Genomic DNA, 57402 nt, shown 5'->3' on the forward strand with positions numbered 1-57402 from the left:
TCTCCGGGCCGCGCTCGGCGAACACCGCGGCCACCGCGTCCAGGTTGTTGTAGGGCAGCACGATCGTGTCCGCCGCCTGGGCACCGGTGACCCCGGGGCTGGTGGGCAGCCCGAAGGTGGCCACCCCGGAGCCGGCCTGGGCCAGCAGCGCGTCCACGTGCCCGTGGTAGCAGCCGGCGAACTTCACGATGACCTGGCGACCGGTGACGCCCCTGGCGAGGCGGACCGCGCTCATGGTGGCCTCGGTGCCGGAGTTGACCAGCCGCACCTGCTCCACCGGCTCGACCCGGCTGATGATCTCCTCGGCGAGCTCGATCTCCCGCTCGGTGGGCGCGCCGAAGGACAGCCCGTCCCCGGCGGCGGTGCGTACCGCGTCGACCACCTCGGGGTGCGCGTGCCCGAGGATCATCGGACCCCAGGAGCACACCAGGTCCACGTAGCGGACGCCGTCGGCGTCGGTCAGCCACGGGCCCTTGCCGGACACCATGAACCGGGGCGTGCCGCCGACCGCCTGGAAGGCCCGGACCGGGGAGTTCACCCCGCCGGGGATGACCCGGCTGGCGCGCTCGAACAGCTCGGCGGAACGGGTATGGACGTTGGGCGTTGTGGTCTGCGGGCTCACGGCGGCCAGTCTCGCAGAGTCGGCCGGTGCCGGCCGATCCGCCGGGGCCGGTGGGCAACCGCTACCGGGTCACTTCCGTGAGGCGATGAACTCCTGCGACCGCGGCAGGAACAGCAGCACGGCGCCGGCCACGGCCAGCAGCACGATGCCCATGCTCACCGGGTCCGCGGTGGTGACCACCATGGCCCCGACCAGCAGCACGACCTCCACCGCGGCCAGCGCGGCGGTGATCGAGCGGGCACCCCGTTTCGGCTGCACGGTCAGCCAGGCGAACAGCAGGAACAGCAGCGCGAGCACCAGGATCGCCACGCCGGCCGCCCGGAAGATGTTCAGCAGGACGTCGGTGCTGATCGTGCTGTTGGCGCTGTCGATCTTGCTGCGCAGGTTGGTCGAGATGTTGCCCGGCTGCACCGCGAGCAGCACGCCGAAAACGGCGGCCGGCAGCGCGGCCAGCGTGAGGAAGATCGCACCGGCCCACATCTCGGGCGGCCGTCGGATGAGTTGTGCGGCGGCTCGCGAGCCGGTGGGGGCACCGTCCGAACCGTCGGTCGAATGATGGCGGGATTCGGACGGAGTGGTCACCACAAAACCATAACCGGCGGACTGTCGGATCGGACTGCCGACGACCGCCCCGGACGGGTGGTCCGGCTCAGTGGTCCGGCTCAGTGGAAGTAGCCGCGCGTACTCGGCCGGTACATCAACACGGTGGCGGCCACGATCATGGCCAGCTTCGCCGTCACATAGCCCAGGGTGAACAGCACCAGCCCGTCCAGGTTCCTGCCGAACGAGCCGTTCAGCCCGAACAGCGCGAGCAGGCTGACCGCGACGAACACCCAGGCCACGCTCATCAGGGTGACCCGCGCCCACAGCCGGCCGACCCGCATCTGGCTGCCGAGGACCAGGAACAGCACGGCCTCGATCAGTGCTCCGACCAGCACGGTCGCGCCACTGATCCGGAACGAGATCTGGATGACCGCGTTGAGCAGGGACAGCACCACCACGCCGACGAACAGCGCGAACGACGCCCGGACCGCGGTGGGTGGCAGGGGGCCGGCGTCCATCATCACAGCCAGGCACCGTAGCGGATGATCACGCTCGCCCCGGAGCCGGCCGGCTGTTGATCGGGTGGGGTCTGGTCGGGCTGGGCCGGCCGGCCGGGCTTGGTCGGGCTTGGTCGGGTCGGGTCGGGCGGGTCGGGTCGGGTCGGGCCGGTCGGGTCGGGTCGGGCCGGTCGGATCGGGTGGGGTCGGGTCGTCAGTGAGCGTGACCGTCCTCGTCGGCGAAGTAGCGGTCCACCTCGGGCTGATAGGCCCATACGACGGCGGCCAGCGAGCACAGGACCACCGCCGCCCCCGTGATCAGCCAACCCGCGCGCGGCTGGTCGGCCAGCAGCACCAGCACGAGCGTCACGTCGTAGATCGCGGTCAGGGTGACCACCGCGGTGCGCGCCCAGAGCCGCCGCCGGTACCCCTGCGCAGCGAACCACAGGTAGCCGACCGCGAGCAGCAGCAGGCAGGCGCCGAGCACCCGGTACCCGGTCTGCCCGGTGTGCACCCGGGGCCACGGGCCGGTGTACGGCAGCCAGCGCCGCATCGGTGCGCCGGCGGCGGCTCCGCCGAGCAGCAGGAAGGGCAGCGTACTGAGCACCAGCAGCGCCGCCGCGGTGCGCAGGGCGGCCGGGCGGACGGATCGATCGGCGAGGGGCGACCGGGCCAGCGACTGCCCGGGCTGCTCGACCGGCACCGTAACCACGCCGGCACCGTACGGCCGATGATCGGCTTCGCGGGCCGGGGCAACGCGAACGTGTACCCCGGACCCGGCCAAGATCACCCGACTCGGTGGAGCGCTTCACCCGGCCGGAATTCGGCGGTGGCGAGGCGACTCGCGGGCAGGTCGGGCGACCGTCAGGCGGACGCCGGGCGAGTCAGGTGGCGAGCGCTAGCCGAGCCAGGTGGCGAGCGCCGGGCGGACGCCGGGCGAGCGTCAGGCGAGCCAGGTGGCGACCTCGGCCGCCCAGTAGGTCAGCACCACGTCGGCGCCGGCCCGCCGGATGCCGGTGAGCGTCTCCAGGACCATGCGGTCGCGGTCCACCCAGCCGTTGGCCGCCGCCGCCTCGATCATCGAGTACTCGCCGGAGACCTGGTAGGCGGCCACCGGGACGTCCGCGTTGTCGGCCACGGTGCGCAGCACGTCCAGGTACGCCATGGCCGGCTTGACCATCACCGCGTCGGCGCCCTCGGCCAGGTCCAGCGCCAGTTCGCGCAGCGCTTCGCGGGCGTTCCCCGGGTCCTGCTGATAGGTCTTGCGGTCGCCCCGCAGCGACGACCGCACCGCTTCGCGGAACGGCCCGTAGAACGCCGAGGCGTACTTGGCGGTGTAGGCCAGGATGCCGGCGTCGAGGTGCCCGGCGTTGTCCAGCGCCTCCCGGATCACCCCGACCTGGCCGTCCATCATGCCGCTCGGTCCGATCAGGTGCGCCCCGGCGGCGGCCTGCGCGACGGCCATCTCGGCGTAGAGCGCGAGCGTCGCGTCGTTGTCCACCGCACCGTCGGGCGTCAGCACGCCGCAGTGCCCGTGGTCGGTGAACTCGTCGAGGCAGCAGTCGGACATGATCACGGTCGCGTCGCCGACCTCGGCAAACAGGTCGGCGAGCCCCACGTTGAGCACGCCCTTGGGGTCGATCGCGCCGGAGCCGGTCGCGTCCTTGTGCTCGGGTACGCCAAACAGCATCAACCCGCCGACCCCGGCCGCCACCGCCTCAACTGCGGACTTGCGCAGTGAGTCCCTGGTGTGCTGGACGACGCCGGGCATGGACGAGATCGGCACCGGCTCGGTCGCATTTTCTCTAACGAACATGGGCAGCACGAGGTTGCGGGGCCGCAGCTCGGTTTCGGCGACCAATCGCCGAAGGGCGGGGGTACCGCGCAGCCGGCGTGGGCGTTGCGTCGGGAACATACCCCCGAGCCTACGACCGTCCACGGCCGACCGCCTCCACCTCACCGCACCGCCAGCCCGCCGCACCGCCGCACCGCCGCACCGCCGCACCGCCGCACCGACAGCCCGCGCCCACACCGACGCTCGCACAGACCGGCCGCCGCTCGCACAGCCCGTGCAGAGTCTGTGCGGCGCGCACCCGGTCTGTGCCGGCCCACGCCTCGTCGCCGCCCGCCGCGACGCCGACGGGGCGCGCCCACCGACGCCCCGGCGCTCGCACAGATCGGCCGCCGCTCGCACAGCCCGTGCAGAGTCTGTGCCGCCTGCACCCGGTCTGTGCGAGCTCCTACCCCGGACGCCGGCCGGCCACGCGCACGCCGGCCAGCCACGCGCCGGCCGGCCACGCGCACGCCGGGCGGCCGGCTCCTACCTACCCGCGCACAGCGGCACCCCGCCGCGGGTGGCGGCGGGGTGTCGGCTGGAGCTGGAGCCGGGACTAGCGGCGGCGGGCCTTGGCCTTGCGCGGCGGCGGCAGCGCACCCTCGGCGCGCAACCGGGCGGCGTGGTTGGCCAGCGCGTCCACCAGGCTGCCCACCTGGGCGATCTCGGGCTGCACGTCGACCCGGAGACCGAACTCGCGGGCGGTCTCCGCCGTCTTCGGACCGATGCAGGCGACCAGGGTGCGCGCGTGCGGCTTGCCGGCGATGCCGACCAGGTTGCGCACCGTCGAGGAGGACGTGAAACAGACCGCCTCGAAGCCACCGGTCTTGATCGCCTCGCGGATCGGGGCGGGCGGCGGCGCGGCGCGCACCGTGCGGTACGCGGTCACGTCGTCGATCTCCCAGCCGCGGTCACGCAGCCCGGCGGCGAGCGTCTCGGTGGCGATGTCGGCGCGCGGCAACAGCACCCGGTCCACCGGGTCGAGGATGTCGTCGTGCGGCGGGAAGATCTCCAGCAGCCCCTCCGACGACATCTCGGTCATCTCGTCGGCGTTGGGCACAAGCTCGGGGTGGATACCGAAAGAGCGCACACTGGCCGCCGTGGCGGTGCCGACGCAGGCGATCTTGACACCGGAGAACGCACGGGCGTCCAGGCCGAACTCGGCGAACTTCTCCCACACCGCGCGCACCGCGTTGGTCGAGGTGAACACGACCCACTGGTAGCGGCCGTCGACCAGACCCTTGACCGCGCGCTCCATCTGCGCCGGGGACCGGGGCGGCTCCACCGCGATCGTGGGCACCTCCTCCGGCATGGCGCCGTGGATCCGCAGCCGCTCGCTCATCGCGCCGGCCTGGTCCTTGGTGCGCGGCACCAGCACCCGCCAGCCGTACAGCGCCCGGGACTCCCACCAGGACAGCAGGTCGCGGCGGTCGACGGTGTCGCCGATGGTGAGCACCAGCGAGCCGCTCAGCACACCCGCCTCGGCGGACAGCGCGGACAGCGTGGTGATGATGGTGCGCTGCGTGGAGCAGGTGCCCTCGGAGGTCACCGCGACCGGGGTCTGCCCGGATACGCCCTGCTCGGTCAGCCCGACGGTCACCTCGTTGAGGTGTGCGGCGGTGGCGTGCAGCACCACCGGCTCTGGGCCGCTGGCCACCCGGGCCCAGTCCACACCCGAACGGACGTCGGCGACGGTGTGCGCGGAGCCCAGCGGCACCCCGGCGTAGGCGGGCACCGCGGTGGACGAGGCCACTCCGGGCACCACGTCGAAGGGCACCGGGCCCTGGGCGACCGCGACCGCTTCGGCGACGACCGCATCGCCGGTCAGCGGGTCTCCGGCGACGAGGCGGACGACCGCGCGCCCGGCGCTGGCCTCGGCGATCAGCTCTTTGGCAACCTGCGCCGGGTCGCCGACAGCGGGCCGCACCTCGGCCCCATCGGCGGCCAGCGCCAGGACCTGCTCGGGTACGTCCGGGTCCGTGATGATCAGCGGCGCCGCGCTGATCATGTCCCTGGCTCGCACCGTGAGCAGGCCGGGGTCGCCCGGGCCACTGCCCACAAAGGCGATCCGGCTGGTGGTGGACTGCATTCGGTTCATCAGGAACTCCCGATCCAACGGTATGCGGGGCCGCCGGTCGCGGGTAGCGACTCAGCGCCCAAGTCGAGCAATTCGGCCGCCAGGGCGCGCCCCAGCGACTCTGCTTCAGTTGTCTTGCCTGTAATCGAGGCGCGCAGCAGCGCGCCTTCGGTAGTCGCCGCGACGCCGCGCAGCGACAAGCCCTCGATGATTCGGCCTTCGTCGTCGAGGTCCTCGACGACCTCGGCCAGTGCACCGACCGGCGCGGAGCACCCGGCCTCCAGGGCAGCCAGCATCGCCCGCTCGGCAGAGACCGCCACCCGGGAAGCCGGGTCGTTCAGGGCACCGAGCCGGTGTTCGGTGTCCATGTCGTCGACCCTGCACTCGATGGCGAGCGCTCCCTGCGCGGGCGCGGGCAGCATCTGCAGCGGGTCGAGGGTCTCGGTGATCTCGGCCAAACGGCCTAACCGGGACAATCCTGCCCTGGCGAGCACGACCGCGTCCAATTCACCGGACCGCACCTTGCCGATCCGGGTGTCCACGTTCCCGCGCAGCTGGACGATCTCGAGCCCCAGTCCGAGCGCGCGCAGCTGCGCGGCCCGCCGGGGGGACCCGGTACCCACCCGCGACCCGGCCGGCAGCTCGCCGAGCACCATGCCGTCACGGGCGACCAACGCATCGCGGGGGTCCTCCCGCAGCGGCACCGCGGCCAGGGTGAACCTGGGGTCCCGCGCGGTCGGCAGGTCCTTGTACGAGTGCACCGCGAAGTCGACGTCGCCGCAGGACAGCGCGTCGCGCAGTGCGGTGGTGAACACCCCGACGCCGAGCTCGGCCACCGGGGCGAGCGACTCGTCGCCGGTGGTACGCACCACGGTCAGCTCGACCGGGCAGCCCGCCGCGCGGATCACGTCAGCCACGTGGCCGGCTTGGGCGAGCGCCAGCGCGCTGCCCCGGGTGCCGATCCGCAATATGCGCTCGGTCATCGGACTCCGTCTCTCATCAGACACCGTCCTGGGGAATCTGGTCCAGCGCGAGGCCGTCGACCAGGCCGTCCAGGGCACCGGTGACGTGGCTGCCAGCGGCCTGGGTGGCACCGATGGCCTGGGCACTGAGCGCCTTGGCCCCGGTGGCGGCGGTGACCGCCGCGGGTGCCTGCGGGTCCAGCCCGAACAGTTCGCGCAGTGCCTCGGCGTAGGTGTCCCCACCGGGCGCCTCAGCGAGTTGTTTCACCCGGACGGTGGGGGTGTGCAGCAGTTTGTCCACCACGCGGCGGACGGTGTGCGCGAGCTCGTCGCGCACACCGGGGTCGAGATCGGGCAGTCGCCCGGTCATCCGGAGCAGCTCGGCGTCCACCACTTCGGCGGCGCGGCGGCGCAGCGCGGTGACCGTCGGGGTGACCTCGGCGGAGCGTTGCGCGGACAGGTACTGAGCGACCTCGTCGACCACGATCTGGCGGGCGGCACGCACCGTGTCGCCCTCGGTGCGGTCACCCAGGCGCTCGTTCAGGGTGGTCAGGTCGATCACGGTGACCCCGGGCAGCTCGGCGACCGAGGGGTCGACGTCCCTGGGCAGCCCGAGGTCGCAGATCACCAGCGGGCCTGCGTCCCGGTGTGCCAGCGCCTGGGTGACCATCTCGGTGGTCAGCACGGTGCCGACCGCGCCGGTACAGCTCACCAGCACGTCGGCCAGCGCGAGCTCGGCCGGCACCTGGTCCAGCCCGACGGCCCGCGACGGCAGGCCGTCGGCGGTCAGGTTGGCGGCCAGCCGGGCGGCCCGGTCGGGACCCCGGTTGGCCAGCACCAGCGCACCGAGGCCGGCCCTGCGCAGCTGCGCGCCGGCCAGCGCGCCCATCGAACCGGCGCCGACCACGAGCGCGCGGCGGCCGGCGAGCCCGCCGAGCACGGCGGCGGCATCGGCCAGCGCCTCGGAGACCACGGAGGCACCCGCCGCGTCGATCCCGGTCTCGGAGTGCGAGCGCTTCCCGACCCGCAGTGCCTGCTGGGCCAGTTCGTGCATCACCCGGCCGACGGTGCCGGCCTCGATCGCGGTGTTGTACGCGGTGCGCAGCTGACCCAGGATCTGGGCCTCGCCGATCACCATCGAGTCCAGCCCGGCGGCCACCGCGAACAGGTGGTCCACGGCGGACGCCGCGTAGTGCACATAGAGGTAGGAGCTCAGCTCGGTGACGCTCAGCCCGGCATGCCTGGCCAGCACCCCGGACACGTCGGCGAGCCCGCCGTGGAACGCCTCGACGACCGCGTACACCTCGACCCGGTTACAGGTGGAGAGCACCACGACCTCGCCGACCCGACCGGTGCGGTTCAGCTCGTCGAGCAGCTTCGGGACGTCCTGGCTGGACACCGAGGCCCGCTCCAGGATCTCGACCGGGGCGCTGCGATGGGACAGCCCGACCACCAACACACTCATCGCGGCAGCACCGCCCGCCCGGCGGCGTCGTCCTCGGCTACCGCTCCGTTGCGCACCACAGAACTGTCCATAACTCCATTAACGGGGCCGTCGGGCGCTCCGTCCACCGACGTGCCGTGAGTTGGCACACCATCAACCGCACCGTTGGCCGCCGCACCGATCACCGCGGCACCGTTCACCGCCGCACCGTTGAGCGCGGCCTCGCCGTGCCGGCGCGCCACGTGGAAGGACAGGATCTGCATCTCCACCGCGAGGTCGACCTTGCGGACCTCGACCTCCTCGGGTACCTGCAACACCACGGGAGCGAAGTTCAGGATGGACCGCACGCCGGCGGCGACGAGTGCGCTGCACACGGCCTGCGCTGCTGGTCCGGGGGTGGCGATCACACCGATGGAGACGCCACGCTGCACACAGACGTCGGCGATCCGGTCGATGTGCTCGACGAGGATGCCGGCGATGTGGATGCCGACCAGGTCCGGATCGACGTCGAACAGCGCGCGCAGCGGGAAGCCCCGGCCGGCGAAGCCGCTGTAGCCGGCCAGCGCGTGGCCGAGGTTGCCGACCCCGACGAGGGCGACCGCGTGGTGGCGGGTCAGGCCCAGGGTGTGCTCGATCTGGTGCACCAGCCGGGAGACCTCGTAGCCGACGCCCCGGGTGCCGTTCGACCCGATGTAGGACAGGTCCTTGCGCAGCTTCGCCGAGTTGACCCCGGCGGCGGCGGACAGGTCTTCGCTGGACACGGTCTCACCACCGGTGGTGGCCAGGTCGCCCAGCACCCGGAGGTAGACCGCGAGCCGCGCTACGGTGGCTTCCGGAATCACCCGATCGAGCTTCGCGGCGTCTTCGCGGGCCGGGTCCTCGCCGGACGGATCGGCCTGCGGATGCAACGACACGCTGGCTTCTCCTCGATCCCTACGGCTAGTGAGTTGCGCCGACGCACCGATTGCGGCACCCGCGGGGATTTGCGTGGCCGCCACGCGTCATGGCGTCGGCGACTACGGTAGCCGCTTGTGAACGCAGGCACAAAGTAGCGATCTTGGTCGACGGCTGTGTTATCGACTCCAGGCCGCTGACCAGCACGGACGTCGACCCGATCCGGAACTGGGCCATCCCGCGTCACAAAGTCTGGTGAGTTACCCAGACTTGGTCCGCTGCGGGGCAGCGCGCCTGCTCCCGGCGTCCCGGACAGCCACTCGAGCAGCACCTCCGGACAGCACGGCGGGGGCGGCCCCGAAGCTTCGGGACCGCCCCCGCCGGACGCTCTGCCCTACCCGCGACCGGGTCAGGGGTTCTTCGGCTGCATCACCTGGTCGACCAGGAACAGGGTGCCGTTCGCGGTCGGGATGTTGCCGCACAGCACGTGCGCGGTCACGCCGGTGTTGTCGGTGATGTTCAGCGTGTCGCCGTCATCCTTGATCTTCACGCTGCCGCCCTGCAGCGTGGTCACCGAGCCCGCGGCGACCAGTCCGGCGCGGTCGTACCGCTTGACCACGACGTGGTACTTCAGCACGTCGCCCAGCGCGTTCTGGTCGGCAACCAGCGCGTTGTAGCGGTCCGGTCCCATGTTCTGCTGGAAGTTCGTGAACCCGCGGTCGTACGTCGCGAAGACGGTGACGTCCTTCTGCTGGTTCAGCGTGTCGGTGAGGTTGGCCTTCTTCAGGGCGACGGTCAGCGACCGCAGCAGCGGGTTGGCGGCGATCGCGGCACCGACCGGGATCGTGGCATCCCGCACGGCCGAGCCGGGCTCGCCGGCCTGCGGCAGCTCGTTGCAGGCCGGGCCGAACACGTCGGTCGGCTTGGTGACGCCGTTGGGCGAGGCGCCTGGCGCCGGCGCCGCGGCGGGCGTCGACGTCGCGGGCTCGTCACTGGGAATCGGGGCCGGGGTACCGCACGCGGCCAGCGCGACGGCCAGCGCCGCGGCACTGACCACTGTGCCGACCAACCTGAGGCGTTGGATCTTCCTCACGTGTCTGTTCCTCCTTGAACGTCCGGTTGCTCCGGACTCGAAGTCACGTCTTCCCCAGCCAGGACGTCGTCACCCGAATACGGTCGGTCACGGTCCGCACACGGACCGACACCGGGGTGAGGCTAGCGCTGGTGCTTCGAGCCGAAACTTCCGGGCTGCCCGACACGTCTCAGGTCCCGTGCCCGCGGTCGCACAGACGGCCGGTAGGCCGCACCCAGGTTGCGGCTTGGGTGCGGCCCGCGGCAGGTCTGTGCGAGGCGGTTACTCGGCGGTCAGCTGGATGCTGGGCCAGCCGGTGGCGCCGTCCGGTACCGGGTCGGCCAGCAGCGGGGTCTGCGGCACGCCGGTCGTATCGGTGGCGCGGCACTCCAGGACGTGGTCGCCGGGAGGCACGGTCAGCTCGACCCGCCACATCCGCCAGGTGTCCGAGTTGACCTCGGTGGACAGCTGCGCCGGCTGCCACGCCCCGCCGTCCACCCGCACCTCGACGCGGGCGATCCCCCGGTGCTGCGCCCAGGCGATACCGGCGGCGGTGAGCTGCCCGGCGGGCACCGAGGCGCCGGAGCGAGGCCGGTCGATCCGGGACTGCGTCTTGATCGGCGCCTGCTGTGCCCAGCCGCGCTGCAGCCAGTACGACTGCTTGGCGTCGAACGTCGTCACCTCGAGGTCGGCCAGCCACTTGGTGGCCGAGACGTACCCGTACAACCCGGGGATCACCATCCGCACCGGGTAGCCGTGCTCGAGCGGCAGCGGGGCGGAGTTCATCCCGAGCGCGAGCATCGCACCCCGGCCCGGCTCCAGCACCACCTCGACCGGGGTGCCGGCGGTGAACCCGTCCAGGCTGGTGCTGAACAGCTGGTCCGCGCCGGGTTTCACGCCGGCCTCCAGCAGCACGTCGCGCAGCGACACCCCGATGAAGTTCGCCGTCGAGATCAGGTTGCCGCCGACCTCGTTGGACACGCAGGTCAGCGTCACCGGGCGTTCGAGCAGCGGCCGGTTGAGCAGGTCCTGGTAGCTGATCGTCAGCTCCCGCTCGACCAGGCCGTGCACTTTCATCGACCAGTCCGCCGCCGCCTTGGCCGGCAGCCGCAGCGCGGTGTCGATCCGGTAGAAGTCCCGGTTCGCGGTGAGGAACGTCGGCGTGCCCTGGGCGGCGAAGTCCGCGCCGGCCGGCAGTGGCGGCGTCGGCCGGGCGGGCCGCAGCGTGCCGGCGACGTCGGACTGCGACGCGGCGACGTCCACCCCGGCGCCGAGCAGGTAACCGCCGATGCCGGCACCGGCCGCGCCCACCCCGACCGCGGCCGACGAGACCAGCAGCTGCCGCCGGGACACCGACTCGCCGGGCACCGCGTGCCGGGGCGCGCCGCCGGTGTCGGGCGGCGGGGCGATCGGCGGAGCGGTCTCGACGGTGTCGGGCGCTGGGTCTGGACCCGGGCCGGGAGCACCGGACGTGCCGGCGGCCCGGTCCACCGCGAGCGACATGGCCTTCCCGTGCAGCCAGCGGAACGTCCACAGGCCGGTCCCGAGCGTGGCCAGCGGTGCCACCACGTCGGGCAGCGTGAACACCGGCGAGCTGACCACCGCGGCCAGCCCGATCACGGCCAGCACGACCACCACCCGCCGGCCGGGACGGGGGCTGCTCCGGGAGGCGAGCCCGGCGAACACCGCGATCAGCACGAGGACCACGCCGACACCGAGCAACAGCCCGAACTTGTCCGCCTTGCCCTGCGGCAGCCCGGGCAGCGTCAGCGCCTTGCCGAACTCGACCAGGGCCGGCGGTGCCAGCCGCACGACCGCGTCGGCGACCGCCTGGTAGGGCGAGGACAGCGGGGACACCACGCCGGCAACCAGGTGCCCGGCGCCGACGGCGGCGGCGAAGGCCAACACCGAGCCGACCACCGCCTGGCCAGCGGGAATCCGGGTGGTCGCCGGGGTTGTTGCGCGGCGGGGAGCCGCGACCGTGCTCATAACTCCCCTTGGTACCAGGACATCGGCATCGCCGGCCGCCCTTCCGGTGCCGCCGTTAGCGATCGGTAAGGCTCAGCGATCGGGACGGCTCAGCAACCGGCACCGCTCAGCGACCGGTAGCGCGTCGGCCCAGCGCCGCCCGGAACCGGTCCTCCTCGACAGCCCAGTAGCCGTGCTCCCGGCCGTCGATCATGATCACCGGCACCCGGTCGCCGTACTCCGCGCGCAGCTCGGCGTCCGCGTCCACATGGGACGGTCCCCAGGTTACGCCCAGCTCGGCGCAGATCCGGGCGACCGCTTCGATCGCCTTGTCGCACAGCGAGCAGTTCTGCCTGGTCAGCACGGTGACCACGGCCGGCTCAGCCCCCAAGGGAGCCGAGGGGTTCGGAGTCACCTGGCACCCTCCGAGGGTCCGGTCCGCTCCGCCCCCAGCGAGACCCGGGTGATCTTGCCGGTCGCCGAGCGCGGCAGCCGGTCGGCGAACTCGACCGACGTCGGGATCTTGAACCGGGCCAGCCGGGTGGCGCAGTGCTCGCGGACCTGCTCGACGGTGAGCTCGGCGCCCGGCCGCGGCACGAGTACGGCCTTCACCGTCTCGCCGGTGCGCGGATCGGGCACCCCGAAGACCGCTGCCTCCCGCACCGAGGGGTGTTCGAGGAGCACCTGCTCCACCTCACGCGGGTAGACGTTGAACCCGTTCACGATGACCAGGTCGGTCGCCCGCGCCACCAGGTGCAGGTCGCCGTCCGCGTCCACGTAGCCGACGTCGGACGTGCGGAACCAGCCGTCCGCGTCCGGCCCACCCGCGCCGTCCGGCCAGTACCCGGAGAACAGGTTCGGCCCGCGCACGGAGACCAGTCCGGTGTCCGGCTGCTCGTCGTCGAAATCGTCGTCGAAGTCGTTCGGATCATCGTCGAAGTTGTCGCGGCGCGCCTCCCGACCGCCGCCGGACCCGTCGAGCGCCGGCGGGTCACCGGCGTCCACCAGCCGCAGCTCAACCCCGGCCACCCCGGGCCCGGCGGGCAGTGGCCGGCCGACCGAACCCGCCTTGCTCCGGCCGCCGACCATCGTGGTGGTCAGCACCGGACCGGTCTCGGTCAGCCCGTAGCCCTCGAACAGGTCGAGACCGGTGGCGTGCTGGAAGGCACGCAGCAGGGCCGGCGCCAGTGGCGCACCGCCGGCGGTGCACAGCCGGACCGACACCAGCGTGTCGCGCAGCCGCTGGGTCGGCAGCTCGAGCAGCGCGCGGTACATCGACGGCACGCCGGCCAGCGCGGTCACCCGCTCGGCGCGGATCACCTCGACCAGCTCGCCGGGCTCCACCCGATCCACGAGCACGCCGGTGGCACCCGCCCAGCACACCTGCAGCAGGCCGGCACCCAGTCCGTAGATGTGGAACAGCGGCAGGTTCAGCAGCACCCGGTCGGCGGGGCTGACCGGGACGGGCCGCAGCTGCGCGGTCTGCGCCCGGTTCGCCAGCAGCGCACGGTGCGAGAGTCGAACCCCGCGGGGCACTCCGGTGGTGCCGGACGTGTAACCGAGCACGGCGATGTCCTCACCCCCGCCGACGGCGGCCCGCCCGGTGGCGGGGGCGGCGGGACCGCCGGCCGTCAGCTCCGGCGGTTCGAGCACCCGGGCGTCCGGCGCGGCCCCACCGGCGGACACAACGGCGGCCACCGCGCTGTCCCCCGGCTCGGCGAACAGCACCGACGGCGTGCAGTCGGCCACGATCGCGGTCAGTTCGCGCTCGGTGGAGTGGGTGCCGACCGGCACCGCGATCGCGCCGGCGCGCAGCGCGCCGGACAGCGCGACGCAGTACCGCGCACCGTGGCCGAGCCGGATCAGCACCCGGTCACCGGTACGGACTCCGGCGGCGCTCAGCCGGTCCGCCTCCCGGGTGGCGGCGGCGTCGACCGCCGCCCAGCTCAACACCAGCCCGCTGCCGGGTTCCACCAGCGCGGGGTGATCGGCGCCGCGCGCCGAGGCAGCAGCAACCAGATCCGCCACGTTGCCCGCGAGCACGCTCGCGGGCGCGCCGTCGGCTGCGCCCTCGGTCCTGTTCGACTGGCTGGCCACGGCGGAAGTCTGGCATGTCCGTGAGGGTCCGTCCGCGTGGACTCGGACCCGACTCGGAGCCGACACAGACCCGGCACAGACCGCCCACCCGCCACTTGTCGCGCGACGCAACCGCCGATCGGCGGTCACCCGGCCCACCGATCAGCGGCGGTGATCCCGTTCACCGGAAGCAATCACCCGTTCATCGGGGCCGCGACACGCCCACCAACCGTCTAACGACCCAAATCCCACGCCGACCGCCTGCTAGGGGCCGCTCACCGGCTGCATTCGAAGAACGCGGGGCTGCGTGGAGAGCACCAACTCGTTCAGCCCTATGCTCCCCAACACGGCCGGCTGGGCACGCTGAGCGTTAGCCAACCTGGCACCGTCGACCCCGAGGGAGCGCCACATGCTGAACGTCACCGGCACCGCGCCGGTCCCGTTGCGGGTCTTGGTCCTCTCGACCCGGATCTCGCCGAGCAGCTCACCCCAGGAATCGTGACCCGGCCGTTCAGACCAACGAGACTTCTGCGGTCCGAGCAACGCTCGGAGGCAGAGGTCACTGGTCAACGAATGTCATCCCGGGTGGACCCGGCCACCCAGCGGGTGGACCAGCGCACCGGTCAGCCGCCCGGTTATCCGGTGCCGGTCCTGCCTCGACCCCGACCCGACGAGGCTCCGGCACCGCTGTCCGAGGGCACACCCGCCGCCGGTCCGGTCCACCCCCGCTCGGCTCCCCGCCAGGACGGACCGCGAGTGACTGAGCCGCGTGCCGCTCAGCCCGGTGTCGCACAGCCGATGGCAGCCCCCGCCGCTCCCCAGCGGGGCGCCGCACAGCGGCCGCTCGCGACTCCGCCGCCCACGCCCGAGGTCCCGGTGGACCGCGACGAAGCGGACCAGAACGGCACCGGCGGTACCGAGACCTCGACCACCGACAGCAACGGGCTGGCCGGCTGGGACCTGGTCCGCGCCACTCAGGCGGGGGACCAGGAGGCCTTCGGGCAGCTCTACGACCGCTACCACGAGATGGTGTTCCGGTACGTCCTCTTCCGGGTGGGCGACCGGCAGCTCGCCGAGGACCTGACCGCCGAGACCTTCCTGCGCGCACTGCGCCGGATCGCCTCGGTGAGCTACCAGGGCCGGGACATCGGCGCCTGGTTCGTCACCATCGCGCGCAACCTGGTGCTCGACCACGTCAAGTCGAGCCGGTACCGCCTCGAGCAGACCACCTCCGAGATCGCCGACCTCTCGCCCAGCACCACCGGCCCCGAGCAGCAGGTTCTCGACGGTGCCACGCACGAGGAACTGCTCCGCTGCGTGGCCAAGCTGAACTCGGACCAGAAGGAGTGCATCGCGCTGCGCTTCCTGCAGGGACTCTCGGTCGCCGAGACCGCGCGCCTGATGGGACGCAACGAGGGCGCGGTGAAGGCACTGCAGCACCGGGCGGTCCGACGACTCGCCCAGCTACTCCCTGAAGGCCTACGATGAACGGGTTGTCCCCCACGCGGGGGCGGTCACGCTTGATCACGTCGCGCAGCGTTTTAAACCTCGTGTCACTCGATGTGATGAACGCCATCACCCCCGTAACCCTCCGTCCGCTGACTCGTTGTGTAGATCAGGGTCGGGGAAGCACGGTGACGCAGTGAGGACGGGAGACATGCCCGCGGGTGCAGGTCGAGACAGCGAGCGGTTCGCCGCCGCGGTGGAGTTCGGCGCGGATGCCGTTCCACCGGGTGACGACCTGCTCCTCCGTGAGCTAGATGTGGTTGCTCTGCTACGGCAGAGCAAGACCGCGATGTCGCCGAGCGCGGACGCGTCCGCCCGGATGCGGGCACGGGTGATGGCCGCGGCCGCCACCATGCTGCCCGAGCAGGGTTCGGCGCCGGCTCCCGCCGGTGTCACCTCCAATGTCACCTCCATCGTCAACGAGCAGTCCTTCGCGGACGCCCCGACGACGTTCACCACGCCGGTCATCTCGGACGACACCGAACTCCTCGAGGTCGAGGACGCCGAGGCCGACGGGCCGAACCGCACGAACGTGTTCGCCATCGGCAAGGCACGCGGCCGGCACCGCTTCCCCAACACGGCACCGAGCCCGCAACGGCGCGGCCTGCTGGGGATCAGCGCGGCCGCCGCCCTGATGGTGCTCGCGGTCACCGGCGGTGGCGCGATGTTCAGCCAGGGCGCACTGCCCGGCGACAGCCTCTACGGCGTGAAGCAGACCACCGAGTCGGCACTGGTCGGGCTCACCCCCGGGCAGGGCAACAAGGCCCAGCGCCAGCTGGACTACGCGGCCACCCGGATCGACGAGGTCCAGCAGCTGAACTCCGCGCAGGTCCCGGCCGACAACCGGGGCGCGGACATCAGCCAGGCGCTGCAGGGCTTCAACGAGCAGACCGCATCCGGGTCCCGGCTCTGGCTGGCCTCGGCGGGTTCGGGCAACAGCGCCGAGCTGGGCACCTTGGCGAACTGGGCGCAGACCCAGTCGGACAAGCTGTCCCAGATGCGCTCGAGCATGCCGGCCAGCGCCCAGCCCGACGCGGACCACTCGCTGCGGATGCTGGAGGACCTGCGCACTCGCGCCCAGTCGCTGAGCAACCGGCAGGGTTGCGACAAGGTGACCTCCGGCGACTCGGACCAGCTCGGCCCGTTGCCGGCCAAGGGCGCGTGCAGCGGCAAGGACTCGACCACGGCGCCGAGCATCAGGACGGTGGGCCCGTCGAACGTGCCGGGCACCTCGGACTCCCCGAGCGACCTGTCCGGCAGCTCGGACCCGTCGTCGGACTCCTCGGACTCGTCGACCGACTCCACCAAGAGCAACAAGTCGAAGAACGAGTCCCCGGGCCTGCCCGGTCTCGGTGACCTGACCGGGGGCAACTCGCACTCCAGCGTCGGCAAGCTGCCCACCAAGGAGCAGACCCGGGGCGGCGACCCGCTGCCCAGCAGCACGGAGCCGGCACCGAAGTCGGGCCTGAACCTGCCGTCGCTGCTGCCGATCTTGCTCCAGCCGCTCGGTCAGTCAGGTACCGCCCCAAAGGGAACCGGCTGATACCGGCCCGACTCGCAGCCGTGCCGGCGCAACCCCAGTAGGCTGGGTGGGTAAGGATGCACCCCGCTGATCGGAGGCGTTGGGTGGCTGTACCACCTGATTCTGGACCGGCGACCACACACCACGGTGGCGACGCCAGTGCGGTCGACGATGCCCGCTCCGCGACGGCTGCCGGTTTGGCCGGCATCGGCGCGAGCTCGGCGGAGATCGCCGGTGAAGCCGCGGCGGCCGCCGCTGTCGCGAACATCAACCCGCAGATCGAGGTCAGGGATACCACCGGCGCGGTGGTTCCCCTTGACCTGACCGCGGCCGCGTTCTTCGACGTCGACAACACCATGATGATGGGCGCGTCGATCTTCCACTTCGCCCGTGGCCTGGCCTCACGCAAGTTCTTCGCCACCTCCGACCTGGCCGGATTCGCCTGGCAGCAGTTCAAGTTCCGGGTCGGCGGCCGGGAGAACCCGCAGACGGTAAAGGAGAGCCGGGAGAGCGCGCTGTCCTTCGTCGCGGGCCGCTCGGTGGCCGAGGTGGTGTCGCTCGGCGAGGAGATCTACGACGAGCTGATGGCGGAGCGGATCTGGCCCGGTACCAGGGCGCTCGCGAACATGCACCTGGACGCCGGCCAGCGGGTCTGGCTGGTCACCGCCACTCCGGTGGAGCTGGCGCTGATCATCGCAAGGCGGCTGGGGCTGACCGGGGCACTGGGCACGGTCGCCGAGAACGAGGACGGCATCTACACCGGCCGCCTGGTCGGAGAGGTGCTGCACGGGCCGGCGAAGGCGCACGCGGTGCGTTCCCTGGCCGCTCGGGAGGGCCTCAACCTGCGGCGTTGCTCGGCCTACTCGGACTCGGTCAACGATGTGCCGATGCTGTCCGTGGTGGGTACGGCGGTCGCGGTGAACCCGGACTCCGAACTCCGCGACACCGCCCGCCAACGCGGCTGGGAGATCCGGGACTTCCGCACCGGGCGCAAGGCCGCCAAGATCGGCGTGCCCTCGGTGCTCGGTGCCGGCGCGGTCGCGGGTGCGGTCGCCGCCGGCCTCGCCTACCGCCGCCGCGCCTGACCTCCCTGATAGCAGCGGGGCCGGTCGCCACGTGCGACCGGCCCCGCTCCTGTCGTGCTGTCCTGTCTGGTCCGGATCAGCCGGTGAACGCGTTGCGGCGCTGGCTGAGCAGCCGGTACAGGGTCTGCTGGATGGTCTCCCGCACCTGGTCGGTGATGTTGAAGACCAGCATCGGGTCGTCCGCGTCGGCCGCGGTGAAGCGGTCGGTGCGGATCGGCTCGCCGAACTCGATGTACCACTTGGACGGCAGCGGCACCGCGCCCAGCGGCCCGAGCAGCGGGAACGTCGGCGTGATCGGGAAGTAGGGCAGCCCGAACAGCCTGGCCAGCGGCTTGAGGTCGCCGATCAGCGGGTAGATCTCCTCGGCGCCGACGATCGAGCACGGGATGATCGGCACACCGCAACGCATCGCCGCCGACACGAAGCCGCCCCGGCCGAACCGCTGCAGCTTGTACCGGTCCTTGAACGGCTTGCCGACGCCCTTGTAGCCCTCCGGCCACACCCCGACCAGCTCATCGGAGTTCAGCAGCCGCTCGGCGTCGGGGTTGCAGGCCAGCGTGTGGCCGGCCTTACGGGAGATCGAACCCAGCATCGGGGTACGGAACAGCAGGTCGGCGCCGAGCATCCGCAGGTGCCGGCCGGACGGGTGGTGGTCGCGCAATGCCACCGTGGTCATCATCGCGTCGATCGGCAACGTGCCGGAGTGGTTGGCCACCAGCAGCGCGCCGCCGGTGGCCGGCACATTCGCCATGCCGATGGTCTCGACCCGGAACCAGCGCTCGTAGAGCGGGCGCAGCACCGGCATGACGATGTGGTCGGCGAACTCGCGGTCGAAGCCGAACTCGTCGACGTGGTAGTCACCGGTCACCCGCCGGCGCAGGAAACCGATCAGGTCGGACAGTCGGTCCTCCAGCTCCGAGCCGCTGGCCACCTCCGGCAGCGGGGCGGGCCGGTCCTGCGTCACCGTCGGGCGGCGCACCACCCGTACCGGGGCCAGCTCCTCGTCCCGGCTCGGCTCCACGATCGAATCCGGCAGCGGGGCGGTCCGGGGCACCGATGCCCGCGCGACGCCCGACTCGACGCGGCGCGCGCCGGCGTGGGCCGGCTCCCGGTGTGACCCGTTGCGGGACGGCTCGGTGCGGGCCGGTTGGGTCCGGCCCGTGCGGTTCCGGTTCTGTGCCGTCCTCGTCGGTGGTGTTCTCGTCGGTTCTGTTCTGGACGTCTCGGTGTGGAGTGGGATCACTCGTGCCTCGGTCACGGGGCTCTCCCTCAAAGTAGGGCTCGCGCGGTGGCCAGGACGCCCTTCTCTACCGCGTTGACCTGCGCGGAAGAGATCATCGGGCGAAGCTCGTGGCCGTGTACGAAGTCGTCGAAGGCCTGCATCGTGGTCCACCTCGGCGTGAACCCGAAGGTATCCCGCAGCCGGTCGGTGTCCACTACTCGGCCGAAGTTCAGGAAACGCATCTGATCCGGTGTCATGTCGACAAGCCGAGCGCCTCGGAACAACCGGCTCGCCGGGCCGACGATCATGCTGGGCAGGGACACCTGTACCCGCCCGGCCCGCCGGATCGCCTGGGACAGCAGCAGTACCCCCGGCGCACCGACGTTGAACACCCCGGGCAGGTCCTGGCGGGCCGCCTGTTCGAGCACCGCCAGCGCGTCCTCGGAGTGCAGCAGCTGCATCCGAGCGTCGTAACCCAGCACGGTCGGGACGACCGGCAGGGCGAAATACCTCGTCAGCGAGGTGTCGATGCGGGGACCGATGAAGTTGGCGAAGCGCAGCACGGTGACCGACACATCCGGCCGGCGCCGGCCGAAGCCCCGCACATAGCCCTCGATCTCGACCGCGTCCTTCGCGTAGCCCCCGGGCGGCATCGCTTTCGGGGCCATCGTCTCGGTGAATATCGCCGGGTCTCGCGGGCTCGACCCGTACACCGCGGTCGTCGACTTGAGCACGAGCCGGCGCACCCTCGGTGAGCGCTGACAGGCCGCCAGCAGCTGCATCGTGCCGATGACGTTCATTTCCTTCATCGCCACCCGGCCACCGGAGGCCGCCGGGCTGGACGACAGCGAGGTGTGCACGACGGTGTCGACCTCGGCCGACGTGATCACCTTGGCGATGAGCGGATTGCGGATGTCCGCCCGGACGAACTCGGCCCGGCCCATGCCCCGCAACAGGTCGCGGGGCGGCGGCACGGTATCCACCCCCAGCACCCGGTCAATGCTCGGGTCGGCGGCCAGACGAGCCGCCAAGTGAGCACCGATGAACCGGCTGACGCCGGTCACGAGGACAACTGAAGGCGCCACCAAATTTCTCCTGAACCATCGCCCGCCCCTACCGCGACGCCCGATGCTAGTACCCGGACCGGTGAGCTCGGTGCGACAGCGGCGGAATTCACGCATCTATTACGTGCCGCTACGCAACAGAGACCATCAGGCTACCTACCCGTACAGGGCGCCGATGCCCGTGCGAAGCGCACATGAAGAATGCCCGGCGACGCCCTCGAAAAGATCGCGCGCCGAGCCTTTGACCTGCGAGACTGAGCTGCTGTACGACCGGTTACCGACGTCCGGTCACTTGCCGAGCTTGCGCCGCTGCACGCGGGTCTTGCGAAGCAACTTGCGGTGCTTCTTCTTCGACATCCGCTTGCGACGCTTCTTGATGACCGAGCCCACTCAGCAGCACCCTTCCGGATAGATCAATTACTGATGCCGCTCGACGCGCCGACCACGGTGAAGATCCACCGCGGAGACGCCGGCTGGCAATGAACGCTCAGTCTACCTGGCCGGATACTCGGCCCCCGCACCCGTACCGGGTCACCCCGGTACGAGACGAACCGGACCGGTCAGCCGGCGTCGTGATACGCGTTGCGAAGGTAGTCCTGAACCGCCTCGCGGGGCACCCGGAACGAGCGTCCGACCCTGGCCGCCGGAAGCTCGCCGGAGTGCACCAGCCGGTAGACGGTCATCTTGGAAACCCGCATCATCGCGGCCACCTCGGCCACGGTCAGAAACTGCACCTGACCGAGGTCCGGGCGGTTGCCCTGCTCTGCAGCCATGAAGCCCCTCGCCTCAACTCACGTGACTCGACCGTCGCACGTCCACGGACGGGTTAATTGTCCGCGCATGAGACTAGCGTGGCTGTGGTTACCAGAGCGAACGTTATAACAATCCTAATGAGTGAAGACCACCCATTCGGAGCACACGCTTGGGCGTGTCAACTACACACCGTTAATGCGGCCTAGCTCGATAGACCGATTTCGGGCGGCTTCGAGGGCGTCGGTGATCGCAGCGCGCGTCCGGTGCCGTTCCAGCTCGCGCAGCGCCATCGCGGTGGTGCCGGCCGGCGAGGTGACCGCCTCGCGCAACACGGCCGGGTGATCGCCGGTCTCGCTCAGCATCCGGGCCGCCCCCAGCGCGGACTGCACGATCAGCTCGGAGGCCAGCTGGCGGGACATGCCGAGCAGCACCCCGGCCTCGATCATCGCCTCGACGAAGTAGAAGAAGTACGCCGGGCCGGAGCCGGACAGTGCGGTGACGTTGTCCTGCTGTGCCTCGGGCACCCGGACCACCCGGCCGACCGCGCCGAGCATGCTGGTCACCTCGACCAACTGCTCCTCGGTGGCGTATCGACCGGGTGAGATTGCACTCATCGCCTCACCGATCAGCATCGGCGTGTTCGGCATCACCCGGATGACTGCCGTGTGCTCGGGCAGCCGCTGCTCGTACAGCGCGGTGGGCAGCCCGGCGCAGATCGACACCACCAGAGCGCCCGGCCGGATCGTCGACTTGAGCACCGCGAGCAGCGGCTCGATGTCCTGCGGCTTGACCGCGACGACGAGCACGTCCGCGACACCGGCTGCGTCGGCCACGTCGACCTGCCGCACCCCGAGCCGCTCGGTCACCTCGGCGGCCCGGTCCTGATGCCGCTCGGTGAAACACAGCTGGTCGGTCGGATGGCCGGACTTCACCAGCCCGCTCAGCAACGCCTCACCCATCTTGCCGGCGCCAAGCACCGCAATGCTCTTCATGCCGGTCACGCTAGAGCGTGGCTCCCCGATCATCCAGCCGGCCCGGTATCCCGCGCCCCACCCAGTGCCCGGTGCGAGCCGGGAGCGGCGCGCGGCGCCTCCCAGGCCGCCCGCGAACAGCCGCCTGCCCGACCAGCCCGGTCGGCTAGCCGAGTGGCGCCAGAGCGAGCTGGCGGGCCTGGCAGACCAGCTGACCCTGGGCGTCGATGACCGTGTAGTCCTCGTCGAACCAGTTGCCTCGGATGACCCGGCTGGTCGCCTCCAGGCGCAGCCAGCCCGGAGCCGGGCGCCCCCGCAGCAGTGCGGTGAGCTGGACGGTCGGCGCCCAGCCCACGCGGGCCATGTTGAACAGCAGCGGCGGCAGGATGTCTCCGGCCAGCAGGGCGAACAGCACGTCGGGCTGCTCGCCGCGCGGGCGCACCCAGCCGCGCATCAGCGGGTCGGCCCGCTCACCGCGCAGGAACGCCGCGGTGCCGGTGTCCAGCACCACCTGACAGGAGCGGGTCAGCTCGGAGTCGTGGCGGGAGTCGGCGATCCGTACCGCCTCGGCCGGCGGCTCGGGGGCCAGTTCGGGCAGGTTCGTCCAGTCGGCGGGCCCCTCGGGCAACCGGCCGGCGGTGACCGTCCCGGCCAGCGCCAACCGGCCGTGCTGGTGCAGCTCGACCCGTACCACGGACGCGGTCCGGCCGACCTTGATCACCTCGGTGGCCAGCTCCGCGGGTCCCACGTCCGGAGCGCGCAGGAAGTCCATGCTGACCGCGACCGGCTCCGTGGTGCCGGCCGGTGCACCGGTGTGCGCATCCAACCCGGTCAGGGCCGCCCTGGTGAGCAGCGCCATCATGAAGCCGCCGTGCAGCTTGCCGCCGCCGACGGTCCAGGCCTCCGCCAGCTCGACCCGGTAGACCCCCGGTCGGGCCGGGGTGAGCCCGAGCGCGCCGGAGAACGGCGGGGCCACCGGAGCCGACTCGGGAGCGGACACCGTGTCGACCGGTGAGCGAGTTTCCATGTACTAGCTCTATCACCCCGCCTCAGCGGCGACGGCTCAACGGGGCTGTTCTGTGCCCGGCGTCACGGTCGGCTGGAGGCGCCCAGCGGTCCTGGCACCGGGGCCTGCAGCGGCACCGCGACGTGGTCCTCGCCGCGCACCGGTAGATCCGCGCTGTCGCGCCCGTTCGGCCGGACCGGCGTGGCGATCGGGGTGGACGGCTGCAGGTTCAGCCGGGCGAACAGCAGCGACTCGGCCAGCAGCGCGGCCCGGTCGTGCCGGGTGCGTGCCCGCCGGGTGCTCACCTCGAGCACCACGACACCGGAGAAGTGGTTGTTGACCAGCCGCTCACAGACCTCGACGCACGGCTGGTTGCCGCGACCCGGCACCAGGTGCTCGTCCCGGGTGGCGCCGCTGCCGTCGGTCAGGTGGATGTGTGCCAGCCCGTCGCCCATCCGGTCCATCATGGCCAGTGCGTCCACCCCGGCGGCGGCGGTGTGCGACAGATCCAGCGTGTAGTAGCGGTGCCCGACGTCGGTGGGGTCCTCGCTGGGCGCGTAGGGCACCGCGCGCAGCCCGGCCCGGCGCACCGGGAACATGTTCTCCACCGCGAGTACCACGCCATACTGCTGGGCCACCTCCTCCACCGTGTCGGCGAAGGCCGTCGCGTAGCCACGCTGCCAGCGGAACGGCGGGTGTACCACGACGCTGCTGGCGCCCAGGTAGTTCGCGGCGTCCCCACTGCGGCGCAGCCGCTCCAACGGGTCGGTACCCCAGACCCGCTGGGTCACCGCGAGGCAGGGCGCGTGCACCGCGAGCACCGGCACCCGGTAGCGCGCGGAGAGCCGCTCGATCGCCTGGATGTCCTGGGACACCGGGTCGGTCCACACCATCAGCTCGACGCCGTCGTAGCCGAGCTCCGCGGCCAGCAGGAACCCGACCTCCGTCGACTCGGGGTAAACCGAGGCAGTGGAAAGCGCGACCAACGGGGCGGGTGGGTGCACAGGCGCTACCTCAGCGAACGGCGAGCAGGAGTACAGCGGGCGAGATCGTCACAATGAGTCCGACCAGGACCGCGAGCATAGTCGTCTGCAGGTCGTCACTTCCACGGATTGTGCGCACGACCATCACGAGTCCGACCGTGGCGAGCACCGCCGCGGCCAGCGCCACCACCGGCAGGTTCAGCCACAGGTAGCGGAAGCCGACCCAGAGCACCGCCCCGCCGACCGCACCGCCGATGCCCTGCGCAATCAGGATCGCCCAGGCCTTCCACCCCGCCGAGCGGTCCTCGAGGTCCGCGTCGTCGGCGTCCAACCCGGCCGGCACGTCAACCATCGGCCCGCGCGCGGACCGCTTGGTCCGGCCCCGCTTGCCGGCAACCGGGCGTGCGCCCAGCTGATCGAGGTCGCCGTCGTCGTCCTCGTCGTCGAACAGCACGGCCGGCGAGGACACCTGGGTACTCGGGCCGCTCGCCTCGACCGCCCTGGTGGCGCCGGTCCGCATCACACCGGAGCCCACGACGTCGGGGGCACCCGGACTCATCTCCACCGGGGCGACCGGGCCGGCCTTGAGCGAGGCGAGACCGGTCGGCGACAGCGGGTTGGTGATGGGACCGGTGGCGGGACCGGGCCGCCGGCCGATCCTCGGCATCGTCTCGGTGGGCCGCTCGGGCTGTTTGGCCGGCTTCGACGGGTACCCGTCGACCGGGTAGGACTCCCCCAGGTAGGCGTCCGGCAGGTAGGAGTCGGCCTTGAACGAGTCGGCCTTGCGGGAATCAGGCTTGCGGGAGTCGGCCTGGTAGGAGTCAGCGGAGTACGGGTCGGCCGGCGGGTAGCTGCCGGTGCCGCTGAGCGAACTCGGCGAGGACAGCGGGTCAGCGCCGGAGCGGGACCACCCGGCGCCCGGCCGGGCCCATTCCGAGCTGTTCAGCGAGTCCAGCGGGGAGCCGCCGTGGCTGTCGCCGTTGCCGGTGTCGAAGGTCCCGGCGCCGGACAGCCCGGCGGAGCCGTAGCCGGTCCACGGCGAGTCCGCGCTGTCCCGGTCGGGGACCGCGCCACCGGAGAAGGTGCCCGCGCTGTCCGCGATGGCCTGCCCACCGGCCTGGCGCCGGGGCAGTGCGTCCTGCTCCTCGGCCGAGACCGCGGAGAGCGAGGACCAGGTCCGCTCGGCGTCCGCCGTCGCGGCCGAGTCGGGGGTGGGGAGCTCGCCGGATCGGGTGGCGGGCTCCGCGTCGTCGGTCCGGCCGGAACGCCGGCGGCGCCGACCACCGCCGCCACCGTCGCCGCCGTACTGCTCCAGCAGTTCAGCGACGGTCCGCTGGCGCCCCGATTCGGAGCTGTGGTCCGCTGTCATCCCGTATACCGTGCCTCCTGCGGCGTCGCCAGTCCAGTCGCGGTCGAACCCTGCGACGAGTGGTCATTTCGGGACGCCCCGTCGAGCCAATCCAGGCGTCGAAGGATAACGCCCTCGCGCAGCGCCCACGGACAGATCTCCAGCTGGGTGAGATCGAGGGCCCGCATCGCCGCCTCGGCGACCACCGCGCCGGCCACCAGCTGGTGCGCCCTGCTGGGGCTCACGCCCTCCAGTTCGGCCAGGTCAGCCGCCGACATCCGGCTGATGAAGGCACCGACCTGGCGCAGTCCCGTGTCGGTGAGCACCCGCCGTGCCCGGGGGCCTTCGCTGGACGGCGCCGCCCCGGTGAGCCGGGCCAGCGAGCGGAAGGTCTTGGAGGTGCCGACCGCCCGCTCCGGGGTGCCCTCGGCCATCAGCTTGGCCGCCACCGGCGCCAGCAGCAGCTCGACGTGGTGGCGCAGCGCGTCGATCTCGCGGCGGGTCGGCGGGTCGGAGCTGAACCACTCCCGGGTCAGCCGCCCGGCGCCCAGCGGCAGCGACTCGGCTACCGAGGGAACCTCGTCCATGCCGGCCGCGAGCTCCAGCGAGCCGCCACCGATGTCCAGTGCCAGTAGCCGCCCGGCCGACCAGCCGAACCACCGGCGGACCGCCAGGAAGGTGTACCTGGCCTCGTCCTCGCCGGGCAGCACCTGCAGCGACACCCCGGTCTCGGCGTGCACCCTGGCCAGCACGGCGGCCGAGTTCGGTGCGTCCCGCAGCGCCGAGGTCGCGAAGGCCAGCAGGTCCCGGCAGCCGGCGGCGGCGGCCGAGGTGCGGGCCGTGTGCACCGCCCGGACCAGCGCGTCCGCCCCGTGCCGGCTGAGGCGCCCGGACGAGTCGAGTGACTCGGCGAGGCGCAGCGCGGTCTTCTCCGACGTCATCGGGGTGGGGTGGCCACCGCGGTGTGCGTCGACAATGAGTAGATGAACGGTATTGGACCCGACGTCTAACACACCCAGGCGCACGGAGACCTACCGTACCTTGGCCCGGAGGCCCGAGAACGCGCTCGGAGGGGTCAACTCAGCGGCCACTCAGGTCTCGAACTTGTAGCCGAGGCCACGCACGGTAACCAGGTGCCGCGGCGCCGACGGGTCTGCTTCGATCTTCGAGCGGAGCCGCTTGACGTGTACGTCGAGTGTCTTGGTGTCGCCGACGTAGTCCGCGCCCCACACCCGGTCGATCAGCTGGCCCCTGGTGAGCACCCGGCCGACATTGCGCAGCAGGTACTCCAGCAGGTCGAACTCCTTGAGCGGCAGCGGTACCTCGCCGCCGGTCACGGTGACCACGTGCCGCTCGACGTCCATCCGCACCGGGCCGGCCTCCAGCACCGGCGGGGACATGTCCTCGGACTCACCGCCGCGACGCAGCACCGCGCGCACCCGGGCGATCAGCTCGCGCGCCGAGTACGGCTTGGTGACGTAGTCGTCCGCGCCCAGCTCGAGGCCGACGACCTTGTCGATCTCGCTGTCCCGGGCGGTCACCATGATCACCGGGACGGCCGAGCGCTGCCGCAGCGCCTTGCACACGTCGGTGCCGCTCATACCGGGGAGCATCAGGTCGAGCAGCACGATGTCGGCGCCGTTGCGGTCGAACTCCTCGAGCGCGTCCTGGCCGGTACCGGCCACCGCCGCGGTGAAACCCTCCTTGCGGAGCAGGAACGCCAACGGGTCGGCGAAGGACTCCTCGTCCTCAACAATCAGCACCCTGGTCACAGCACTCCTCCTGGTTCGGTGATGCGGTCGCGATCGGGGACGCGGCCGGCGGCCCGGTCCGACGCGAGGTGCCGGGCGGCACCGAGCGCACCGGGGTTGCCGTTGTTCGATCCACTGGGAACAGCACTGGAAACAGCGCTGGAAACAGCGCTGGAAACAGCGCTGGAAACACTGCCGGGAACGCCGCCCGGAACAGCACCGGCGGCACCGTTCTGGGCGGCCGGCGACAGGGCGCCGGGCAACCTGTCCACGCCGTGCGCGGGCAGCCGCAGGGTGAAGGTGGACCCGGTTCCGGGGTGGCTCCACAGCTTCACCTCGCCGCCGTGGTTGGCGGCCACGTGCTTGACGATGGCCAGCCCCAGCCCGGTTCCGCCGGTGGCGCGGGAGCGGGCCGGGTCCACCCGGAAGAAGCGTTCGAACACCCGCACCTGGTGCTCCGGTGCGATGCCGATGCCCCGGTCGGTGACCGCGACCTCCACCACGTCGTCCACCCGGCGGCGGCTGACCGAGACCGAGGTGTTCGGCGGCGAGTAGGCGATCGCATTGTCGATCAGGTTGGACAGGGCGGTGACCAGCAGCGTGCGGTCGCCGTCCACCAGCAAATCGCTCGGTTCGTCCACGCTGATGCCGATACCGGTCGACTCGGACACCAGCCGGCACCGCGACAGCGCCTCGTTGATCACGTCGTCCACCTCGACCACGGCCAGCTCGGGCAGCCGTTCGGCGCCGGTCAGCCGGGACAGCGCGATCAGCTCGGTGACCAGTGCACCCAACCGGGTGGACTCCTTGAGGATCTTGGTGCCGAAGCGGCGTACCTCGTCGGGGTCGTCGGCGGCGTCCAGCACCGCCTCGGCGAGCAATCCGACGGCGCCCACCGGTGTTTTCAGTTCATGGCTGACGTTGGCCACGAAGTCCCGCCGGGTGGCCTCCAGCCGGACCATGTCGGAGGTGTCCTCGGCGTCCACCACGGCGAACCCGTCGCCGAGCGGGCGCACGTGCCCGAGCACCGCCTCCGGTTGGCGGCCCCGGTGTTCCAGCGGCGAGAGGTCGACCTCGAGCGCCGCGCCGCTGGCGATGGCCCGCTCGGCGGCCTTGAGCGCCCTCGGGTCGGCCCTGGCCACCCGGACCAGGCCCATCTCGGTGGCCCTGGGGTTGTGCAGCACCACGTCGCCGTAGCGGTTGACCACGGCCAGCCCGTTGCGGGAGGACTGCACCACCCGGTGCAGGAGGTCGGCGAAGGTCGGGCCGACTGGGCGGGCCGAACGCGGCCCGCGCCGCCGAGCCCACAGCGCCCCGCCAGTCAGGCCCACCAGAAGGGTGCCGACGGCCAGGGCGATGCTCGCCAGGGCGCTCACAACTGCATGGTAGGCAGCACCGGGGGGCCGATGACCAGCCCGAACCCCCGAGAGGTGACATGCATGACCCGTGTCGGACCCAGATTTCCCGGCCCGTTCACGTTCCGTTCACCCTGACGGGTGAATTTGGTCCGGCCGGCCCGTCCCCGCTCAGCGTCCCTGGTTGGCGACCGCCTTGGCCGCGATCGCGGCGGCCTCGGGGTCCAGGTACTCCCCGCCCGGGGTGAGCGGACGCAGCTGTTCGTCCAGCTCGTAGCGCAGCGGGATGCCGGTGGGGATGTCCAGCCCGGCGATGTCGGAGTCGGAGATCCCGTCGAGGTGCTTGACCAGTGCGCGCAGTGAGTTGCCGTGCGCGGCGACCAGCACGGTCTTGCCGGCCCGCAGCTCGGGCACGATCTCGCCGTCCCAGTACGGCAGCATCCGCGCCACGACGTCGGCGAGGCACTCGGTGAGCGGCGCGGCGGGCCGAAGGTCCGCGTAGCGCGGGTCGGCGTCCTGGGAGAACTCACTGCCCGGCTCGATGGGCGGCGGCGGGGTGTCGTAGGAGCGGCGCCAGAGCATGAACTGCTCGTCGCCGTAGGTCTCCCTGGTCTGCTTCTTGTCCTTGCCCTGCAACGCGCCGTAGTGCCGCTCGTTGAGCCGCCAGTCCCGGCGGACCGGGATCCAGTGCCGGTCACAGGCGTCGAGGGCGAGGTTCGCGGTGGAGATCGCCCGGCGCAGCAGCGAGGTGTGCACCACGTCCGGCAGCACGCCCGCCTCGGCCAACAGCTCGCCGCCCCGACGGGCCTCCCCCTCGCCCTTCGCCGACAGCGCGACGTCCACCCACCCGGTGAACAGACCCTTCGCGTTCCATTCGCTCTCACCGTGTCGCAACAACACCAACTGGTACGGGGCGCTCATGACGCCCAGCTTGCCAGAGCACCCCCGGGGGCGCGCCTCAACTCCAGGCGACTCAGCCGACCGCCGATGCCTCGGGGCGCCCGACCTGGGCGGTCTCCGGCCGGACCGAAGCGGGCCGCCGGTCCCTGGCCACCGAGGCGCGGGCCCGCTCACAGCCGCAGCTGTCCCGGTGCTCGATCGACGCCGGGATCCGCACCGTCTGCGCCGGCAGCCCCGGGCTGGTCAACCGGCGCAGCAGCAGCTGCACGGCCCTGGCCCCCATCGCGTGGCAGGGCTGCGCGGCGGCGGTCAGCCGGGGGCGCACCAGCGGGGAGAACTCGAAGTCGTCGAACGCGACCACGGCCATGTCGCCCGGCACCGCCACGTCGCGGTCCTCCAGCGCGGTCAGGGCACCCACCGTCATCGCGTTGTTCCCGCTGAACAGCGCGGTGGGCCTGTCCGCCCGGTCCAGCAGCCGCAGTGCCGCGCGCCGGCCACCGTCCAGGCTGGAGTCACCACAGACGATCAGCGACGGGTCGACCTCCACCCGGCGCCGCTGGTGGGCCCGCCGGTAGCCGATCTCCCGCTCCACCGTGGTCGACAGCCCGGGCAGCCCGGCGATCATGCCGACCCGGCGGTGCCCGAGGCTGAGCAGGTGCTCGACCAGCACGCAGGCACCCGGCTCGTTCTCCACCCCGACCTGGTCGACGTCGGCGTCGACGATCCGGTCGACCAGCACGAACGGCACCCGCCGCTCGCGCAACAACGGCCAGGTACGCCGCATCCAGCCCGCCGTCGGCGCCATCACCAGCGCCTCGATCCGGTGCTTGAGCAGGCTGGCCACCGCCCGCCGCTCGGTCTCCGGGTCGTCGTGGGTGTCGGCCAGCACCAGCACCCGCCCTGCCCTGGCCAGCTCCCGCTCGACGCCCTGGACCAGGTCGGAGAAGTACGGGTTGGACAGCCCGGACAGGGTCAGCCCGACAGCGGTCAGGTTGCGTGGCGCGTGACCGGGCCGGGTGATCCGGCGGTGGTAGCCGAGTTCGCTGACCGCCTGCTCGACCCGACGCCGCGTCTCGGCGGCAACCGTGCGGGTGCCGTTGAGCACATGCGAGACCGTGGTCGTGGAGCACCCCGCGGCGTCGGCAACTTCGCTCATCGTCGCCATTCCCCCTACACCTCCCCAGCTCCCGGGCGCGAGACCCTGGCGGGCGTCACCCTACTGGGGGATACGGCTAATCGGGAGCCTTGTCAGGATTCGAATGTCAACTAAGTGAATCCACTAGGTCCCGATCACCCAGCCCTCGGCGCCGTGCACCTCGATCCGATCGCCGTCCTTGATCAGCTGCGTGGCGTTCGGCACCCCCACCACGGCCGGGATGCCGTACTCCCTGGCGACCACCGCGCCGTGCGAGTTCGACCCACCCATTTCCATCACCAACCCACCGGCGGTCAGGAACAGCGGGGTCCAGCCGGGGTCCGTGGACGGCGCCACCAGAATCTCCCCGGGTGCGAGGTGCGCGCCGACCGGATCGAGCACCACCCTGGCGATGCCGGTCACCGTGCCGGCCGACGCGGGCACCCCCACCAGCCGGCCGTCACCCGCTTCGGCGGCGGCCTGTGCGGCACCCAGCGACTCCGGCTCGACCCCGTCGGAGAGCAGCAGCCGGGGCACCTGCCGACGGCGCATCTCGCGCTCGTAGTCCGCCCGCCGCTCGGCGACCAGGTAACCGAGGTCCGCGCCACGCAGCGCGCGACGCGCCTCGGTCAGGTCGAGGAAGAAGATGTCCTCGGCGGCGGCCAACCGGCCGGCGGCGGCGAGCTCGGTGCCCACCTCGGAGAGCTGGCGGCGGACCGACGCGAGGCCGACCACCAGGTAGTACTTCGGCGCCTCGCGCAAGCCACCCAGCGCGCGCGCCCGGTTCAGGGCGAACCCGACCAGCCGGCCGCGCAGTCGCCCGCCCAGCCGCCCGCCCGGTCCCCCGCGCAGCCGCGCCGCCTCGACCAGCCGGCGCACCTGCTGCTCGGCGCCGGCCGCCGCCCTGGCGAACTGCGCGTCCGGCGCCACCGCGGGGTCGTCCAGCTTCAGGTAGTTGATCAGTACGCCGAACAGGTGGGCCGGGTCCTCCGCCCAGCGGGGCAGCCCGAGGTCGATCTCGGCGACGGCCCGGTGCCCGTACTCGGCGAGGAACTCCGCCATGCCGCGCTGCACGACCGGCGCCAGCCCGCCCCGCAGGTAGCGCGCGGCCAGCTCGGCGGCCGGTGCGCCGGCCAGCTCGGCCGCCGAGTCCGCGTCCGCCCGGACCCGGCTGGCCAGCCGCCACAGCTCCAGGTCCATCTCGGTGGTCACGTTGTGCGGCAGCCCGCGCAGCACGGCCTGCAGGTCACCGGGGCGCAGGTCGGCCCGCAGCAGCCGAGCGGCCAACCCGAGCATCAGGAAGCCGCCCGCCGGGGCCGGCATCAGGCTCGGCATGGCCCGGCCCAGCACGTGGCGCAGCGACCGCTCCACGTGGTCCAGCCGCTGCTCGGCGGTGGCCCCGTCGGCCAGCGCGAGCCCACGCTCCTGCCGTTCGGCCACCTGCCGCACCTGGTCCTGCGCGGCGGCCGGGCGCAGGACCGCGTGCAGCGCCCTCGGCGGCATCCGCAGCCGCCACGCCGTCCGGACCGCGGTCACCAGCAGCGGCCGCACCGACCGCTTGCGCACGGCGAACCGGGGGTCGTCGCCGAGCCTGCGCAGGACCTCGGCGGCGCGCGCCTCCATCACGCCGAGCAGCCGCAACATGACCGTGCGCCCGAGCGGGTGGGTCAGCGCCGGCGTGACGTCGACGAACGCCCGTTGACCGGTCACCATGAGCCGGCGCGGTCCGGCCGACCCCGCCGGTACCGGGACCCCGACCAGGTCGGCCAACCCGGCCCCCAGCAGCCGGAACGCGGCCAGCCCCATCGGCGTGATCGGCCGGACCAACCCCTGCGCCAACGTCGCGCAGAAGTACGCGGTCGTGCCGTCCCCGGCCGGCCCCGGATCGGTGGGCAGCGGGAACAGCGTGGTGATCGGCCGGGCCTGGGTGAGCCACAGGGCGGCGGACTCGTCGAGCGCCCACTCACAGTCCTGCGGCGCCCCGTAGTGGTCTTCCACCTGGCGGCCGAGCGCGGCGAGCTCGCCCAGCTGCGCGTCGGTCAGGCAGGCCGTCGGTTCCCCGTCGGCGGCGCGCTCCCGCCGCACCACGCCGCCACCGGCAACCGGCAGCACCACCACGCGCTTGTCGCCGAGGCGGCGTTCCCGCACCGGCCCGCCGTCCAGCCCGAGCACGAACCGGTCCGGGTTCACCGCGCCGGACACCACCGCCTCGCCGAGTCCGGGACTGGCGTCGACGACCGCCTCCCGGCGCCGCCCGGTCACCGGGTTCGCGGTGAACAGCACGCCGCTGACCTGCGAGTTGACCATCCGCTGCACCACCACGGCGAGCGCCACGTCGCGGTGCGGGATCCCGTTGCTGGACCGGTAGGCCACCGCCCGGTCGGTCCACAGCGACGCCCAGCAGCGGCGCACCGCGTCGAGCACCGCGTCGACGCCGACCACGTTGAGGTAAGTGTCCTGCTGGCCGGCGAAGCTGGCGAACGGCAGGTCCTCGGCGGTGGCCGACGAGCGCACCGCGACCGGGACGTCGTCCCCCAGCGCGCGGTAGGCGCTGAGCACGTCGGCCTCGATGTCGGCCGGCACCGGCGCACCGGCCACCGCCGACCGCGCCTTGCCGGCCAGGGTGGCCAGCTCGCCGGGGTCGGCGGTGCGGCTCCCCGGCCGATCCAGCTGGTCCAGCACGGCGTCCAGTGCGGCACCGGCGGCAATCCGGCGGTAGGCGCCGACCGTGAGGCAGAACCCACCGGGCACCGGCAGCCCGGCCCCGGTGAGCTCCCCCAGGTTCGCCGCCTTGCCACCGACCACCGGGACCATCGACGCGTCGATGGCGCCGAAGTCGAGTACCAGCGGATCCATTGCCTGACCTCCGGGTGAACGAGCGGTGGAACTTCTTCGGACCTAAATTCAACGTCCGATGAAAGTTAGCACTCCAACCCGGCCAGGCCATCCGATTTTCGACCGACCCCGCGGCCGCCCGGTCACTCGACCGCCGCGGTCACCGCAGGTGCTTAGCGAGGAACGCCGTCGTGCGGTCCCAGGCCTTCTCGGCGGCCTCCGGTTCGTAGAACGACGGCGCGTCCCAGTTGGAGAACGCGTGGCCGGCGTCGTAGTGGTGCACCTCGGCGTTGCCGTGACCGGCGAACGCGGCCTCGATCGCGGCCACCTGTTCGGCCGGGATGTAGGGGTCCCGGTCGCCGTAGTGGAACATGATCGGGCACTCGACCGCGCCGGCAAGGTCGAGCAGTTGGTAGATGCCGGAGCCGTAGTACGGCACGGCCGCGGCCAGCGACCGCCGGTCCAGGCGGGCGGTCGCCGCGCAGGTGTAGGTCAGGGTGCCGCCCAGGCAGAAGCCGACCGCGCCGACCTTGCCGGTGCAGCCGGGCATCCCGAGCAGGTGCCCCAGCGCCGAGCTCATGTCGTGGACGGCGAGGTCCTGGTCCATCTGCCCGGCCAGGGACATGCCCTCGGCCAGCCCGGCCTCGTCCGGACTCTCGAAGCCCGGCCGGACCCGCCAGAACATGTCCGGCACCAGCACCAGGTAACCCTCGTCGGCCAGTCGACCGGCCAGCCCGCGCATGTTGTCGTTGACCCCGAAGACCTCCTGGAACAGCAGCACGCCCGGCCCCCGGCCGCCGTCGGGCACCGCGCAGAAACTGTCGAACGTGCCGCCGTCGTGTGCCTCCACCCGTTCGATGTGCGTGTTAACCACCCGTTTGCCTCCTTGGCCCCTGCCGTCGGCCCGCGCCGTCCGCCCGAACGCTGCCAGGTCGTGGACCGGCGCGCGCGGCCGGCCCTGGAGACTGGGGGTGCCGGCCCGGGTGGTCGGCTGGGCCGCTCGCCTGGGTTGGCCAGCGTGAGCCGGCACGAAGAAGGGACAGCGGACATGGTCTGGGTGTTGTTGGCGGGGGCGATCCTCAGCGAGGTGACGGCGACGATCTCGTTGCGGCTGTCCGAGGGTTTCAGCAAGGCGATCCCCAGCACCGTCGTGGTGGTCGGGTATCTGCTCTCCTTCGTGCTGCTGGCCCAGGTGCTCAAGCGCGGCCTGTCGGTGGGCGTGGCGTACGGCATCTGGGCAGCGGTGGGCGTGTCGCTGGTGGCGCTGATCGGCGCCGTGTTCCTCGGCGAGTCGCTGACCTGGATACAGGTCGGCGGACTGGTGCTGGTGATCGCCGGCGTGGTGGCGGTGCAGTCCGGCGCGAGCGTGGCCTGAGCCGGGCGACCGGGGCGGTACGAGGGGGAGGCTGCCCCGGCGACTGGCGCGCCCCGGGCCGTGAACCGCCGGCCCGGGGCACCCGCTGGGGAGCGGACTAAACCCGCGAGGACGCGCGCACCGCGCAAGCGCCCACGCCCGGCACAACGATCAACCCGCGAATGGGTAACGGGCCGTAACCAGCTGAACACGACGGCCCCTCGTCGACCGCGCGGGGTCACCCCGCCGACCCTGGCGGCTACGGCGTGTCCGGGGTGGCGGCCGGCTGGTGCCCGGACCTCCTCGACCGCTGCAGCAGCCGGCGCCCGAGCAGCCCCAGCCCGCCGAGCAGCGCCAGCAGCAGCGCGAACGGCAGCACCGCGCCGAGCGCGGTCAGCAGGGCGCCCGACGCGGTGACGAACGCCCGCCAGCCGGCCGCCAACCCGGCCAGGAATCCATCGCCGGCCGGCTGCGCCTCCGGTGCCGGCGTCGGCGTCAGCGCGACGGTCAGGGTGGACATGGCGACCTGGCTGCTCACCGCCGCCAGCCGCTTCTGGAGCGACTCCAGGTCCGCCTCGCGCTGGGTCAGCTCGGACTCGATCAGCACGACGTCGCCGACCGAGGTGGCCTTGTCCAGCAGGGCGCGGATCCGCGCGACGCCGGCCCGCTGACTGGCCAGCCGGCCGTCCAGGTCGGCGACCTGGTCGGTCACGTCGTCGGCCTGCTCGGAGCGGGCGGTGACCTTGCCGGCGGCGGTGAGCTGGTTCATCACCTCGTCCAGCCGGGGCGCCGGGATCCGCAGCGTGAAGCTCGCCGAGCGGTCCACCGACTGCTCGCTGGCCACGAAGCCGCCCACCCCGGCGGCGACGGACCGCAGTCGGCCGGACACCGCCACCACGTCACCCACGCTGAGCTCCAGCCGGGCGTTGCGCACCACGGAGCGGTCCCGCGCCGCGCCGGACACGTCCACCGGCAGGCCCGGGTCGCCGGGGCCCGGTGGCGCGATGCGCTTGGACTCCGCCGACGGTCCCGCCGCGGTGTCCGAGGAGCCGGCCGAACTGCCCGGCGAGCCCGCCGAGCTCTCGGCGGCGACCGCCGGCGCGGTGGGCAGCCCGGCCGACCCGGTGGGACCGCCGGCCGTGCTGACCGTGCTGATCGAGGCGACCGCCACTACCCAGGTCAGTGCCAGCACCACGAGCACCGCCACCCCGGCCGCCGTTAGCCGGGCCGACCGCCCCCGGGCCAACGTCCTGGCCGCCTCGCCGAGCCGCTGCCACCGCATCACGTTCGCCCCTCTCGCCGCCGACCACTGTCGTGAGGCAGGACGGCGGAACGGGCGACCCGGGTTGGCCGGCGCACGGTCACAAATCGGACACGGCCGGCCACCCCGCCGAGGGCACCCGCTCCGGGGGCGGTCGACGCGCTACCCAACCGGGGTCGGCCCCCTACTGGCCGGCTCCGCCGGGGGTCGGTCCGCCGCTGTGTGACTCATGGCTCACATTTCGGGCCGAAATGTGAGCCATCGCGCACACGGCCGACAACCCTCCCCCGACCCACCCGCGGTCGGTCGCGGGCACGGAGCGGCCCAGAACGTGACGGCTCAGCACGTGACAGCTCAGAACGTGACGCAGCGCGGCTCCGGGTCATCGGCGCGCAGCACCGACTCCTGGTTGAACTTCTGCTCGTAGAGGTGCCGGATTTCCTCGATCTTGGGACCGCTCTCGGCGGCCGACGGCTTCGGGTACAGCAGGATCAGCACCTTGCTGCGTTCCTTGGCGAGCTTGCCGTCCGAGCCCCGCCACTGGCCCGCGCCGGTCAGCATGGTCAGCCCGTCCGGGAACCGCGGCGTGATCTCGGCATCCGTGAACGCGTCGAACTCCTGGTCGCTGACCGGCGCCGCCCCGGCGCGACCGGTACCGAAGAACAGCTCGGTCCGCTCGTAGGGCTGGCAGTCGGCGGGCAGCCCGGCGGCCGACTGCGCCGGTCCCGGGCCCGAACGGGCCGCCGGGGCCGGCCCCGGGTCCGAACCGCCGCCGAGCGAGCCGCCGTTCGACCCGGCTGTCGCGCAACCGCTGAGCAACCCCCCACCGACCAGCACGACGCCGGCCGCGACGGCGCCGACACGGTGGATCAGGCGGGTCGCCGAACGGGCGACAGGGCGTTCCGTCATCGTGAGTCCCCCGATGTGCGTTGGGCACCGTCGGTCAGCGCGCCGACCCGGGTAGCCCGGCAGGTGATCATGGCCCGGTCAGCGTAGCCAGGCGGCACCCGAATCCCAGCCTGGTTAACGGCCCGGCCGGCGCTGGGTCAGCCGTCGGCGATCAGGCTCTCGAAGGCCTTCAGGTTGGCCAGCGACTCGCCCCGGTCCACCCGCCAGGCCCACTCGCGACGGATCGAGCTGGCGAAGCCGAGCTTCAGCAATGTGTTGAAGTCACCGTCGGCGGCCTCCAGGATCTGGCCGAGCAGCCGGTCGATCTCGGCCGGGGTGACCGCGTGCAGTCCGATCCGCCCGACCAGGTGGATGTCCCCGACGGCGTCCAGTGCGTAGTGCACGCCGTACAGCTTGGCGTTGCGCCGCAGCAGGAAGTGGTAGACGTCACGCTGGCCCTCGTCCGGGCGGCGGCAGACGAACGCACCGACCAGCAGCGCGTGCTCGCTCACCAGGAGCCAGGTCGGGGTCTGCAGCCGGGCGGTACCGGGCAGCGTCACCAGGAACCGGCCGTCGCCGTGCCGGGTGTAGGTCAACTCGCTCTCGTCCAGTGCGGCGGCGATCAGCGTGTCCAACCGGTCCCGCTCGCTCGCGGGCTCGCTCATCCGGCCAGGCCCGCCCGCAGGCCGAACCGGGACCGGTACTCGGCGGCGGCGTCGGCGTAGGTGGCCAGCAGGGCGTCGGTGCTGCGATCCCAGGAGAACCGCTCGGCGTGCTGCACCGCGCCCGCGGCCAGCTTGTCGCGGTAGCCGGGCCGCAGGGCCACCGAGGCCAGCGCGGCGGCCCAGTCCACCGCTCCGTGCCCCGGCACCAGCAGCCCCGAGCGCCCGTCCGCGACGGCCACCGGCAGACCCCCGACAGCGGCCGCCACCACCGGCGTCCCGCAGGCCTGTGCCTCGAGCGCGACCAGGCCGAACGACTCGTTGTGGCTCGGCACCGCGACCACGTCGGCGGCGCGGTAGACGGTGACCAGGTCGGCGCGCCGCTGCGGCGGCAGGAAGCGGACCACGTCGCTGATCCCCAGCGTGGCGGCCAACTGCTGCAGCGCGGTCGGCTCGGCCAGCCCGGAGCCGGACGGCCCGCCGACGACCAGCACCACCAGCCGGCCGCGGAGTGCGCGCTCCGCGTCGGGGCCCTCGGCGCGGGCCTGGGCGAGCAGCTCGGCGGCCGAGTGCAGCAGAACGTCCGGCGCCTTGAGCGGCTGGATCCGGCCGACGAAGGCGAGCACGACCGCGTCCGGCCGCAGGTTCAGCGCGGCCCGCGCGGCGTACCGGTCACCCGGGGTGAACAGGTGCAGGTCGACCCCGGGCGGGATGGTCACCGTCCGCGCCGGGTCGGCCCCGTACATGTCGACGAGCTGGGCGGACTCGGCCTCGGTGTTGCCGATCAGCCGGTCGGCCTCGGCGACCACCTGCTCCTCGCCGATCACCCGCGACCTCGGCTCCGGGGTGTCTCCGTCGGCCAGCGCGGCGTTCTTGACCTTCGCCAGGGTGTGCGCGCTGTGCACCAGCGGCACCCGCCAGCGGTCGCGCGCCAGCCAGCCGGCCTGCCCGGACAGCCAGTAGTGCGAGTGCACCACGTCGTAGTGGCCCGGGTCGTAGAACGCCTCGGTACGCAGCACACCGGCGGTGAACGCGCACAGCTGGCTGGGCAGCTCGTTCTTCGCCAACCCCTCGTACGGTCCGGCGGCCACGTGGCGCACCTGTACCCCGGGGGCGAGCTCGACGATCGGCGGCTGGTCCGACGAGGTGGCCCTGGTGAAGATCTCCACCGCCACCCCGCGCTGCGCCATCCGCACCGAGGTCTGCTCGATGTAGACGTTCATGCCGCCGGCATCCCCGATACCGGGCTGCTCGAGCGGCGAGGTGTGCAAAGACAGCACGCAAACCCGCCTCGGCGGCGCGACACTGACGATCCGCTGTCCCCTCACGGGCCCCTTCCTAGCACGCCGCCGACGGATGCACCCATCGACTAGATGCAGCCTAAACTGGAGCCTCGTGACCATTAGCACCGATCGTCCCGTCGCGGTAATCACCGGCGCCAGCTCCGGAATCGGCGCGGCAACCGCCCGTGAGCTGGCCGGACGCGGGTTCCACGTGTTCCTCGGCGCCCGCCGGACCGAGCTGTCGGAGAAGATCGCCGCCGAGATCGACGGCACCGCGTTGCCGCTGGATGTGACCGACGTCGACTCCGTCAGCGCTTTCGCGGCCGCCATCCCGACCGCCCGGGTACTCGTGAACAACGCCGGCGGGGCCAAGGGCATGGCCTCGGTCCGCGACGCCGACGAGGAGCACTGGCGCTGGATGTGGGAGACGAACGTGCTCGGCACGCTGCGGGTCACCCGGGCGCTGCTGCCCGCGCTGCTCGCCTCCGGGGACGGGCACATCATCACGGTGACCTCGGTGGCCGCGCTCGAGACCTACGACAACGGCGCCGGCTACACCTCGGCCAAGCACGCCCAGGCGGCGCTGCACCGAACCCTGCGCGGTGAGCTGCTCGGCGAGCCGATCCGGCTGACCGAGATCGCCCCCGGCCTGGTCGAGACCGAGTTCTCGCTGGTCCGCTTCGACGGGGACGAGGACAAGGCGGACAAGGTCTACGCCGGCCTGACCCCGCTGACCGCCGGCGACGTGGCGGAGGTGATCGGCTTCGCGGTGAGCCGTCCGTCACACGTGAACCTGGACACCATCGTCCTCAAGCCCCGCGACCAGGCCTCCGCGACCCGCGCCTTCCGCAGGTCATGACCTAGGCTTTTACCTCAGCCGGCCAGGGCGGAGAGCCGCCGCCAGGTCGCCCAGTCCATCGTCCAGACCCAGATGTCGCCGTCGCGCGCCGAGAGCTTCACCCCGGACCCGGTGACCTCCACCGGGTCGCCGTACATCGCCGAGTCGTAGTACGCCTTGGCGTCGGCGGTGGACAGGTTCACGCAGCCGTGGCTGACGTTCGACGAGCCCTGTACCCCGGTGGTCTGCGGGTTGGCGTGGATGAACTCGCCGTTGTTGCTCATCCGCACCGCCCACTTCTCCATCACGTCGTAGCCGTACTGCTCGCTGCGCATCCGCTTGTCGGTGAACTTCTCGGTGATCACGTGCACACCGGAGCGGGTGTTGCGGTTCGGGTCGGAGTCGAGCCCGTAGCTGGCCGGGTAGCTGGCGACCTGCTGGCCACCGCGGATGACCACCAGCTGGTGGCTGGTCACGTCGGCCTTGGTGATCTGCGAGCGGCCGATGGCGAACGTGCTGCTGACATCGGCGGCGCCGTAGCTGCCGCTGCCGTAGCCGACCCCGAACAGCTTCGCGGACACGACGACCTTGGTGCCCGGTTTCCAGTAGTCCTTGGTCCGCCAGTGCACCCGCGAGCCGCCGCTCTCGTCCTGCAGCCAGCCCCAGCTGCCCTCCGTCGGCACCGACGTGTTCACGGTGAGCGCCCGCTCGACGGCGGCCCGGTCGGTGATGTGTCCGCTGAACTGGATCTGGACCGGTGCGGCCACCCCGACGGTGCGCCCGTCGCCGATGTTCACCGTGGCCCTGACCAGCCGCGACGGGCTGACCGTCACCAGCTTGCCGGCGACCGGCACGGTCTTGCCCTCGGCGTCGGCGGCGGTGCCGCTCCAGGTGTACGTGGTGCTGTAGCGCAGCGGTTCGGCGGGCGCCCAGCTGCGCCGGTCCGGCGCCAGGGTGCCCTTCACCGGGACGCCGCTGGGCGGGGTCAGCGCGACGTCGCGCAGCTCACCGCCGCTCGCGGTGATCCTGATCTGTGCCGTCGGACTCACCGGCGGGCCACCCGAGGGCTGGTAGCTCACGGTCACCCGGGCCGGTCGGGGCGCCAGGATCGTCGGTACCCCGTCCCCGTCGGCGTCCTCGACGTTGACGCCGGTGACCACCCCGGCACCGCCGACCAACGCAACCGCGATCGTCAGCAGCAGCCTGCGCACGCCCATCCCCATATCTACCGTCCTACAGACTGCATCCGACGAGTACCGGCTCAGGGGTCAGCCACACGCCGAACGTGTCGCGGACCCCGTCACGCACCTCCCTGGCCAACGCCAGCAACTCCTCAGTGGTTCCGCCACCCCGGTTGGTCAACGCCAGCGAGTGACGGCTCGACAGCGCCACCCGGCCCCCGGCACCGGGTCGGCCGCGCTCGAACCCCGCCCGGGAGATCAGCCAGGCGGCGGACAGCTTGACCTGCCCGTCCGGCGCCGGGTAGCGCGGCATCGCCCCGTCCCCGCCCGCCGCGGCGGCGACCCGGTCGGCGTCGGCGGCGGACAGCACCGGGTTGGTGAAGAACGAGCCGGCGCTCCAGGTGTCGTGGTCGGCCGCGTCGAGCACCATGGCCTTGGACCGGCGCAGCGCCAGCACCGCCGCCCGCACCTGCGCCGCCGGCACCCGCTCGCCCAGCGACACGCCCAGCGCACCGGCCAGCTCGGCGTAGCGGATCGGGGCACTCAGCGGTCCCACCGACAGGGCGAGGCGGATCCGCAGCACCACGGCGTCGTCCCGGCCCTTCAGCGCACTGCCGCGGTAGACCAGCCGCAGCTCGCGGGCCGGCACGTGCTCGCGGACCAGTCCGCTGCGGCGGTCGTAGAGGTCGACGTCGACCAGCAGCTCGGCGATCTCCACGCCGTACGCGCCGACGTTCTGCACCGGCACCGCGCCGGCGCGGCCGGGGATGCCGGACAGGCACTCCAGGCCGGCCAGCCCGTCCGCCAGCGCACCGGCCACCACGCCGTCCCAGTCCTCACCGGCGGCAACGGTGAGCAGCGCCGTGCCGTCCGGGCCGCGCTCGACGGAGCACCCGGTGTTGGCCACCCACACCGTGGTGCCAGGTACCCCGGCGTCCGAGACCACCAGGTTCGACCCGCCGCCGAGCACCAGCAACGGCTCACCGGCGGCGGCCGCTGTGCGCACCGCATCGACCACCGCCTCGGCGGAGTCGGCGCGGACCAGGCGCTGCGCCGGGCCGCCGAGACGGAGCGTGGTGAGCTCGGCCAGCGGGACGGCCAACCTGATCGGGGCATAGGTGCTCACGTCCGGTAACGGTAGCCAACGGTAATCTCGCGGCATGCCCCGGCCGATTCGCTACCAGTCTCGCTACGCCTGCCCCGCGGTGGACCTGTTCGCCACGTTGGTGTCCCGCGAGTACCTCGAGGCCAGACTGCACCGCATCGGCGGCAACAACGCCGCGCTGCTGGAGCTGGCCTCCGACGCCGAAACGGCGAAGTACACGCTGCGCCAGGGGGTCAACCGCGAGTACCTGCCCAGCCCGATCCAGAAGATCCTGCGCGGCGACCTGGTCATCGAGCGCTCCGAGACCTGGCGACTGGTCACCGCCGGCCGCTACGAGGGCGCCGTCACCGCCAAGGTGAAGGACGCACCGGGCAACATCGGGGGTGCGCTGGCACTGACCGACCTGGGCGGCCCCGGCTCGGCCGGCAGCCAACTCAGCATCGACGGCCAGGCCAAGGTGGACGTGCCGCTGATCGGCGGCAAGATCGAGGCGGCGATCGCGGAGCAGGTCGTGAAGCTGATGGAGCGCGAGGCCCGGTTCACCGCCGAGTGGCTGGCCCGTGACCCCTCCCACTGACCGCAGTTACGTCATCACCTTCAGCTGTCCGGACCGGACCGGCATCGTGGCGCGGATCTCGGGGTTCCTGGCGGACGCCGGAGGCTGGATCACCGAGGCGGCCTACCACACCGACCCCACCACCGGCTGGTTCTTCACCCGCCAGGTGGTGCGTGCCGACTCGGTCCCGTTCGACGTCGACGAGCTGCGGCAGCGGTTCGCGGTGGTGGCCGACGGACTGTCCGAACGGGCCAACTGGCAGGTCACCGACACCGGCGAGACCAAGCGCGTGGTGCTGCTGGTGACCACGGAGGGGCACTGCCTGCACGACCTGCTCGGGCGGGCCACCAGCGGCGAGTTGCCGGCCCGGGTCAGCGCGGTGATCGGCAACAGCGAGGCGCTGCGCGGTGTCGTCGAGGCGCACGGGCTGCCGTTCTCCCACGTGCGGTTCCCGGAGCCGGGCTCGAACCGCGACGCCACGGCGGCCGCCTTCGACGAGCTGGCCGAGCAGGTGGACGAGCACGACCCGCACGCCATCGTGCTGGCCCGGTTCATGCAGATCGTGCCGCCGAAACTGTGCGCGGCGTGGGCCGGCCGGGCGATCAACATCCACCACAGCTTCCTGCCCTCGTTCGTCGGCGCCCGCCCCTATCACCAGGCACACGCCCGCGGCGTCAAGCTGATCGGCGCCACCTGCCACTACGTGACCGCCGACCTCGACGCCGGCCCGATCATCGAGCAGGACGTGGTCCGGATCGACCACGGCGACACCATCGCCGACATGGTCCGGCTCGGTCGGGACGCCGAGAAACTGGTACTCGCCCGCGGCCTGCGCTGGCACCTGGAGGACCGGGTCCTGGTGCAGGGCAACAAGACTATGGTGCTCGCCTGAGAGACGCAAAGACGCAAAGACGCCGTGAGCGGGAATCGCTCACGGCGTCGTCAACATGCAGGTCAGGGTCGTGAGTGGCGAGTGGTCCCAGGGGGCCACTCGCCACTCACGGGGGTTACGCGGCGGCGGCCGCCACCTGGGCCGGCTCCAGGGCCAGCTCCAGCACGTCGGCCACGTCGGCCACCGGGTGGATCCTCAGCTGCGAGCGGACCGACTCGGGCAGATCGTCCAGGTCGGGCTCGTTGCGCTTCGGGATGATCACATCGGTCAGGCCGGCCCGGTGCGCGGCGAGCAGCTTCTGCTTCACCCCGCCGATGGGCAGTACCCGGCCCTGCAGGGTGACCTCGCCGGTCATCCCCACACTCGACTTCACCGGACGCCCGGTGGCCAGCGACGCGAGCGCCGTGGTCATCGTGACGCCCGCCGACGGGCCGTCCTTCGGGACCGCACCGGCCGGCACGTGCACGTGCAGCTTCTTCGAAGCCAGGTCACCGGCCAGCCCCTTCGACCGCAGGTAGCTCAGCGCGATCGACACGGACTCCTTCATCACGTCGCCCAGCTGACCGGTCAGGACAAGCCCCGGCTCGCCGTCCATGGCGGTGGCCTCGATGAACAGCACGTCACCACCGGCACCGGTGACCGCGAGCCCGGTGGCCACACCCGGCACCGAGGTGCGCTCGGCGGACTCCGGGGTGAACCGCGGCCGGCCCAGGTACTTGACCAGGGCGTCGGCGTCGATGTGCACCGGCCGCTCGATCGCCTCTCCCGAAGAGCCAGCGGTACGAGCATCGGCAGCGTCGAGCGTCACGGCCACCTTGCGCAGGGTCTTGGCCAGGCCCCGCTCCAGCTGCCGCACACCGGCCTCGCGGGTGTACTCGGCGGCGATCATGCCGAGGGCCACCTCACTGAACTCGACGTCGGACGGCTCCAGCCCGGCCTTCTCGATCTGCCGGGGCAGCAGGTGGTCGCGCGCGATGGCGACCTTCTCCGCCTCGGTGTAGCCGTCCAGCGTCACGATCTCCATCCGGTCCAGCAGCGGGCCGGGGATGGTGTCGTAGACGTTGGCGGTGGCGAGGAACAGGACGTTGGACAGGTCCAGGTCCACCTCGAGGTAGTGGTCGCGGAACGTGTGGTTCTGCGCCGGGTCGAGCACCTCGAGCAGGGCGGCGGTCGGGTCTCCCCGGTAGTCGCTGCCGACCTTGTCGATCTCGTCCAACAGCACGACCGGGTTCATCGAACCGGCCTCCCGGATGGCCCGGACGATCCGGCCGGGCAGGGCGCCGACATAGGTGCGCCGGTGGCCCCTGATCTCGGCCTCGTCCCGGACACCACCGAGGGCGACCCGGACGAACTTGCGGCCCATCGCCCGCGCGACCGACTCACCCAGTGACGTCTTGCCCACACCGGGAGGCCCGACCAGGGACAACACCGCGCCCGAACCACGGCCCCCGACGGTGCCCAGTCCACGACGGTTGCGCCGCGCCCGGACGGCCAGGAACTCGATCAGCCGCTCCTTGACGTCGTCCAGCCCGGCGTGGTCGGCGTCCAGGATCGCCCGAGCGGCGGCCAGGTCGTCGTTGTCCGTGGTGCTCTCGCTCCACGGGATGTCCAGCACGGTGTCCAACCAGGTCCGGATCCAGCCCGACTCGGGGCTCTGGTCCGACGCCCGCTCCAGCTTGCCCACCTCGGTGAGCGCGGCCTTGCGGACGTGGTCCGGCAGGTCGGCGGACTCGACCCGGGTGCGGTAGTCGTCGGCACCTTCGGGCTCGTCCTCGCCCAGCTCCTTGCGGATGGCGGCCAGCTGCTGGCGCAGCAGGAACTCGCGCTGGGTCTTCTCCATGCCCTCGCGGACGTCGTCCGCGATCTTCTCGGTGACCTCCTGCTCGGCGAGGTGCTCGCGCGTCCAGCCGATCAGCAGCTCGAGCCGCATGGTCACATCGATCTCGTTGAGCAGCGCCAACTTGCGCTCGGTGTCCAGCCAGCTGGACCAGCCGGCGGTGTCGGCGAGCTGACCGGGGTCGGTGATCTGCTGCACCGAGTCGATGACCTGCCAGGCGTTGCGCCGCTGCAGCAGCGACACCACGAGCGCCTTGTACTCCTTGGCCAGTTCTTCGGTGCGGCCGTTCACCGTGTTGTCGGGGATGGGGGTGGCCTCGACCCACAGCGCGGCACCCGGCCCGGTCACTCCGGAGCCGATGCGGGCGCGCTGCTCACCGCGGACCACAGCGGCGGGCTCGCCGGTCGGCATCCGGCCGACCTGCTCGAGCACCGCGATCGTGCCGACGGATGCGTAGTGGCCATCTGGGCGGGGAACCAGGAGGATCCGGCGCTCACCTTCGGAACCGTTCTGCGCGGCGTCCACCGCGGCCCGTGGCTCGGGCTGGTCGAGGCGGATGGGGACAACCATGCCGGGCAGCACGACCGAATCGGTCAGTGGCAGGACCGGGAGCTTCAGCGTGTCTGTCATGCCCGTTGCAACGCTTACACCGTTGCCTACATTCCGGGCCGCGCAGAGAAGTTGAGCGCACTACGCTCAGGGCGAAATTCGCGAATCGGTCGCCGGTCGCGACCAGGATCGGGCTCGGAGAAGCGGGGCACCGGCTCAGCGCCGGTGCTCAGGGCCGGTGCTCAGCGCCGGCGCTCAGCGCCGGCCGCCCTGCACCTCGATCAAACTGGGTCGCACGTCGACCAGATAAACCAGCACGGCGATCAGCCCGACCAGCCAGAACAGCGTGATCGGCCCGTCCCGGCAGATCAGCAGCAGAGCCAGCCCGCCGCCGGTGATACCGAGCCAGGCCGGCTTGGTCAGCTTGTCCGCCGCCGTGAAGGCATCCGGACGGGACCGGACAGCGTGGATGAACGCGTACGCGCCGACCGGAATGCCGGCGATCCAGCACGCCAGCATGATGTAGACGTCCAGGGAGTAGAGCAGCTGCACCAGGCCAGACTACGTGCGCCGCACACTGTGGCGCACTCCCGTCCGGTAAACCGACCGGCGCCGACCCCGGACGCGGTCGAACCCCGGGGCGGGAGGCTCCGGGGTTCGACTGGTCTCACTGGTCGTGCACTGGGTCACTTGGTGGTGCGGGAACCGTTCGCGCGCCGGGTGGTGGTCGCGGCGGGCTTGCGCGGCGCGGTCCGGTTGGCGGCCTTGCGGGTGACGCTGCGGGTGGTGTGCGCGGCCTCGTCACCGGCCTCGGTGAGCTCCTCGGCCAGCTCGGCGCCGGCCTTGGTCACCGTCTCGGCGGCCTCACTGGAGAAGCGCTTGGTGGCGCGGGCGGCCCGCTCACCCACCGAACGGGTCTCGGTGCTGACCCGGCCGAGGACCTCTTCGCCGGCGTCGTGCACGTCGTCGACAACCTTCTCGACGTTCTTGTCGAAACGCTCGGTGGCGTCCTCGACGGCGGTGATCACCTTGGCGACGCGGGGCTGCTTGCGGATCCGCTCGATGGTGACCTCGCCGCGGTCGGCCAGCTCGGTGTAGGCCTTGCGGGCCTGCTCGCTGACCTCCTCGTAGCGCTTGCGCAGCTCCTCGGCGGTCAGCTTCTCGCGCAGCTCGGCGGGCAGATCGCCGGCCTGCTTCTGCAGCTTCTCCGCGCGGGCCTGAGCCTGCTTCTGCAGCTTCTCCGCGCGGGCCTGGGCCTGCTCGCGGCGCTCGGCGGCCTGGGTGCGGGCCTTGGCGACGGCGTCGTTGACCTTGTTGACGGCCAGGTCACCGGCACCGACCCAGGCGAGGAACGGGGTACGGACGTAGTCGAGCTGGGTGGTCACGACCTTGTTGGCCCGGGTACGAACCTTGCGGACGTCGGCCGAGGTCGGCAGCGAAACAGCCATGATGGTCACCTTTCCTGTTGCATGGATTCCGCGACTGGCCCGGTGGGTGTCGCGCTCAAGTGTGTTTCCGGACGGACGGGCTAGCTCTTGTGCTGGTCGACCGCGGTGGGGTCGACTACCGGGTCAACAGCACTGTCGACTTGAACGGCCTGCGCCCAGTCGGCCGGCTTCGCCGCATCGTTCTCGCGCCGGAACGACTGGTAGATGTCGAGCAGCACCTGCTTCTGCCGCTCGGTCAGCTCGTCGTCGGCGAATACCGCATCGGTGACCGCACTGGCCGGCCGCTGCTCGAGAATCCCGGCGCGGACGTAGAGGGCCTCCGCCGAGATCCGCAGCCCCTTGGCGATCTGCTGCAGAATCTCCGCCGACGGCTTGCGCAGGCCCCGCTCCACCTGGCTGAGGTACGGGTTGCTGACCCCCGCCACCCTGGCGAGCTGGCGCAGTGAAACGTGCGCGCCCTCCCGCTGCTGCCTGATGTAGGCGCCGATGTCCTCGACGGCCTGCCCCACGGCGTGGCCGACCTGCTCGACCGGGTTCTGCTCGGCCTTGCTCATCTCGACCACCTCCCTGGTTTCTGTCCTTACGAATACCGACAGTACGCCACTGTGCTAGCTAGAGCAAGCGCCATGCTTGCGCAGGTGACGTGGCCTGCACCACGTCTGCGCCACCTCGAAAGTGGACCGTCGAGGCGGCCGGGGGATGATCTGTCGCCGAGGGCAGGGAGGTACGCGGTGACAGTGCCGGCACGACCACTCGCCGGGCAGGGTCCGGCGTTCGGCGCGGTGGCCGCCGGCGGCGCGCTGGGCGCACTGGCCCGGTACGGCCTGGCGCTCGCCATCCCCCCGGTACCCGGTCACTTCCCGCTGGCCACGTTCCTGACCAACGTGGTCGGCGGGCTGCTGATCGGCGTGCTGATCGTGGTGCTCACCGAGCTGACAACACCGCACCCGCTCGCCCGGCCGTTCCTGGTCACCGGCATCCTCGGCGGGTTCACCACATTCTCCACCTACGCGGTGGACGTCGAGCACCTGCTCGCGGCGCACGCCGTCGGCGTCGCCCTCGGCTACCTGTTGGGCACCCTGGTCGCCGCGCTGGCCGCCACCTGGGTCGGCATCCTGGCGACCCGCGCGGCCGGCGGGCTGTTCTCGGGGGCGGACCGATGACCGTGCTCCTGGTGCTGCTCGGCGGCGCGATCGGGGCGCCGCTGCGCTACCTGGCCGACCGGGTGGTGCAGTCCCGCCACGACAGCGGCTTCCCGTGGGGCACCTTCACGGTGAACACGGTCGGCTCGCTGGTCCTCGGCGTGGTACTCGGGTCGACCGCGTCACCGCACCTGGTCGCGCTGATCGGCACCGGGTTCTGCGGCGCGCTGACCACCTACTCCACCTTCGGCTACGAGACCGTGTCACTCGCCAGCCGGCGCGCCCTGCTGTACGCCACGCTCAACGCCTTCGGCTCGGTGGCCGCCGGCCTCGGCACCGCCGGCCTCGGCCTGGCCATCGGCGCCGCCCTCTAACCCCGTTCCGCGCGAGTCAACCCCCGCCCGCGAGTCGGGGCTCTCAGCACACCGAGTCGGGGCTCCCAGCACACCGAGTCGGGGCTCTCAGCACACCGAGTCGGGCGGCGTTTCGGCACACCGCTCATCGGCTGGCGACGCGGCGGGAGCGTTCAGTCCCCCGGCACAGCCGGCATGGGCCCGCCGAACCGTCGTGCCAACCGACATACCCGTATCCCGCGATCCGCTCCGCAAGATCCAACGACTCGCCTGCCGAATCTAGCGACCCTCGGGTGCTGAGAGCCCCGACTCAGTGTGCTGAGAGCCCCGACTCAGTGTGCTGGGAGCCCCGACTCGCGTGGATGGAAACCCAGCTCGCGCCGGCGGGGCCGGAGGGGCCGGAGGGGCGGGGCGGTCAGGTGATGAACTGGGAGACGGCGTAGATGACCAGGCCGGCGAGCGAGCCGACCACGGTGCCGTTGATCCGGATGAACTGAAGGTCCCGGCCGACCTGCAGCTCCACCTTGCGGGAGGTCTCCTCGGCGTCCCAGCGCGACACCGTGTCGGTGATCAGCGTGGTGATCTCGGCCCGGTAGTGCCGCACCACGTAACCGGCGGCCTCCTCGACCCAGCCGTCCATCTTGGCGCGGAACTCCGGGTCGGTGGTCAGCCGCCGGCCCACCGCGGCCAGCCCGTCCGCGACCCGGCGGCGCAGTGCGCTGGACGGGTCGGCGGCGGCGTCGAGGATCATCGTCTTGACCGTGGTCCAGGCCTTGCCGATGAACTTCTGCACGTCCGGGTGCGCCACGATCTGGTGCTTGATCTGCTCGGCGCGCTCGATCGTGGACTCGTCGGTCTGCAGGTCGCCGGCGAACTCGATGAGGAACTTGTCGATCGCCTTGCGCATCGGGTGCTCCGGGTCGACCTTGACCGCCCAGGAGAACGCCAGCACCTCGCTGAACACCTTGTCCGCGATCAGCTCGTCGACGAACTTCGGCGACCAGGTCGGCGCGTGGTCGGACACCACCCGCATCACCAGGTCGTGGTTGCCGCGCACCCAGTCGAAGGCCCGGTCGCAGACCAGGTCGACCATCTTGTGGTGGGTGCCGTCGGACAGCACGCCGGACAGCACCCGGCCCAGCGGCGGACCCCACTGCTGCTTCATCAGCTGGCGGGCCACCACCTGCTCGAGCACGTCCTGCACGTCCTCGTCGCGCAGCACGGTGACAGCGCCCCGCACGGCCGTGGCCAGCTCGGCGGTGACCCGCTCCGCGTTGACCGGCTCGGACAGCCAGCCGCCGACCCGGCGGGCCAGTTCGGTGCGCCGCAGCTTGTCCCGCACCACCTCCTCGGCCAGGAAGTTGGTGCCGATGAAGTCGCCGAGGCTGTCCCCGATCATGTCCTTCTTGGTCGGGATGATCGCGGTGTGCGGGATCGGCAGCCCGAGCGGGCGACGGAACAGCGCGGTGACCGCGAACCAGTCGGCGAGCGCGCCGACCATGCCGGCCTCGGCCGCGGCCCGGACGTAGCCGACCCAATCGGGCCCGCCCCGGGCCAGCCACAGCTGGGCGGCCACGAACACCAGGGTCGCGGCGACCAGGAACCCGGTGGCGATCAGCTTCATCCGCCGTAGGTCGCGGCGTTTGGCCTCGCTGTTCAGCGAGTCAAGCCCGACCGGGACCACCGGGCGGGCGGGTGGCGGAGGGGCGGACGCGGGCGGCGGGGGCGTGCCGGGGCCGCCGGCCACCCCAGCGGCTGGTTCGGTGCTCCGTGCGGCTATCTGCACATATCCATAGTGCCCGGAAGCGGGGTACGTCACACGCCCGGCACCGATACGTTGTGGAACGAAGAACGTATCGGCCGGGGTTGGCGGCGGGCGGACCACCAACCCCGGCCTGGTCGCTCGGGCTGCTCCGGCGCGCCCCGACGGTCGCCACAGCGGAGCAAAGAGCCCCAGCGCTATACCTCGCGGCCCCTTGCTAGGACCGCATACCGGAGGCGACGCCGGTCGGCCGCTGGGCTACCGACCGGTCGTCTCCCTCGGACGCGCGCCACCGGGCGGCCTCGGCGGCAGCGCTCTGCACCAGTTCGGACGCGGGCAGCCGCCATCCACAGGCCGACGGGTTGACCCGCCAGTGCACCAGGCCGTCCGCGCACTCCGACGGCGGCGCGATGACCCAGGAACCTTCGCCGTGCAGCACCACGCCGGCGTCGGTGAGTAGCTCGGGCAGGTCCCGCTGGCCGACACGGACCGGGAACCACCACTGGCCGGCCGGTGTCGCGGCGAGCGGCGCGACCAGGCCGACGCCGCGCAGCGTGGCGGCCATGCGCCGACCCATCCAGGCCGGCACCTCGACGACGTCGAGCGCGCCGCCGGTGGCCAGCAGCACCGAGTGCGCCGCGGTCGACCACCAGCGCGCCACCTGGGCCGGGTCACAACTGGCCGCGTCGACCCCGCCCGGCACCGTCGGCACCAGGTTCCATCCCGGTCGATCCGGCAGCCCGTGCCAACCGTCGCCCTGCCACCAGGTGCCCGGTACCACCGGCCAGCCGTGATCGACCAGACAGAGCGCTCCGGCTCGCAGCTCAGCGCCGTAGACGGCTCGTGAACTGTTCCACCATGACGACATCTGTCAGCCTCCACAACCTGCTCGTCCGCCCCGCGCTCCGGGCCGGAAAACCCGTGTTGTGCGCGGTATCTCGATGTGAAGCACAACACATGAGTGGTGCCGAAGGTGTGCATGAAACGGACGACAGCGCTCACTGGGCGTGACGCCGAGATGAATGGGGAACCCGATGATCGTTTAAACGTGTCAATCGGGTGACTGGGGGATAACCGGCAGCTGTCCGGGGCTCGGCGGCTACTCCTTTTGATGTGACCGATGGGTCTGACCGCCGGTCGCTGTGCGAGCCGCCGTGGCCCCGGTCAGGATGAGTCGATGCTGCTCGTCACCGGAGCGACCGGGTACGTCGGCGCCGCGCTGGTCGCCCTGCTGCGGGAGCGGGGCCTGGCCGTGCGCGCGGCGGTGCGCACCCCGGAGCGGGCCGGGTTGTTGCCGCCCGGGGTGCCGTGGGTGGTCGCCCAGCTCACCGATCCGGCCGCGATGCGCCGGGCCGCCGAGGGCTGCGAGGGCGTATTCCACCTGGCCGCGTGTGTCGGCCGGTCCGCCGAGGAAACCCGGCGGCTGAACGTGGTCGGCACCGCGACGGTGCTCATCAGCGCAGGGATCGGCGCGGGGAACGGCGCGGGGAACTGGGCCGGGGACGCGCTGGAGACGGGGGTGCTGAACCCGGCCAGCATCTACGGCCCGAGTCCGGCCGGGCCGTCGAGCTACAACGCGCTGTTCGCCGCCGCCCGGGGCGAGGTGGCCGAGGTGGTGGACGCGACGGTCGGCTGGGTGCTGGCCGAGGACGTGGCGCTCGGGCACTTGCTGGCCTACCGGCACGGCCGGGGTGGGCAGCGGTACGTGCTGTGCGGCGAGATCGCCGGCTTCGGCGCCGTGCTGCACCGCTACGCCGAGCTCGTCGGCAGCCCGCACCGGGTCCGGGCGCTGCCCCCCGGGTCCTCGCTCGGCCCGGACGCCTCGACGTTCGCCAGCCGCTCCGAGGTGTACGGCAAGCTCGGCCCGGTGCGGGTGGACGACACCGGGGCCAGGGCGTTGGGATTCGAACCGACCGGGCTGGCGGACGGCCTGGCGCGGACGGCCGCCTGGATGTCCGGCGCGACGGGACCGGGGTGACCGAACCGGAACACGAACCGGGCCGGGCCGCCACCGACCACGTCCCGGCGCCGGCCGGCGCGACCAGGGCACTGGCCGCGCTCTGCATCACCGAGGTGACCAGCTGGGGCGTGCTCTACTACGCCTTCCCGGTACTGCTGGTCGCACTGACCCGGAGCACCGGCTGGTCCACCGCCCAGGCCATCGGCGCGTTCTCCACCGGCGCGCTGGTCGCCGCGGCGGCGAGTGTGCCGGTCGGGCGGTTGATCGATACCCGGGGACCGAGGGTCGTGATGACCAGCGGCTCGGTGCTCGGCGTACTGGCCGTCGTGGCCATCGCCGCCGCGCCCGGGCTCGGCTGGTTCTACCTGGCCTGGGCGCTGGCCGGGCTGGCCCAGGCGGCCACCCTGTACCCGCCGGCGTTCGCCGCGCTGACCGGCTGGTACCCGCCGGCCGGGCGGATCCGGGCGCTGACCACGCTGACCCTGGCCGCCGGGCTGGCCAGCACGGTGTTCGCCCCGCTGACCGCCGCGCTGCTCGGCGCGCTGAGCTGGCGGCAGACCTACCTGGTGCTGGCCGGCGTGCTGGCGCTGGTGACCATCCCGCTGCACGGCTGCTGCCTGACGCCCCGGTGGCCCGGCCGGCGCCGGCGGGACCCGGCCGTGCGGGCCGAGGACCTCGCGCACAGTGCGTCGGTGCTGCGCAGCCGGCCGTTCCTGGTGCTGGTCGCGGTGATGACGTTGACCGGTTTCGGCAGTTACGCGGCGACGATCAACCTGGTGCCGCTGCTCACCGGGCGCGGCTACAGCACCGGGTTCGCCGCCTGGGCGCTCGGGCTGGTCGGGGTGGGGCAGGTGCTCGGCCGCACCGGGTACGGCGCCCTGGCCCGCCGCTCGTCCACCCGGGTCCGCACCGCGGTGATCCCGGCGGCGGCCGCCGTCTGCGTTGCCGCGCTCGGGCTGCTCCCCGGGCCGGCGGCCGCGCTGATCGCACTCGCCGTACTGGCCGGAGCGGCCCGCGGCGCGCACACCCTGCTGCAGGCGTCCGCGGTAGCCGACCGCTGGGGCACCCGGGCGTTCGGGCGGGTGAACGGCGTGTTCTCCGCGCCGATCACCGCGGCCATCGCGCTGGCCCCCGCCGGCGGCACCCTGGTCGCCGACCGGGTGGGCGGCTACCCGACCGGCTTCGCCGTCCTGGCCGCGCTGACCGCACTGGCCTCACTGGCGGCCCTGGCCACCGACCCGCCCCGGGCGCCCACCTAGCCGGCGCTCGGGTCAGCGGACGGCGGCGGCGGCGATGTTCTTCAGCTGCGCGGCGGTGAGGCCGGCGGCGATGGGTTGCGCCTCGGCGGTGACCACCGTCGCGGCCTGCCGCGCGGAGGCGTAGTAGATGCCGGTGAAGGCGACGTTGCGGTACCGCTCGTCGTCCTTGGACAGCTCGACGATGTTGCCCGAGCCGGGCCGGTCGAGCTCCGCCTTCAGGTCGGCCGCGCCGGTCTCGTCCGGCATGCCGACCCAGGCGAGCGCGAGCAGCGCCGACCCGCCCCGCTGGCCCTGGACCTCGAGCAGCGCGCGGCGCAACCCGACGCAGCGGTGCGCCCCGAGGTAGGCCCGGCTCTGGCCGTAGGCGTTCGCCGCGCAGTCGGTGCCGTCGGCGCTGCCCGCCGTGGTCACCCGGTAGCCGACGCCGCGCAGCCGGGCGGTCACCCCGTCCAGCCGGGGGTCGGCCGCGCCGGCCGCCGGGGCACCGGCGCCCGGGGAGCCCGCGGCCGGGGTCGACGCGGCTGCCGGCGCGGGGTCGCGCGGCGGGGACACCAGGAGGTAGCCGAGCACGCCGGTCCCCAGCAGGAACACCAGGGCGACCGCGGCGACCACCCAGCCCTCAGGGCGGCCGGAGTCATGCCGAGCGGCCACGTCCGTCCCCCTCCACCGGTAGCTGATCATGACGCGGCCACCTCCGGCCACGTTCGTCGGGCCATCACCCTAACGACGCCGACGATGATCTACCCAAGGTCACTACCGTGGCCAGGTCAGCACAGCGCGCCGCTGAGTGTCAGTCTCGTATCCAGCACGCTGTAGCCAGTACGCGGCGAACGCCGCCCCGCCAGACGACGAACAGGAGCACGATGGACGCCACCAACCACCAGATCCGGCTGGCCGCGAGGCCGACCGGCGAGCCTGTCCCGAGCGACTGGGCGCACACCGAGGAGCCGGTGCCCACTCCGGAGGACGGCCAGATCCTGGTGCGGGTGACCCACCTGTCGCTGGACCCGGCCATGCGCGCCTGGCTGGACGACCGGCCGTCCTACATCCCGCCGGTCGGGCTGAACGAGGTCATGCGGGCGCTCGCCGGCGGTGAGGTGGTGGAGTCGAAGAACCCGGGTTTCGCCGTCGGTGACCACGTCACGGGTGTGTTCGGCGTGCAGGAGTACGCCATTTCCGACGGGCGCGGTGTGCAGAAGGTCGACCCGTCCGCCGTGCCGATGACCACGTATCTCAGCGCGCTGGGCATGACCGGGATGACCGCGTACTTCGGGCTGTTCGACGTCGGGGCGCTGAAGGACGGGGAGACCGTGCTGATCTCCGGCGCGGCCGGCGCGGTGGGCAGCATGGTCGGTCAGCTGGCCAAGATCAAGGGCTGCAGGGTGATCGGCATCGCCGGCGGCGCGGAGAAGTGCGCCACGCTGACCGACGAGCTCGGCTTCGACGCCGCGGTGGACTACAAGGTCGACGGCTGGTCACGGGGCCTGCGCGAGGCGGCGCCGGACGGGGTGGACGTGTTCTTCGACAACGTCGGCGGCGAGGTCCTGGACGCCGGCCTCCGCCGGCTCGCGCGCGGTGCTCGGGTGGTCATCTGCGGGGCGATCAGCCAGTACAACTCCGGCCAGCCCTACGGCCCGAAGAACTACCTGAGCCTGCTCGTCAACCGGGCCCGGATGGAGGGCTTCGTGGTGTTCGACTTCGCCAACCGGTACGCCGAGGCGGGCGCCGAGATCGCCGGCTGGCTGCGCGCCGGCAAGCTGCACTCGAAGGAACACGTGGTCACCGGCTCGGTGGGCGACTTCCCGGCGACCCTGCCCAAGCTGTTCCGGGGGGAGAACCTCGGCAAGCTCGTGCTGCAGATCGGCAAGGACTGACGACCAGTTGGGACTGACGACCAGTTGGAACTGAGGTCCGGCGGGGCCCGGCGACGCTGAGACCCGGTCACCCCGTCGCCCGGCGCTACCGGCCGGCGGCGGGGCCCGGCTCGGCCGGCTCGCCGGCGGCCGCCGACCCGCCCCGCTCACCGGCGGCCGCCGACCCGCCCCGCTCACCGGATGTCCCCCGCCGCCCCGGCTCCGCCAGCTCGCCGGCACCGACCAACCGGGCCCTCGACCGGCCGTCCGCGTCCCGGTAGGCCGGCGCGGTGAGCCCCTCGTTGACCATCCGTCGCCCCAGCCGCAGGCACGCGGCGATCTCCTCGTCGGTCAGCGCCATCCGGTCGTTGCGCAGGCTGAACGAGACCACCCCGTTCCACGCCCCCCAGAGGAACCGCGCGGCTTCCTTCGGCGTGAAGCTCGGGTCCGCCTCACCGTTCGCGATGGCCATCTCGATGTGCGCCTGGAACACCCCGAGGATCTCGTCGAGCCGTTCCCCGACCCGCTGGCGCAGCTCCTGGTCGACCTGGTCCAGCTCGGTGCCGAAGCCGTCGAAGGCCAGGAAGCGGAACGAGTTCGGGTGTTCCAGGTGGAACCGCAGGTACAGCTCACCGCAGGCCATGACTTTCTCGAGTGCCGTGCAGTCCGACTGCCAGGCCCGGTCCAGGTACGCGGCGAACTGGTCCGCCGCGCGCTCGGCCAGCGCGAGGTAGAGCCCGGCCTTGTTGCCGAAGTGCACGTAGATCGAGCCGACCGAGACGTCGGCCGCCTCGGCCAACTCCTCCATCCTGGCTGCCTGGTAGCCCGCCCCGAACAGCTCCTCGGCCACGTCCAGGATGCGTTCCCTGGTGCGCGCCCGGCGCCGAGTGACCCGGGGACTGTGCCTCAGCACGTCCCCCGACTCCCGCTCCGCCACGCCTCCCCCTCTCGCCCCGCACATTGTCGCGTGCGGCCCGCGCGACCTGTCATCCGCAAATTATAGGTTCATTCAAAAATGAATGTACTTGCATTATTAGGCCGGTTGGAGCATTATCAGTGCCACAGATCACATCAAGGGGTGGCACATGGCGCAGCGTTGCGATGTCGTGATCATCGGTGCCCGACTGGCCGGGGCCTGCGCGGCGGCCCATCTGGCCAGGGCGGGGCTCGATGTGGTGGTGCTCGACCGGTCCCGGTTCCCGTCCGACCAGATGTCCACCCACCTGCTGTTCCCCGACGGGGTCGACGAGCTGCGCCGGATGGGCGCGCTGGACGCGATCCTGGCCAGCAACCCGACGCAGTCGCCCTGGCTGCAGCTCACCAGCAACGGCGACGCGCAGCTGCTCGAGCGCTGGCGCCAGGTCGGCCCTACCGACTACTGCATGTGCGTGCCGCGCACCATCCAGGACGTCGAGCTGGTCGCCGCGGCGCGTACCGCCGGCGCCGACGTCCGGGAGCGGCACCGGCTGGTCGACGTGCTGTGGCGGGGCGGGCGGACCAGCGGCGTCCGGTTCGCCGACAGCGACGGCAACCAGACCGACATCGAGGCCAAGCTGGTGATCGGGGCGGACGGCCGGCGTTCCTCGGTGGCCGCGGCGGTCGGCGCGTTCCGGCCGTACCGGGGCTCCCGCAACGGCCGCGGCCTGGTGTTCCGCTACGCCGACGACCCGATGTACGGCACCCGCGAGGGCCAGACCATCTACCAGTGGCGCGACGGCGACTCGCTAGCCTTCATGTTCCCGTCCGCGCCGGGCCCCAGGATGCTGATGCTGTTCATGGGCGCCGCGAGCGAGG

General features: G+C 72.2%; 55 protein-coding genes (2 of these 55 cut by a window edge). 13 read left to right on the forward strand and 42 right to left on the reverse strand.

The window, feature by feature from the left end:
- The 13 genes from hemL to ACTXG6_RS01450 form a co-directional block, all read right to left on the reverse strand.
- Window positions 1-622 carry the beginning of a glutamate-1-semialdehyde 2,1-aminomutase gene (gene hemL, locus ACTXG6_RS01390; protein ID WP_445185925.1) on the reverse strand. The gene continues 719 nt to the left of window position 1, outside the view, so 622 of the gene's 1341 nt are visible here — the first part of the coding sequence; it begins with the start codon at window positions 620-622; its stop codon lies off the left edge, out of view.
- A gap of 69 nt (window positions 623-691) precedes the next feature.
- Window positions 692-1204, reverse strand: coding sequence for a hypothetical protein (locus ACTXG6_RS01395; protein WP_445185926.1), 513 nt, complete (start codon window positions 1202-1204; stop codon window positions 692-694).
- Window positions 1205-1284: 80 nt separating this feature from the next.
- Complete coding sequence (locus tag ACTXG6_RS01400; RefSeq protein ID WP_445185927.1) at window positions 1285-1683, reverse strand: hypothetical protein; 399 nt, start codon at window positions 1681-1683, stop codon at window positions 1285-1287.
- Between the two features lie 193 nt (window positions 1684-1876).
- The gene (locus tag ACTXG6_RS01405; RefSeq protein WP_445185928.1) at window positions 1877-2374 is read right to left on the reverse strand and encodes a hypothetical protein; all 498 of its coding nucleotides are present in this window, start codon (window positions 2372-2374) and stop codon (window positions 1877-1879) included.
- Between the two features lie 231 nt (window positions 2375-2605).
- Window positions 2606-3577 carry a porphobilinogen synthase gene (gene hemB, locus ACTXG6_RS01410; protein WP_445185929.1) on the reverse strand — a complete coding sequence of 324 codons (972 nt, stop codon included), beginning with the start codon at window positions 3575-3577 and terminating at the stop codon, window positions 2606-2608.
- 475 nt (window positions 3578-4052) lie between these two features.
- Complete coding sequence (locus ACTXG6_RS01415) at window positions 4053-5594, reverse strand: uroporphyrinogen-III synthase (protein ID WP_445185930.1); 1542 nt, start codon at window positions 5592-5594, stop codon at window positions 4053-4055.
- A complete protein-coding gene (gene hemC / locus ACTXG6_RS01420) occupies window positions 5594-6556 on the reverse strand; it encodes a hydroxymethylbilane synthase (RefSeq protein WP_445185931.1) in 963 nt (320 codons plus the stop codon). Before hemC ends, ACTXG6_RS01415 begins: the two co-directional genes overlap by 1 nt.
- Before the next feature lie 16 nt (window positions 6557-6572).
- The gene (locus ACTXG6_RS01425; protein ID WP_445185932.1) at window positions 6573-8000 is read right to left on the reverse strand and encodes a glutamyl-tRNA reductase; all 1428 of its coding nucleotides are present in this window, start codon (window positions 7998-8000) and stop codon (window positions 6573-6575) included.
- Window positions 7997-8887 carry a redox-sensing transcriptional repressor Rex gene (locus tag ACTXG6_RS01430; RefSeq protein WP_445190318.1) on the reverse strand — a complete coding sequence of 297 codons (891 nt, stop codon included), beginning with the start codon at window positions 8885-8887 and terminating at the stop codon, window positions 7997-7999. Before ACTXG6_RS01430 ends, ACTXG6_RS01425 begins: the two co-directional genes overlap by 4 nt.
- A 395-nt stretch (window positions 8888-9282) precedes the next feature.
- Window positions 9283-9966, reverse strand: coding sequence for a fasciclin domain-containing protein (locus ACTXG6_RS01435; RefSeq protein ID WP_445185933.1), 684 nt, complete (start codon window positions 9964-9966; stop codon window positions 9283-9285).
- A 261-nt stretch (window positions 9967-10227) separates the two neighbouring features.
- Window positions 10228-11934 carry a molybdopterin-dependent oxidoreductase gene (locus ACTXG6_RS01440; protein ID WP_445185934.1) on the reverse strand — a complete coding sequence of 569 codons (1707 nt, stop codon included), beginning with the start codon at window positions 11932-11934 and terminating at the stop codon, window positions 10228-10230.
- Window positions 11935-12040: 106 nt separating this feature from the next.
- Window positions 12041-12328, reverse strand: a complete 288-nt coding sequence (locus ACTXG6_RS01445) for a glutaredoxin family protein (protein WP_445185935.1) — start codon at window positions 12326-12328, stop codon at window positions 12041-12043.
- Window positions 12325-14010, reverse strand: coding sequence for an AMP-binding protein (locus ACTXG6_RS01450; protein WP_445185936.1), 1686 nt, complete (start codon window positions 14008-14010; stop codon window positions 12325-12327). The genes ACTXG6_RS01445 and ACTXG6_RS01450 overlap by 4 nt, the downstream gene beginning before the upstream one ends.
- A 735-nt stretch (window positions 14011-14745) precedes the next feature.
- Between ACTXG6_RS01450 and ACTXG6_RS01455 the strand changes: the two genes are divergently transcribed.
- From ACTXG6_RS01455 to ACTXG6_RS01465, 3 genes are all read left to right on the forward strand, one after another.
- Complete coding sequence (locus ACTXG6_RS01455; protein WP_445185937.1) at window positions 14746-15477, forward strand: sigma-70 family RNA polymerase sigma factor; 732 nt, start codon at window positions 14746-14748, stop codon at window positions 15475-15477.
- Between the two features lie 169 nt (window positions 15478-15646).
- Window positions 15647-17038: a DUF5667 domain-containing protein gene (locus ACTXG6_RS01460; protein WP_445185938.1), complete on the forward strand. Its 1392-nt coding sequence runs from the start codon at window positions 15647-15649 to the stop codon at window positions 17036-17038.
- 83 nt (window positions 17039-17121) lie between these two features.
- The gene (locus ACTXG6_RS01465) at window positions 17122-18102 is read left to right on the forward strand and encodes an HAD family hydrolase (RefSeq protein WP_445185939.1); all 981 of its coding nucleotides are present in this window, start codon (window positions 17122-17124) and stop codon (window positions 18100-18102) included.
- 76 nt (window positions 18103-18178) lie between these two features.
- On the opposite strand, the gene ACTXG6_RS01470 is transcribed toward ACTXG6_RS01465, so the two are convergent.
- The 15 genes from ACTXG6_RS01470 to ACTXG6_RS01540 form a co-directional block, all read right to left on the reverse strand.
- Entirely contained in the window at window positions 18179-19360 is a 1182-nt protein-coding gene (locus ACTXG6_RS01470; protein ID WP_445185940.1) for a lysophospholipid acyltransferase family protein, read from the reverse strand.
- A gap of 11 nt (window positions 19361-19371) precedes the next feature.
- Complete coding sequence (locus tag ACTXG6_RS01475) at window positions 19372-20409, reverse strand: NAD-dependent epimerase/dehydratase family protein (protein WP_445185941.1); 1038 nt, start codon at window positions 20407-20409, stop codon at window positions 19372-19374.
- A 267-nt stretch (window positions 20410-20676) separates the two neighbouring features.
- A complete protein-coding gene (locus tag ACTXG6_RS01480) occupies window positions 20677-20778 on the reverse strand; it encodes a 30S ribosomal protein bS22 (RefSeq protein ID WP_010241351.1) in 102 nt (33 codons plus the stop codon).
- A gap of 170 nt (window positions 20779-20948) precedes the next feature.
- Window positions 20949-21161 (reverse strand): helix-turn-helix domain-containing protein, encoded by a 213-nt coding sequence (locus ACTXG6_RS01485; protein ID WP_445185942.1) that lies wholly within the window; start codon window positions 21159-21161, stop codon window positions 20949-20951.
- A 162-nt stretch (window positions 21162-21323) separates the two neighbouring features.
- Window positions 21324-22133, reverse strand: a complete 810-nt coding sequence (gene proC, locus ACTXG6_RS01490) for a pyrroline-5-carboxylate reductase (RefSeq protein ID WP_445185943.1) — start codon at window positions 22131-22133, stop codon at window positions 21324-21326.
- Between the two features lie 145 nt (window positions 22134-22278).
- On the reverse strand, window positions 22279-23139 hold the full coding sequence (locus ACTXG6_RS01495) for a thioesterase family protein (RefSeq protein ID WP_445185944.1): 861 nt from the start codon (window positions 23137-23139) through the stop codon (window positions 22279-22281).
- A 62-nt stretch (window positions 23140-23201) separates the two neighbouring features.
- Window positions 23202-24122, reverse strand: coding sequence for a sugar phosphate isomerase/epimerase family protein (locus tag ACTXG6_RS01500; RefSeq protein WP_445185945.1), 921 nt, complete (start codon window positions 24120-24122; stop codon window positions 23202-23204).
- Between the two features lie 10 nt (window positions 24123-24132).
- On the reverse strand, window positions 24133-25470 hold the full coding sequence (locus ACTXG6_RS01505; RefSeq protein ID WP_445185946.1) for a hypothetical protein: 1338 nt from the start codon (window positions 25468-25470) through the stop codon (window positions 24133-24135).
- Complete coding sequence (locus ACTXG6_RS01510) at window positions 25467-26474, reverse strand: Ppx/GppA phosphatase family protein (protein ID WP_445185947.1); 1008 nt, start codon at window positions 26472-26474, stop codon at window positions 25467-25469. The genes ACTXG6_RS01505 and ACTXG6_RS01510 overlap by 4 nt, the downstream gene beginning before the upstream one ends.
- A 66-nt stretch (window positions 26475-26540) precedes the next feature.
- The gene (locus tag ACTXG6_RS01515; RefSeq protein WP_445185948.1) at window positions 26541-27221 is read right to left on the reverse strand and encodes a response regulator; all 681 of its coding nucleotides are present in this window, start codon (window positions 27219-27221) and stop codon (window positions 26541-26543) included.
- Complete coding sequence (locus tag ACTXG6_RS01520; protein WP_445185949.1) at window positions 27218-28576, reverse strand: sensor histidine kinase; 1359 nt, start codon at window positions 28574-28576, stop codon at window positions 27218-27220. The genes ACTXG6_RS01515 and ACTXG6_RS01520 overlap by 4 nt, the downstream gene beginning before the upstream one ends.
- Before the next feature lie 150 nt (window positions 28577-28726).
- Window positions 28727-29476, reverse strand: a complete 750-nt coding sequence (locus ACTXG6_RS01525; protein ID WP_445185950.1) for a phosphoglyceromutase — start codon at window positions 29474-29476, stop codon at window positions 28727-28729.
- A 52-nt stretch (window positions 29477-29528) separates the two neighbouring features.
- Entirely contained in the window at window positions 29529-30611 is a 1083-nt protein-coding gene (locus tag ACTXG6_RS01530) for a LacI family DNA-binding transcriptional regulator (RefSeq protein ID WP_445185951.1), read from the reverse strand.
- Window positions 30612-30734: 123 nt separating this feature from the next.
- On the reverse strand, window positions 30735-33446 hold the full coding sequence (locus ACTXG6_RS01535; protein ID WP_445185952.1) for a PEP/pyruvate-binding domain-containing protein: 2712 nt from the start codon (window positions 33444-33446) through the stop codon (window positions 30735-30737).
- A gap of 139 nt (window positions 33447-33585) precedes the next feature.
- On the reverse strand, window positions 33586-34299 hold the full coding sequence (locus ACTXG6_RS01540) for a dienelactone hydrolase family protein (RefSeq protein WP_445185953.1): 714 nt from the start codon (window positions 34297-34299) through the stop codon (window positions 33586-33588).
- A 174-nt stretch (window positions 34300-34473) separates the two neighbouring features.
- Here ACTXG6_RS01540 and ACTXG6_RS01545 point away from each other — a divergent pair, with 174 nt between their 5' ends.
- Window positions 34474-34800: a DMT family transporter gene (locus tag ACTXG6_RS01545; RefSeq protein WP_445190319.1), complete on the forward strand. Its 327-nt coding sequence runs from the start codon at window positions 34474-34476 to the stop codon at window positions 34798-34800.
- 238 nt (window positions 34801-35038) lie between these two features.
- On the opposite strand, the gene ACTXG6_RS01550 is transcribed toward ACTXG6_RS01545, so the two are convergent.
- The 4 genes from ACTXG6_RS01550 to mshA form a co-directional block, all read right to left on the reverse strand.
- Window positions 35039-36061: a DUF4349 domain-containing protein gene (locus ACTXG6_RS01550; protein WP_445185954.1), complete on the reverse strand. Its 1023-nt coding sequence runs from the start codon at window positions 36059-36061 to the stop codon at window positions 35039-35041.
- Window positions 36062-36394: 333 nt separating this feature from the next.
- Window positions 36395-36949, reverse strand: coding sequence for a DUF3574 domain-containing protein (locus ACTXG6_RS01555; RefSeq protein ID WP_445185955.1), 555 nt, complete (start codon window positions 36947-36949; stop codon window positions 36395-36397).
- A gap of 137 nt (window positions 36950-37086) precedes the next feature.
- Window positions 37087-37593: a YbjN domain-containing protein gene (locus ACTXG6_RS01560; RefSeq protein WP_445185956.1), complete on the reverse strand. Its 507-nt coding sequence runs from the start codon at window positions 37591-37593 to the stop codon at window positions 37087-37089.
- Window positions 37590-38918: a D-inositol-3-phosphate glycosyltransferase gene (gene mshA / locus ACTXG6_RS01565; protein ID WP_445185957.1), complete on the reverse strand. Its 1329-nt coding sequence runs from the start codon at window positions 38916-38918 to the stop codon at window positions 37590-37592. Before mshA ends, ACTXG6_RS01560 begins: the two co-directional genes overlap by 4 nt.
- 67 nt (window positions 38919-38985) lie before the next feature.
- Between mshA and ACTXG6_RS01570 the strand changes: the two genes are divergently transcribed.
- Complete coding sequence (locus ACTXG6_RS01570) at window positions 38986-39732, forward strand: SDR family NAD(P)-dependent oxidoreductase (protein WP_445185958.1); 747 nt, start codon at window positions 38986-38988, stop codon at window positions 39730-39732.
- A 14-nt stretch (window positions 39733-39746) separates the two neighbouring features.
- Here ACTXG6_RS01570 and ACTXG6_RS01575 read toward each other — a convergent pair whose 3' ends face one another.
- Both ACTXG6_RS01575 and ACTXG6_RS01580 read right to left on the reverse strand, forming a co-directional pair.
- A complete protein-coding gene (locus ACTXG6_RS01575) occupies window positions 39747-40928 on the reverse strand; it encodes a L,D-transpeptidase (protein ID WP_445185959.1) in 1182 nt (393 codons plus the stop codon).
- Window positions 40929-40944: 16 nt separating this feature from the next.
- Window positions 40945-42018 (reverse strand): UDP-N-acetylmuramate dehydrogenase, encoded by a 1074-nt coding sequence (locus tag ACTXG6_RS01580; protein WP_445185960.1) that lies wholly within the window; start codon window positions 42016-42018, stop codon window positions 40945-40947.
- A gap of 34 nt (window positions 42019-42052) precedes the next feature.
- On the opposite strand from ACTXG6_RS01580, the gene ACTXG6_RS01585 reads away from it, so the two are divergent.
- A complete protein-coding gene (locus ACTXG6_RS01585; RefSeq protein WP_445185961.1) occupies window positions 42053-42574 on the forward strand; it encodes a DUF2505 domain-containing protein in 522 nt (173 codons plus the stop codon).
- Window positions 42558-43445 (forward strand): formyltetrahydrofolate deformylase, encoded by an 888-nt coding sequence (purU, locus tag ACTXG6_RS01590; protein ID WP_445185962.1) that lies wholly within the window; start codon window positions 42558-42560, stop codon window positions 43443-43445. The genes ACTXG6_RS01585 and purU overlap by 17 nt, the downstream gene beginning before the upstream one ends.
- A 115-nt stretch (window positions 43446-43560) precedes the next feature.
- Here the strand turns inward: purU and lon are convergent, their stop codons facing one another.
- The 4 genes from lon to ACTXG6_RS01610 form a co-directional block, all read right to left on the reverse strand.
- The gene (lon, locus tag ACTXG6_RS01595) at window positions 43561-45912 is read right to left on the reverse strand and encodes an endopeptidase La (RefSeq protein WP_445185963.1); all 2352 of its coding nucleotides are present in this window, start codon (window positions 45910-45912) and stop codon (window positions 43561-43563) included.
- Between the two features lie 174 nt (window positions 45913-46086).
- Window positions 46087-46383: a DUF2516 family protein gene (locus tag ACTXG6_RS01600; RefSeq protein WP_445185964.1), complete on the reverse strand. Its 297-nt coding sequence runs from the start codon at window positions 46381-46383 to the stop codon at window positions 46087-46089.
- A gap of 134 nt (window positions 46384-46517) precedes the next feature.
- Window positions 46518-47279 (reverse strand): hypothetical protein, encoded by a 762-nt coding sequence (locus ACTXG6_RS01605; RefSeq protein ID WP_445185965.1) that lies wholly within the window; start codon window positions 47277-47279, stop codon window positions 46518-46520.
- Between the two features lie 80 nt (window positions 47280-47359).
- Window positions 47360-47833 carry a helix-turn-helix domain-containing protein gene (locus tag ACTXG6_RS01610; RefSeq protein WP_445185966.1) on the reverse strand — a complete coding sequence of 158 codons (474 nt, stop codon included), beginning with the start codon at window positions 47831-47833 and terminating at the stop codon, window positions 47360-47362.
- 177 nt (window positions 47834-48010) lie between these two features.
- Here ACTXG6_RS01610 and crcB (ACTXG6_RS01615) point away from each other — a divergent pair, with 177 nt between their 5' ends.
- Both crcB (ACTXG6_RS01615) and crcB (ACTXG6_RS01620) read left to right on the forward strand, forming a co-directional pair.
- A complete protein-coding gene (gene crcB, locus ACTXG6_RS01615) occupies window positions 48011-48442 on the forward strand; it encodes a fluoride efflux transporter CrcB (RefSeq protein WP_445185967.1) in 432 nt (143 codons plus the stop codon).
- Window positions 48439-48795, forward strand: coding sequence for a fluoride efflux transporter CrcB (crcB, locus tag ACTXG6_RS01620; protein ID WP_445185968.1), 357 nt, complete (start codon window positions 48439-48441; stop codon window positions 48793-48795). Before crcB (ACTXG6_RS01615) ends, crcB (ACTXG6_RS01620) begins: the two co-directional genes overlap by 4 nt.
- A 394-nt stretch (window positions 48796-49189) precedes the next feature.
- On the opposite strand, the gene ACTXG6_RS01625 is transcribed toward crcB (ACTXG6_RS01620), so the two are convergent.
- Together ACTXG6_RS01625 and ACTXG6_RS01630 are read right to left on the reverse strand one after the other, a co-directional pair.
- A complete protein-coding gene (locus tag ACTXG6_RS01625) occupies window positions 49190-50398 on the reverse strand; it encodes a DUF445 domain-containing protein (RefSeq protein ID WP_445190320.1) in 1209 nt (402 codons plus the stop codon).
- Between the two features lie 355 nt (window positions 50399-50753).
- Window positions 50754-51404, reverse strand: coding sequence for a bifunctional DNA primase/polymerase (locus ACTXG6_RS01630; protein WP_445185969.1), 651 nt, complete (start codon window positions 51402-51404; stop codon window positions 50754-50756).
- 309 nt (window positions 51405-51713) lie between these two features.
- Between ACTXG6_RS01630 and ACTXG6_RS01635 the strand changes: the two genes are divergently transcribed.
- Window positions 51714-52514 carry an NAD-dependent epimerase/dehydratase family protein gene (locus ACTXG6_RS01635; protein ID WP_445185970.1) on the forward strand — a complete coding sequence of 267 codons (801 nt, stop codon included), beginning with the start codon at window positions 51714-51716 and terminating at the stop codon, window positions 52512-52514.
- Window positions 52511-53755, forward strand: a complete 1245-nt coding sequence (locus ACTXG6_RS01640; protein WP_445185971.1) for an MFS transporter — start codon at window positions 52511-52513, stop codon at window positions 53753-53755. The genes ACTXG6_RS01635 and ACTXG6_RS01640 overlap by 4 nt, the downstream gene beginning before the upstream one ends.
- A 12-nt stretch (window positions 53756-53767) precedes the next feature.
- Here the strand turns inward: ACTXG6_RS01640 and ACTXG6_RS01645 are convergent, their stop codons facing one another.
- Window positions 53768-54406, reverse strand: a complete 639-nt coding sequence (locus ACTXG6_RS01645) for a hypothetical protein (protein WP_445185972.1) — start codon at window positions 54404-54406, stop codon at window positions 53768-53770.
- Window positions 54407-54618: 212 nt separating this feature from the next.
- On the opposite strand from ACTXG6_RS01645, the gene ACTXG6_RS01650 reads away from it, so the two are divergent.
- Entirely contained in the window at window positions 54619-55629 is a 1011-nt protein-coding gene (locus tag ACTXG6_RS01650) for an NADP-dependent oxidoreductase (protein ID WP_445185973.1), read from the forward strand.
- Between the two features lie 85 nt (window positions 55630-55714).
- On the opposite strand, the gene ACTXG6_RS01655 is transcribed toward ACTXG6_RS01650, so the two are convergent.
- Window positions 55715-56545: a TetR family transcriptional regulator gene (locus tag ACTXG6_RS01655; RefSeq protein ID WP_445185974.1), complete on the reverse strand. Its 831-nt coding sequence runs from the start codon at window positions 56543-56545 to the stop codon at window positions 55715-55717.
- A 148-nt stretch (window positions 56546-56693) separates the two neighbouring features.
- On the opposite strand from ACTXG6_RS01655, the gene ACTXG6_RS01660 reads away from it, so the two are divergent.
- On the forward strand, window positions 56694-57402 hold the 5' end (the start) of the coding sequence (locus ACTXG6_RS01660) for an FAD-dependent oxidoreductase (protein WP_445185975.1). Its footprint extends 920 nt past the window's final position; 709 of the gene's 1629 nt are visible here — the first part of the coding sequence; it begins with the start codon at window positions 56694-56696; its stop codon lies off the right edge, out of view.

Source organism: Pseudonocardia sp. Cha107L01 (genome assembly GCF_052566575.1).

Bases quoted from the DNA above. Each gene is read 5' to 3' on its own strand.
- ACTXG6_RS01635 (WP_445185970.1), top strand. From the start codon at position 51,714: ATGCTGCTCGTCACCGGAGCGACCGGGTACGTCGGCGCCGCGCTGGTC.
- ACTXG6_RS01530 (WP_445185951.1), bottom strand. From the start codon at position 30,611: ATGAGCGAAGTTGCCGACGCCGCGGGGTGCTCCACGACCACGGTCTCG.
- ACTXG6_RS01555 (WP_445185955.1), bottom strand. From the start codon at position 36,949: ATGACGGAACGCCCTGTCGCCCGTTCGGCGACCCGCCTGATCCACCGT.
- lon (WP_445185963.1), bottom strand. From the start codon at position 45,912: ATGACAGACACGCTGAAGCTCCCGGTCCTGCCACTGACCGATTCGGTC.
- ACTXG6_RS01440 (WP_445185934.1), bottom strand. From the start codon at position 11,934: ATGAGCACGGTCGCGGCTCCCCGCCGCGCAACAACCCCGGCGACCACC.
- ACTXG6_RS01425 (WP_445185932.1), bottom strand. From the start codon at position 8,000: ATGAGTGTGTTGGTGGTCGGGCTGTCCCATCGCAGCGCCCCGGTCGAG.
- hemC (WP_445185931.1), bottom strand. From the start codon at position 6,556: ATGACCGAGCGCATATTGCGGATCGGCACCCGGGGCAGCGCGCTGGCG.
- ACTXG6_RS01545 (WP_445190319.1), top strand. From the start codon at position 34,474: ATGGTCTGGGTGTTGTTGGCGGGGGCGATCCTCAGCGAGGTGACGGCG.
- ACTXG6_RS01535 (WP_445185952.1), bottom strand. From the start codon at position 33,446: ATGGATCCGCTGGTACTCGACTTCGGCGCCATCGACGCGTCGATGGTC.
- ACTXG6_RS01575 (WP_445185959.1), bottom strand. From the start codon at position 40,928: ATGGGCGTGCGCAGGCTGCTGCTGACGATCGCGGTTGCGTTGGTCGGC.
- ACTXG6_RS01630 (WP_445185969.1), bottom strand. From the start codon at position 51,404: ATGTCGTCATGGTGGAACAGTTCACGAGCCGTCTACGGCGCTGAGCTG.
- ACTXG6_RS01650 (WP_445185973.1), top strand. From the start codon at position 54,619: ATGGACGCCACCAACCACCAGATCCGGCTGGCCGCGAGGCCGACCGGC.
- ACTXG6_RS01495 (WP_445185944.1), bottom strand. From the start codon at position 23,139: ATGGAAACTCGCTCACCGGTCGACACGGTGTCCGCTCCCGAGTCGGCT.
- ACTXG6_RS01505 (WP_445185946.1), bottom strand. From the start codon at position 25,470: ATGACAGCGGACCACAGCTCCGAATCGGGGCGCCAGCGGACCGTCGCT.
- ACTXG6_RS01415 (WP_445185930.1), bottom strand. From the start codon at position 5,594: ATGAACCGAATGCAGTCCACCACCAGCCGGATCGCCTTTGTGGGCAGT.
- ACTXG6_RS01400 (WP_445185927.1), bottom strand. From the start codon at position 1,683: ATGGACGCCGGCCCCCTGCCACCCACCGCGGTCCGGGCGTCGTTCGCG.
- crcB (WP_445185968.1), top strand. From the start codon at position 48,439: ATGACCGTGCTCCTGGTGCTGCTCGGCGGCGCGATCGGGGCGCCGCTG.
- ACTXG6_RS01560 (WP_445185956.1), bottom strand. From the start codon at position 37,593: ATGAGCGAGCCCGCGAGCGAGCGGGACCGGTTGGACACGCTGATCGCC.
- ACTXG6_RS01610 (WP_445185966.1), bottom strand. From the start codon at position 47,833: ATGAGCAAGGCCGAGCAGAACCCGGTCGAGCAGGTCGGCCACGCCGTG.
- hemB (WP_445185929.1), bottom strand. From the start codon at position 3,577: ATGTTCCCGACGCAACGCCCACGCCGGCTGCGCGGTACCCCCGCCCTT.
- ACTXG6_RS01625 (WP_445190320.1), bottom strand. From the start codon at position 50,398: ATGAAGCTGATCGCCACCGGGTTCCTGGTCGCCGCGACCCTGGTGTTC.
- ACTXG6_RS01525 (WP_445185950.1), bottom strand. From the start codon at position 29,476: ATGAGCGCCCCGTACCAGTTGGTGTTGTTGCGACACGGTGAGAGCGAA.
- ACTXG6_RS01605 (WP_445185965.1), bottom strand. From the start codon at position 47,279: ATGGCTGTTTCGCTGCCGACCTCGGCCGACGTCCGCAAGGTTCGTACC.
- proC (WP_445185943.1), bottom strand. From the start codon at position 22,133: ATGAAGAGCATTGCGGTGCTTGGCGCCGGCAAGATGGGTGAGGCGTTG.
- ACTXG6_RS01485 (WP_445185942.1), bottom strand. From the start codon at position 21,161: ATGGCTGCAGAGCAGGGCAACCGCCCGGACCTCGGTCAGGTGCAGTTT.
- ACTXG6_RS01585 (WP_445185961.1), top strand. From the start codon at position 42,053: ATGCCCCGGCCGATTCGCTACCAGTCTCGCTACGCCTGCCCCGCGGTG.
- ACTXG6_RS01460 (WP_445185938.1), top strand. From the start codon at position 15,647: ATGCCCGCGGGTGCAGGTCGAGACAGCGAGCGGTTCGCCGCCGCGGTG.
- ACTXG6_RS01550 (WP_445185954.1), bottom strand. From the start codon at position 36,061: ATGCGGTGGCAGCGGCTCGGCGAGGCGGCCAGGACGTTGGCCCGGGGG.